Raw genomic sequence first — 57,333 nt, 5'->3', positions numbered from 1 at the left:
ACCTGACGCCAGTGAAGTCGAAGGGCCTGGGATCATTCAGGACAGCGAGGGCTTTGTCGTCAGTGGCGCAGTGAACCTGACCCAGGTGCAGGCTCGAACGGGCTTCGCTGCTCGTGCGACCGAGGACTACCAGACCCTGGCGGGCCTGGTGATGAGCTTGCTCGATCGCCTTCCGGTGGTAGGCGATCGTATTGCCTGGAACGGCTGGACGCTAATCGTCGAGGCTGTGGAAGAGCGCCGGGTACGTCAGGTGCGGCTTAAACCGAACGCCGACGGTGACGCAGCATGTGCTTGAACCCTTCGATGACCAGCACCACTACCGCAGCCCAGATGGGCAGGTAAGTGAGCCATTGGTCTGGACCGATGGTTTCGCCCAACAGCAAGGCTACGCCGACCAGCAGGACCGGCTCGACGTAGCTGAGCAGTCCAAACAGGCTAAACGGCAATAGCCTGCTGGCCAGGACATAAGCGATCAACGCGGACGCGCTGATCGCTCCCAGCACGGGGATCAGTACATAAAGGCCTGGATGGGCCTGCATGTCGGCGTTGGAGAGCGGCCCTTGCACCACGAAATAGATGGCCCAAGGCAACAGCAGGCACATGTCGCACCACAGCCCGCCTAGATGATCCGTGCCGCAGCGGCGCCTTAGCACGAAATAGATCGGGTAGCCGATAACCACCACCAGGGTTTCCCAGGCGAAACTGCCGTGCTGATACAGTTCATGGCCCACCCCAAGCGCTGCACAGCCCACTGCAATCTTCTGCAAGTGCGACAATCGTTCGCCGTAGACCAATCGGCCCGTGAGCACCATGGCCAGGGGCAACATGAAGTAACCCATCGACACTTCCAGGCTGCGTCCATGCAGCGGCGCCCACAGAAACAGCCACAGTTGCACGCCCATCAGCCAGGACGTACCCACCATACCCAGCAGCAGCTTGGGTGTACGTCTCACCCTGCGCAGCAATTCGCCCACCCTTGCCCAGTCCTTGGACACCAGCATGAACAGCGTCAGGCAAGGCAGTGTGAGCAGCGTGCGCCAACCGAAGATTTCCTCGCCGTCCAGTGGCTTGAGCAGCGATGTATAAAAGTACATCACGGCGAACAGGCAGGACGCCATGACCGATGTAACAATCCCTTTTGACACAAGTGCCTCGTATACAGGAGATGAGCGTTGAGATCAGCCGCGCATGATCTCAGGGGGCGTGCTTTGCGGCAACCGCGAAGCGGCAGGCTGCGCCGCCAGCGTCTGCAGAAACTCGGCGGCAGGCATGGGCTTGGCGTAAAGATAACCCTGCTGGAAGTGAACCCCGTGTTGCTCGAGGTAATCGCGCTGAACTAGCGTTTCGACGCCTTCGGCCACGATGCCGAGCCCCAACTTGACCGATAGTTCGATGATGGTTTCGAGAACGGCAACGGACAACGCGTCCCCGCCGATCAGCGCAACGAAGCTCTGATCTATCTTCAGGTAATCCACCTTGAATTGCCTGAGGTAATTGAGGCTCGACTGGCCCGTGCCGAAATCATCGAGGGCGATCATTACGCCGATCTCATGCAACTGCTCAAACAACTCAAGCGTCGTGGGCGAGGGTTCGAGCAACTTGCGTTCGGTCAACTCCAGCGTGAGGATGACCCGACCCGGTGGGAAGTGGGCCAGGAATGCGCGGCAATCATCCAAAAGCTCAAGGCTGCGGCAGTGGTCGGCCGTGATGTTGATGCCGATGTGGAATCCGTCATCCATCAGGGCGGCGTAGGGCGCCAGGCTGCTCGCCGTGTGCTTGATCAGCGAACGGGTCATCGCCACGATCTGGCCGCTGTGCTCGGCATAGGGAATGAACAGGTCGGGCCTTACCAGCCCTTCGCTCGGGTGATTCCAGCGCATGAGCACTTCGGCACCGGCCCAGCGGTAGTCCCCTCGACGAACCACCGGTTGGAAATAGGGCAGGAACTCGTCGGCTTCCAGCGCCCTGCGCAGTTCGGCACGCGGCGAGGTAGCCCGCCTGACCTGCCAGTGGCAGGCAACGCCGGCAAGAACGCCCAGCACTGCCAGCAAGCCTAGAAGCGCCAGATAGTGACTGCGCCAAAGCCGGCTCGACTGCGGCGCCATGTAGCCGCCTTCAACGCTAAACGGATAGTGTGCAGACGCGATGAATACAGGGGCGCTTATCGCAACCGGGGCTGGACCCTGGTGCACAATTCCGTCTCGGCCCATCCAGGCGCTTCCCACGCGCAGGTACAGCGCATGGCCTGCACCGAGCAGTCGCAGCGCCATCAGCAGATGATCGCCATCGACCGTGGTGATCGCCGCACGGTCTTTGTCACTGGCGCGATAGATCAGCAGCGGGTGCCCAGGTGTAACGGAATTACCGTCCATCAACCACAGGTGCCCATCGACATAGTCGCTGGCTGTCACTGGTTCATCGAACGCGCCGAACAATGAACTGCAGTACAGCCGATCTTGCTTGACCAGGTTGGTCGAGCGAATGAAGGCGTTACGGGTGACTTCGCCACGTAACAGCAGCTGCGCCTCGGCGCAAGGGGTACCCGCCGAGGGCAGCAACGCGATCGCAGTACGTGAGGCCCCATCGAGGATGCGCTCGACGTGCTCGATGACCTGCTGGGCAGACGCTCGGCTGCCAGCTTGCAGATCACGCTCGATCTGCCAGTTCATCACGGCGATGCCGCATGCGATAGGGAATGCGCCGACCATCCAAGGCAGCAGGGTTCGCCAGCCGAAGCCTGAGCGCGATTTTCTAGAAAGGGGCATAGTGGCAACTAATCTAGGGAGACGCTACAAAGCATAGCCCCGTGCCCAGGGGCGAGGAACAAATACGGGACAAAGCAAATTACGCTGTGTAGAATCGATTTACGAAAAAAACAATAAGGCTCCTTTGTTTCGGAGGAGTCACACCTGCTGAGTACGGGTCCTATGACATACCCTGGCTTCAGATTGATCATCGGCGACTTCCTCGCGCGCAGTGTGCGGGGCATTCCGTGCTCCCCGCCAGCGCTGTTCGACATCCCAGGCAAACATTGAATCCGCTGCAGATGAGGACACGCACATGGCTGATATTTTCGACAATCCTATGGGTTTGATGGGCTTCGAGTTCATCGAACTGGCTTCGCCTACCCCCGGTGTTCTGGAGCCTGTATTCCAGATGTTGGGCTTTACCAAGGTGGCCACCCACCGCTCCAAGGATGTGCACCTGTATCGACAGGGCGACATCAACTTGATCCTGAACAATGAACCCAGAAGCGTAGCGTCGTATTTCGCCGCCGAGCATGGCCCGTCTATCTGCGGCATGGCCTTTCGTGTGCGCAACGCTCACGACGCTTACGCCCGCGCGCTCGAGCTGGGCGCTCAGCCGGTCGAAATCGAAACAGGTCCCATGGAATTACGTCTTCCGGCGATTAAGGGCATTGGCGGTGCCCCGCTTTATCTGATCGACCGTTTCGAGGAAGGCAGCTCGATCTATGACATTGACTTCAATTTCATTGACGGCGTGGATCGCCACCCGACCGGTGCGGGCCTGAAGGTCATCGACCACCTGACCCATAACGTGTATCGCGGGCGCATGGCCTATTGGGCCGGCTTCTACGAGAAGTTGTTCAACTTCCGCGAAATACGCTACTTCGACATCAAGGGCGAATACACGGGTTTGACCTCAAAGGCCATGACTGCGCCCGACGGCATGATCCGGATTCCGCTCAACGAAGAATCGTCTAAGGGGGCGGGGCAGATCGAAGAGTTTCTGATGCAGTTCAACGGTGAAGGCATCCAGCATGTCGCGTTTTCGACCGATGACCTGGTCAAGACCTGGGATGCTCTCAAAGGGCTGGGTATGCGGTTCATGACCCCGCCACCGCAGACCTACTACGAAATGCTTCCCGAGCGCCTCCCTGACCATGGTGAGCCGGTGGATCAGCTTCAGGCACGTGGCATTTTGCTGGACGGAGCAGCACAAGCCGGAGACAAACGACTGTTATTGCAGATTTTCTCTGAAACGCTGCTGGGGCCGGTGTTCTTTGAGTTCATCCAGCGCAAGGGTGACGATGGTTTCGGCGAAGGCAACTTCAAGGCGCTGTTCGAGTCCATCGAGCGGGACCAGGTACGCCGTGGCGTGCTGAGCGTCGAGTAATGGCCGGCAGTGCCGTCATCGTCCTGGGCGATCGACGGCACTGTCTCGCTGCCTGACGCGCATCTTGCCCAACACCACGTAAATTACCGACCCCGTCATGAGCCCCACCAGCATCAATGAAGGGAGCACGTTGAACACGGCCGTGCGGATTTCCTGGGCGATGTAACCCTCGGGATAGCCACCCACCACCCGGTAAGGGTAATGAGTGGATGCCAGTTCATGGGTAAATTCGGCGACAGAAGGCCTTTCACCGTGCAGGCTATCGCCATCCTTCCATACGGCGTGCTTGTCAAACTCGAGCACGAGTGTGAGTCCGTCTTTGAAAGCGTCAAGTTCAGAGCGTAATTGTATCGGAAAGCTTGTTGCAATCACGCCTGTTCTCTCACCTTGCAAGTGCATGTTCATCAACAGATAGCCCTGCGCATCCAGCATTTGGTGATCGAATGTCAAGAACTCTCCCGTCGAGGCGATTTCAGTCAGCACTTCAAGCGAGTCCGATGCGGAGTTGCAATAGGCCTTGCCGTCCTCGATAACTGCGAGCGACCTGAGCATTGAACGGCTGGTCACTTGGTCGACCAGGGCGCGTTTGATCCTACTGCAAGGCTGACCTGCTAGTGGCAGCGTACTCATGGCGACTTCATGCACACGGTCCAGGGCTTGATCGACGCTGAAAACCGCCTCGCGCACCGACACTTCAGCGTTCTCTTCTAGCTTGGCCTCCTGCTGATAGTTAATGACCAGCAGTCCCGAAAAGACAGGTACCAGACCTACTGCCATCAGCAGTACCAACTCAAGCAGGCTACGTCCCGCATGCACGAACTTGTCCATTGATAACCGTTCCTCAAGCCTCGCGCTGCCCAGGATGGGCGGCTGGTTTGATCCTAGGTCGTTGTCAAAAGCGGCACTGTAGGGGGAGAGCCGTGAAAGTGTGGGATTTGGTTAGGCTTGGTGTAGCTGTCATCCGTTTATCTAAACGGTATCGCAGCCGATCGACGCGCTCGCATCGGCGCATCCGGGGCAGGGAGGTCATTGTGTGGCGTTGGCCTATGCTAACGTGACACGTCGCACGAGCCCTGTGCGTAGGCCCACATCCAGACCACAGCCTTTGCTTTATGACGGAGAATCACATTGGTCGGCAAAAAAGGAACTAGAGCCCCAACCGCATCGGTCGCAAGGGAGCTGTCCAAACGCGCACTCTCGGGCGATTTGAAGGAACAGGTGATGCGCTTCGATTGGTCGCAAACGGCGCTAGGGGCCTTGCCACACTGGCCTGCCTGCCTGCGCATCGCCGTCGATACAATGTGTCACTCACCTTTTCCGTGTGCAGTGGTGTGGGGCAATCAGCTGACAGTCATCCCCAACGACGCCTATGTGGCGCTCAAGGGGGCGGCAGGCACATTGGGCGCGCGTTTCGATACGCTGTGGCACGACCAATGGGAGAGTCTGGGCCCGTATGTGTTCGACGCGCTAGCGGGCCGTTCCAGTTTTATCGAAGAAGCGCCAGTACGCGTCGGTCATTGCGATCACGCTGAAGGACCTTGGTGCGCCTTGGGTTATACCCCACTGAACGATGAGCTGGGGGAGGTTGCAGGGTTTGTCCATACAGTTATCGAAACCAGTGCGAACAAAGGAGGGCGTGAGCATTGGCGAAGCCTGGCCAAGTCTTTGGAGAGGCAGATTGCCTCTCATGTCAGTGAGCTGGAAAGGCTCTGGCAGCTCTCAAGCGACGCCATGATGACGGTCACCCCCGACCTCAAGCTGCACAATGTCAATCCCACCTGGCTAAGCCTTCTAGGATGGGAGCTGGAGCAGGTGCAGCACTTGCCCATTCTGTCCCTGGTCCATCCTGCAGACCTTGCGCAGGTCCAGCTAGCGATTGAATCGCTGCTGCATCGCAACGATACCCACCCGATCGAGACACGCTTGCGGCACCGTGAGGGTCACTACCACTGGTTCAGCTGGAGTGCGCGAGTGGGTGCGAGATTGGTGACCATCGTTGGGCGAGACATCACCGGCGCACGTGAAGACGCCATGCGTCAGTCCCGCATGTTGATGCGTAACACCGAGCGCATGGAGGCGGTGGGGCAGTTGGCCGGCGGCATGGGCAACGAGATGAACAACCTGCTAGCAGGCATTGGGGGGGGGCTGGAGTTACTGCAACTGCGGCTCCAGGAAGGGCGCCTGGAACGTGTAGAGGAGTACGTGAAGCTTTCTCGTGATTCGGTGCTACGCGCCATGGAGCTGACTCAACGCCTACTCGCTTTCTCTCGTGATCGGCCGTCGGCCCCGAGACCGCTTCATCTCAATCGCCAACTACGCCTAAGCGAGCCACTGCTGCTGAGCGCTCTGGGCCCCGAGATGCACATTGACTGGCAACTGGACGTCGCATCCTGGGTCGTGTCCTTGGACGTTGCGGCGTTGGAAAACGCACTGCTGTGCCTGTGCGCCAATGCGCGCGAGGCATGCCTTGGCAAGGGCACCGTGACAGTTCGGAGCGTCAACGAACGGCTGAGCGTGCCTTTTCCGGATGAAACAGGACTGCCTGCGGGCGACTATGTGGCCGTGCATGTCGCCGATGAAGGTCATGGCATGCCGGCCAGCGACGTGGCCAGGGCTTTCGAACCCTTCTTCACCAGCAAGCCTCCAGGTCGGGGTGCTGGGCTGGGGCTGTCGATGGTCTATGGTTTCGTACGTCAATCGGGTGGCTATGCGTGGATCGAGTCTGCAGTGGGCGAGGGGACCAAGGTGAGCATGCTGTTCCCCCGCTGCTTTGAGGCCGTTCACGAAGCGCCCGTCGGCCGCAAAAGCCCGGGTCGGGTGGGGAGCGGCGAGCGTGTATTGCTGGTAGACGATGAATTGAACCTGCGTACGGTGATGCGCGAATATTTGCTTGAATCTGGCTTCGATGTCACCGATGCCGCAGATGCCAATAGCGCTCTGCAGCGCTTTCGCCAGGATGAGCCGTTCGATCTGGTGGTTACCGACATCGGGTTACCCGGCAGCTTCAGTGGCAGGCAAGTGGCCAGGGCCATGCGCATGCTCAAGCCCGAACAAAAAATTCTGTTCATCACAGGCTATGCCCTGCAAGAGATCGAGTCAGACTCCATTCAACAGCCCGGAACGGCACTTCTGCGCAAGCCGTTCCAGCTGGCGCAGCTGGTGGAGCAGGTACTGGAGATGATCGACAACTGATACGGGGCTGCCGTATGCCTAAAGGTCTTTCTGCAGATAAGGATCATCCGGGTTCTGGCGCTCGAGTTCGGCGAGCAGCACCTGCACATTCTGCAACTGCCCGGACTCTTTCCAGTACTCGATCAGCAGGACTCTGGCTTGCCGATTGGCGGGCGTCCTGCTCAGAATGGCTTCCAACTGCCTTTGGGCCGCATCCAGTTGCTCAAGATCATGCAGGGTCTTGGCAAGGCTCAGACGATACTCGGCATTGTCCGGCTCTAGTTCCACCGCCCGTGACAGCGCCAGCAGTGCGTACTCCTGCTGGTCGTGACGAATCAGCCAACGGCCGAGCTCATGCTGCAAGAACGCCGAATCGGGGTTTGCTGCCAGCGCATCGGCCAGCACCTGACGTGAAGCATCCTGCGCCCCTTGGCGCTCAAGCAAGGTCACCTTCAACGCCACGGCATCGAGGTTACTGTCATCGCCTGCCAATGCCCGCTCGATGGCAGCGCCCGCCTTGGCATACTCGTCCTCGTGCAGGTACAGGCGGGCAAGCTGGACCTGAGCATCTACGTCCTGGGGCTGGGCGAGCAGAACCTCTTCCTGCGCTTGAATGGCGTTGTGCATGGCGCGGATGTAAAGGCCCATGCTGTCCGGGGCCACGCCCAGCAGCGCCGTTACAGCGGCAAAACGAACGCTCTGATCGCTGTCTTCGAGCAGGGGGCCAAGTATCACACTCCGCTGAGGCCCAGGCAGCAGACGGCTGATCGCGGACACGGCGGCGCGGCGTACGATGGCATCGGCATGGTTCAGGTCTGCCTGGGCCAGCTTGAAGGCTTGCGCAGACGGGTAGTTGGGGAGCTCGGCATACAGGGCCGCTCGGCGGATGGCCGGTAGGTCACGGCGCTGCAGCTGTTGGTACAAGACCCGTGCAGCGCCGGGCTGACCGTCATGTGCCTGGCGCAGTGCCTTCACGTAACTGTGCGGGGGCAGGGCTGGCTGTTCAGGCTCCACGTCGCGCCACAGATAGCCGAACAGCGCTGACAGCATCATCAACGCCAGCAGTGCAATCAGGTAGCGGGTACGTCTTGGCATCGGACGGTCCGTGTGTCAGGAGTGGCAAAGCTTGGGCCAGCCTACGGGCAAATGCAACCGGGGCTGGGCACGCGTGTGGCGGGCTGGGCGTGAAACCCCAAGCCTGAGCAAAAAAAGCCCCGCAGAACTGAATCGGCGGGGCAAACGGTCGGTCATGGACCCACCAAAGGAGCCTGTGGTGCTGCTGCTCAGTGCGAACTGGCCACCGTGTCGGGTTGCCAGCCGCCACCGAGTGCCTTGTAGATCGAAACGATCCCTCGATAGAGGTCGACCTCGCCAAGCGCCTGCGCATCTTCCGCACTCAGGCGCTCGCGCTCGGCATCGAGCAGCACCAGATAATCGACTGACCCCTCGCGGTAGCGGATCGACGCCAGGTCGGCCGCCTTGCGGCTGGCTTCGCTCTGACGCATCAGCGACAGCAGGCGCTGCTGGATCTTGTCGTAGTCGCTGAACGCGTTGGCCGACTCTTCCAGCGCCAACAGTACCTGCTGCTCATAATTGGCCAGCGCGCCTTGCGCGTCGGCCTTGGCGCCGCGCAGCCGTGCCCTCACGCTACCCAGGTCAAACGCCGCCCAGGTAATGCTGGGGCCCAACCCCCAGGCGCCCGCTGCCGAGGAGCCGAGCTGAGAGCCGCGCGCTGCGGTGAAGCCCAGGAAACCGCTCAGGCTCACCCGGGGAAACAGATCTGCCGTCGCCACCCCGACGTTGGCGGTGGCTGCGGCAAGCTGGCGCTCGGCGCTGCGGATGTCCGGACGGCGGCGCAGCAGTTCACCCGGATCGCCCACAGGCAGGGCCTTGGCGATGGCGGGCAGGGCCTTGGGCGAAAGGTCCACACCGATTGCGTCAGGCCGACGGCCCAGTAAGGTGGCGATGCGATGCCGCGACCTGGCCTGTTGAGCCTGCAACTGCGGCACACTGGCTTCAACCCCTGCCAGGCGCGCGTCGGCCCGCACCACGTCCAGTTCATTACCCACCCCGGTATCGCGCAACGTTTCAGTGATGGTACGTGACTGTTGCTGCGTCTTGAGGTTAGCCAAGGCAATGTGTTCACGCAGTTGCGCGCCGCGCAGCTGGCCATAAGCGTCGACCAGCTCGGCGATGAGACTGACCTGAAGTTGCTGAAGGTCGGCCGCCGCTGCTGCTTCCTGAGCCTGGCTGGCTTCGATCTGTCGGGAAATTCGCCCGAACAAGTCGACTTCCCACGCCATGTCCAGGCCCAGGTCATAGCGCTCGGCATTGACCCGGTGGTCGGTCTGGCCAGGCACCTGGCCTTTGCCCACTTCACTGCTGGCACGGCTTGTCACGACCGGGAACTGATCGTTTTCGGCATCGTCCCGAATTGCCCTAGCGGACTTAAGCCGTGCGAAAGCGACCTGTAGATCTCGGTTGCCCTCTAACGAGGCCTGCACCAGTTGGTTCAGGGTGGGGTCGTCGAACTGTTTCCACCACAGGCTCTCGAAACGAGTGCGGTCATAGGCCTTGGCTTGGGCGTCGACCTCCAGCTGGGCTGGAGCAGTGGCCGGAGCCTGGTAATCAGGTCCCACCGCGCAAGCCGCCAGGGCCAGGCTGAGCAGGCTCGGTGTCAGGTGTTTGAACAGATTCATGCAGGGTTCTCCAGCGGATGGACGCGCTCGGCCTTGCGGGCCTGACGTCGCTCGACAAAACGGCGGATCAGGAAGAAGAACACCGGCGTCAGGAACAGGCCGAACACCGTGACGCCGATCATCCCGGAGAACACCGCCACGCCCATGGCATGACGCATCTCCGAGCCCGCACCCGAGCTGAACACCAGCGGTACGACACCCATGATGAACGCGATGGACGTCATCAGGATCGGGCGCAAGCGCAGACGGCAGGCTTCGAGCACCGCAGCCAGGGGATCGAGGCCTTTGGCTTGCTCGTCCTTGGCGAACTCGACGATCAGGATGGCGTTCTTGCAGGCAAGCCCCACCAGGACGATGAGCCCGATCTGGGTGAATATGTTGTTGTCGCCTCCCGAGACAATGACCCCGGTGATGGCCGAGAGCAGCGTCATCGGCACGATCAGGATCACGGCCAAGGGCAGGCTCCAGCTCTCGTACTGGGCGGCCAGTACCAGGAACGCCAACAGCACGCACAACGGGAACACGAACAGCGCAGTGTTGCCCGAGAGGATCTGCTGGTAGGTCAGGTCCGTCCACTCGAAGGTCATGCCGTTGGGCAGTTCCTGCTTCAGAAGTTTCTCGATGGCTGCTTCGGCCTGGCCTGAACTGTATCCGGGCGCCGCTGCGCCATTGATTTCCGCGGTGATGAAGCCGTTATAGTGCATCACGCGGTCGGGCCCGGAGGTGTCGGTAACCTTGAGGAACGTGGCCAGTGGGATCATCTCGCCCCGGTTGTTGCGCACCTTCAGTTGGCCGATCTGCTCGGCGTCGAGTCGGAACTGCTGCTCGGCCTGCACGTTGACCTGGTAGGTACGTCCGAACCGGTTGAAGTCGTTGGTGTACAGCGACCCCAGGTACACCTGCAGGGTGTCGAAGATATCGTTGATGGCCACGCCGTGGGTCTTGGCTTTCTCGCGATCAATGGCCGCGTCGACCTGCGGCACATTGACCTGGTAGCTGGTGAACAGGCCCGCGAGCTCTGGCACCTCATGGCTCTTGGCAATGATGTTCTGGGTTTCCTTGTACAGCGCTTCGTAACCCAGGTTGCCACGGTCCTCAATCTGCAGGCGGAAGCCACCGATGGTACCCAGACCTTGCACGGGCGGCGGCGGGAAGATCGCGATGTAGGCGTCCTGAATGTCCGCGAACTGGGCGTTCAACGCCGCGGCGATGGCAGCTGCCGACTGGCTGGGGTCCTTGCGTTCGTCGAAGGGCTTGAGGGGAGTGAACACGATGCCGCTGTTGGGGCTGTTGGTGAAGCCGTTGATCGAAAGGCCCGGGAACGCGACAGAGTCCGCCACGCCCGGTTGCTTGAGGGCAATCTCGCTCATGCGCTTGATTACCGCTTCGGTGCGGTCAAGGCTGGCGGCATCTGGCAGCTGGGCGAAAGCCACCAGGTATTGCTTGTCCTGGGCAGGTACGAAACCCGTTGGCGTGGAGGAGAACCCCAGGTAGGTCAGGCCCATCAAACCGGCATAGACGAACAAGGCGATACCACTGGAGCGGATCACTCGGCGAACACCGCCTACGTAGCGATGGCTGGCGCGGTCGAAGAAGCGGTTGAACGGGGCAAAAAGCCAGCGGCCCAGCAACTTGTCCAGCAGCCGCGAGAACGTGTCCCGGGGTGCATGGTGGTCTTTGAGCAACACCGCTGCCAAGGCAGGGGACAGTGTCAGCGAGTTGAACGCCGAAATCACCGTAGAGATCGCAATGGTCAGGGCAAACTGCTTGTAGAACTGCCCGGTCAGCCCCGAGATGAACGCTGCAGGGACGAACACCGCGCACAACACCAAGGCGGTGGCGATAATCGGGCCTGTCACCTCGCTCATGGCTTTTTGCGTGGCCTCGAGCGGTTTGAGGCCCAGCCCGATGTTGCGCTCGACGTTTTCCACCACCACGATGGCGTCATCGACCACGATGCCGATTGCCAACACTAATCCGAACAAGGAAAGGGCGTTGAGCGAGAAGCCGAACAGGTGCATCACGGCAAAGGTGCCGATCAGCGATACCGGCACGGCCAGCAACGGAATGATCGATGCGCGCCAGGTCTGCAGGAACAGGATGACCACCAGCACGACTAACACCAGTGCTTCGAACAGCGTGTGCACCACCGCCTCGATCGAGCCGCGCACGAACACGGTGGGGTCGTAGACGATGCTGTAGTCCATGCCTTCGGGGAAGTCTTTCTTCAATTCCGCCATCTTCGCGCGCACTTCATCGGAGATCTCGATGGCGTTCGAGCCTGGGCGCTGGAAGATCGGGATGGCCACGGCGGGCTGGTTGTTTAGCAGCGAGCGCAGGGCGTACTGGCTGGAGCCCAGTTCGACGCGAGCGATATCCTTCAGGCGCGTGATTTCACCGTCCGCGCCGGCCCGGATGATGATGTTCTCGAATTCTTCCTCATTGACCAGGCGACCCTGGGTGTTGATCGAGAGCTGGAAGCTGGTGGAGCCTGGTGCGGGCGGAGCGCCCAGCTGTCCCGCAGCCACCTGGCGGTTCTGCTCGCGAATCGCGGTAACCACATCGGTGGCCGTCAGGTTGCGCGAGGCGGTCTTGTTAGGGTCCAGCCACACGCGCAAGGAATAGTCGCCCATGCCAAACAGTTGCACATCACCCACACCGCCCAGCCGCGCCAGCTCGTCCTTGATGTTCAAGATGGCGTAGTTGGACAGGTAGAGCATGTCATAGCGGTTGTCCGGTGAGGTCAGGTGCACGACCATGGTCAGGTCGGGCGAGGCCTTGTCCACCGTGATACCGATACGGGTCACTTCCTCGGGCAGCTTGGGCTGCGTGCGGGTCACACGGTTCTGCACCTGTACCTGGGCATTGTCCAGATCGGTCCCCAGGGCGAAGGTGATGGTCAGGGTCAGCTTGCCATCGGCGGTGGACTGCGAAGACATGTAGAGCATGTTCTCGACCCCGGTGATGGCTTGCTCCAGGGGCGCGGCGACGGTTTCGCCGATGACCTTGGGGTTGGCACCCGGGAAGTTGGCGCGCACGACGACCGTGGGCGGTACGACTTCGGGGTATTCGCTAATGGGCAACTGGAACAGCGATATGGAGCCGGCGATCAGCAGCACCAGTGACAGCACCGCCGCGAAGATGGGCCGGGTGATGAAGAATTTGGAGAAGTTCATCGGTGGGGTTCCTCAACCGCGCGGCGCAGGGGCGCTGGCGCCCTGGTTGGTGGTGCCGGCCACTTTGGCCGTGCCGGTGCTCGCTTCCAGCGCCTGACGTTGCTGGGCGAGTGCGGCCAGTGTCTGCTCACTGGCCATGGGCGCTTCTTCAGGAGTGACCTGAGAGCCCGGGCGCACGCGCTGCAGGCCCCTGACGACGATGCGATCGTCCTTGGCTAGCCCGCTGCGCACGATGCGCAAGCCCTCGAGCTTTGGCCCCAGCTCGACAGCGCGGTAGGCCGCCTTGTTGTCCTTGTCCATGACCAGCACGAACTTCTTGCCCAGATCGGTGCCCACCGCTTCATCGTTGATCAGCACAGCATCGTACTGTGCGCTGCCGACCAGTTTCAGGCGTGCATACAGGCCAGGGGTGAATTCACCGCGCTTGTTGTCGAACACGGCCCGGCCACGAATGGTGCCGGTGCGTGGGTTGACCTGGTTGTCGACGAAGTTCATCTGCCCTAGATGCGGGTTGCCAGTCTCGTTGGTCAGGCCCAGGTAGACCGGTGTGCTTTGCCCGCGCTGGCCTTGGCGGGCCAGCTGCGTGTACTTGAGGTAAACGCGTTCGTCAGCATCGAAATAGGCGTACACCTTGTCGGTGGAGACCACGCTGGTCAGAGGCGTGACGTCGGCAGTGACGATGTTGCCGGCGGTGAACTGCGCGCGGCTCACGCGGCCGTTGATAGGGGAGGTGACCCGGGTGAAGCTCAGGTTCAGACGTGCCAGGTCAAGTTGCGCCTGGATGGCATCTACGCCGGCGCGTGCTTCGGCCGCAGCGCTGTTGCGTGATTCTGCCAGTTCGGCGGAGATGGCATTGCTGTCTCGTAGCCGCTCGCCCCGGCGGGCTTCGTTGGCGCTTCGGATGGCACTGGCCTTGGCTTGTTGCAGCTGGGCCTCAAGGCGGCGGACCTCGGCCTGGAACGGCCGTGGGTCGATCTGGAACAGCAGGTCACCTTTGCGCACCTGGGCGCCTTCGGTGAACGCCACCTGGTCGATCTGACCCGAGACACGGGGGCGCACCTCGACGGTTTCCGGCGCTTCCAGGCGCCCGGTGAACTCGTCCCATTCGTTGATCGGCTGCTCGATCACCTTGGCCACGGTGACCTTTGGAGCCGCCGGGGCCTGCGCGGCATCGGGGGTTTTGCTGCAAGCGCCGAGCGCTACCACTGCAAGGGCTGCAAGTGGGACGCCGAAAGGTTTGAGTGACTGCTCCATGGAGAACTCCGCCAATATATTAGGAATGGGCGGAGTGTGAGTGTGTTGCGCGCGGGGAACGAATCGAATGGGCTGAAGGTTAATATCATGGCGAATGATATGAACCCGTCGCTTATCGCCTTCTGGCGATACGGCAGCTGCGATGGGGCGCTACAGGCGCCCCCAACAGCTCAGGGCTGGCTTGCACCCTTGCCGGTTGTGCCTTCCGAGCCAGTGCCGTCCATGCCTGGTAAATCCTGGTTGTCGTTCATCTGGGCTGGCGGGCTGTCTGGATCGTTGCCCTGTAGCCTTGGATCCGTATCACGGGGCATAGGCTTTTCAATCGGGTTGAGCGTGCTGTCTGCGCCTGGCTTGGGTGCCTGGTTGTGTGGGTCATCCGGGTAAGTAGGCCCGGTCCCGGCAGCGAGGGCCAGGGGTGAGGCGAGCAGGGCAAGCAGCAGGATGCTGGGGCGATTCATGGCAATCTCCTTAGCGACGGGCAGGGCAGGTTCGTAACCTTATGGCCTTGCCCGGCAGTTCAAAGTGCCAGCACCCCGATCAACGGTCACACCACCAACGACAGCGCCATGATGAACACGATGCCGACCACTGACAGCAGGGTCTCCATCATGCTCCAGGTTTTGAAGGTCTCGGCCACGGTCATGTTGAAGTACTGCTTGACCAGCCAGAACCCGGCATCGTTGACATGGGACAGAATCAGCGACCCGGCACCGGTCGCCAGCACCAGCAGTTCACGGTTCACCCCAGGCACCAGGTCGATCACAGGTGCCACGATCCCTGCGCCGGTAATGGTCGCCACGGTGGCAGACCCCGTGGCGATTCGAATGACCGCAGCGACCAACCAGGCTAGCAGAATCGGCGAGATCTCGGCTTGCACAGCCATTTGCCCGATCACGTTGCCAACGCCAGTATCGACCAGCATTTGCTTGAAGCCGCCGCCGGCGCCAACAATCAGGACAATCGCAGCCGTGGGCGCGAGGCTGTGATCGAGCATCTTCATGATCTGTTGGCGATTGAAACCGCGCGCCGAGCCAAAGGTGTAGAACGCCAGCAGCAAGGCGGCGAGCAATGCAGTGATAGGGTGCCCGATCAGGTCCATCCATTGGCGCACGATGTGCTCGGCAGGCAGCACCACGTCGGCGAAGGTCTTGAGCAGCATCAGTACCACCGGCAGCAACACGGTAATCAAGGTGACGCTGAAGCTCGGCAGGTTGGCCTGGTCCGATTCCTTGGCGATCTGGTCCATCAGCTCCTGGGAAGGGTGCCCGGGGATATAGCGCGAGATGAAGTTGCCGAACAGGGGGCCGGCGATAATGGCTGTGGGCAGGGCCACGATCAGGCCATAGAAGATGGTCTTGCCGATGTCGGCGTGGAAGATGCCGATGGCCAGCAACGGCCCTGGGTGCGGCGGTACCAGGCCGTGCACGACCGATAGGCCTGCCAGCAAGGGGATACCGATCTTGATCAGCGAGACCCCGGAGCGCCGCGCGACGATGAAGACCAGGGGGATGAGCAGGACGAAACCGATCTCGAAGAACAGCGGAATACCCACCAGAAAGGCAGCGAACATCATCGCCCAATGCACGTTCTTCTTGCCAAAGGCCCTGATCAGGGTTTGAGCGATCTGGTCAGCCCCGCCGGAATCGGCCATCAGCTTGCCCAGCATCGTCCCCAGTGCGAGCACGATGCCGACGAACCCCAGCACGCCTCCGAAGCCGTCCTGGAACGACTTCATGACCTTGGCTACCGGCATGCCAGAGGTCAGGCCAAGGAAACCGGCAGCCAGGGTGAGGGCGACGAAGGGGTGCACCTTGAAATGGGTGATAAGCAGAATCAGCCCGACGATGGTAACCAACGCGTCGAGGAGCAGGAAGGTATCAGTAGCCAGTCCGAACATGGTGTGTAGGCCTCGGTCTTATCGTTGTTTTTGGCGGAGCTTGGTGGGTAAGTCGTTGGTAAGACAGCGCTGTCTTGGCGATGCGAAGTGCGAGCAGGCTCAGGCAGTCTGCGCAACACTGTGCTCGGCGCAGCGCTTGAGCCAGCCGTCTACCGCCTCGGCGAGCGCAACGATCGGCTGGGTGGCATCCAGTGTCAGGGTAAGCGGTTCATCGTAGGGTGGCTCAAGGGCGGCGAACTGGCTCTGGATGAGGCTAGCCGGCATGAAATGCCCTGGTCGCGCCAGAACCCGTTGCTTAGCCTGGTCAGGGGTGAGCTCAAGAAAGACGAACATCAGCCCAGGCATCGCGCAACGCAGCGTGTCGCGGTAGCTGCGCTTGAGTGCGGAACAGGTGAGAATCGGTCGAGTGCCGGCCTGACTTATCGCTTGCATTTCCTCGCCCAGACGGACCAGCCAACCAGCACGGTCATTGTCATCCAGGGGGATACCGGCGCTCATCTTGTCGATATTGGCCTGCGGGTGAAAAGCGTCACCTTCGATCAGGTGCCCGCCGCTGTAGGCGGCGATGGCCGATGCGATGCAGCTCTTGCCGCAGCCGGCCACACCCATGACCACGATGGCGGGCAGTGGGGAATTCATCTGTACCTCCTGCAGGGTGGGACAGCGCTGTCTTAAGCTCGGGCAGCGCAGTCTCCCCAGTGTTATTGATCTTGTGCTTACGCAGTATGGACGCCGTGCGGCAATCACCTGAGGGCAACGTGCAAACAGCCGTTGCCTACGTCCTGAGACAGCGCTACCTTAGAGGCCGTTCCCAGTCCTTGCAAGTAGTAAAATTACAACATTATGGCCCGCATTGGTTCGCGCACTACTGGTCGTCCCACCCTGGCTGAAGTCGCCAGAATGTCCGGGGTTTCCCCCATAACTGCATCCCGGGCCTTGCGCGGCGTCACGACCGTGGCCCCTGAACTCGCTGCCAAGGTCATGGCTGCGGCCACGACCCTTGGCTACGTGGCCAATCCAGCCGCCCGGGCTTTGGCTTCTGCCCGCAGCCACTCGGTCGTGGTGCTCATACCGTCACTGTCCAACCAGTTGTTCATCGACACCCTCGAAGCCATCCATGATGTGATGCGCCCACGAGCGCTGGAGGTGCTGATCGGCAACTACCACTACGATACCGCCGAGGAAGAAAACCTCATCCGCAACTATCTGGCCTATCAGCCCTGTGGGATGCTGCTGACGGGTTTCGATCGCACTGACGCTTCACGTCAGATGCTCACGGCCAGTGGCGTCCCCTGCGTTCACATGATGGAACTGGATGGGGATGCCGACGCGTTGGCGGTAGGCTTTTCCCAGCACCAAGCGGGCCGGGCCGCGGCTCAACACCTGATCGAACGTGGTTGCACACGGCCTGGATTCATTGCGGCCCAGCTCGATCCCCGGGTCATGCAGCGGGCCGAGGGCTTTCGTCAGGCGTTGGCCGAAGCTGGGTTGCACGCGGCCGAGCGAGAGGTCCTGACCCCAGCACCGTCGTCCATCGCACTCGGCGGTGAGCTGTTCAGCCGCCTGATCAGGCAGGCGCCGGCAGTGGATGGTATCTTCTTTTGCAATGATGACCTCGCCCAGGGCGCTGTGCTTCAAGCGCTGCGCCAGGGCATCAATGTCCCGCAGCAGGTTGCCATGGTTGGCTTCAACGATCTGCCGGCTTCGGCGCACATGGTGCCCAGGCTTACTTCCATTCGCACGCCAAGGGCTGCGGTGGGGCGGGTCGCCGCCCAGGCATTGTTGACGCTGCTCGATGGCAAAGCCGTCACGCCAGCCCGGCAGGACCTGGGGTTTGAGTTGATGGTGCGAGAAAGCTCCTGAGATTCAACACCCAAGTGATGCGACCGCTTCAGTTCCGCTCTGGTGGTTTGGGCATGGTCTCCAAGGTGGCAATCAGGTCTTGCAGCAGCACTTGCAGGGTGCCCTGGAGTACGCGACGCAAGTCGTCTACAGGACCACCTGCTGCAAGCGCCTGCTCGAGCGCTTCGCAGTCGGCAACCAGGTGACGTACCTTGAGCATTTTGGCCCCACCCTTGCTACGGTGAGCCAACGCCTTGAGTGCGCCATCCGAGGCTCGCCCGTCAAGCGTACGCAGCGTTGCAAGGTCTTCGGCCACGCTTTGCGACAACTGCTCGATCAGATGCCGGATCAAATCGTCGTCGTCGCGGGTCAAGTGACGTAATTCGGCCAGGTTCAAGCCAACGGGCCGGGCAGGTGCAGGGGCTGCTTGCGGCTTGCCAGCCAACTGGGGCAGGTGTGCTTTGAGGCCGTGCAGGCCGATAGGCTTGAACAGGCAGTCATTCATTCCGCTGGCCAGGCATCGCTCCCGCTCCTCGGCCTGGGCATTGGCGGTCACCCCTAGAATCGTTACGGGCGACAATCCTTGCCGGCGTTCTTGAGCACGGATACGGCGAGCCAGTTCGTGACCGTCCATCACAGGCATGCTGCAGTCGGTGATCACCACGTCAAAGTGCGCTTCACGCCACAGTTGCAGCGCGATTTCGCCGTTCTGCGCCTGGGTCACCTGATGCCCCAGTGCGCGCAACTGGCGGTCAAGCAACAGCAGGTTAGCCGGATAGTCGTCCACGACCAGAACGTTCATCGTGCAAACTTCAAGGTCCGTGGCTGAGTCCTGCTTGTCGGCACTGAGCTCAGGGGCGCACTGGGGCAGGGCCATCACGATCTGTACCTTGGTGCCCACGCCTTCGACACTTTGCAGCGTCAGCGTACCGCCCATGAGCTCGGCAAGAGCCCGGCTAATGACAAGACCCAGCCCGGTACCCTGGCGCGCACGGGGCCCGTCGACCTGAACGAATGCATTGAACAGACGCGCCTGGTCCGCAGGACTTATGCCAATACCCGAGTCGCGGACACAAAGCTCGACGCACTGGCGTTCTCCTTGCAACGACGTGTGCATCGAGGTGTGGACTTCACCACGGTCGGTGAACTTGATCGCATTGCTGATCAGGTTCGACAGCACCTGCTTCAGGCGCGCAGCATCTACCTGAACCCACACAGGTTCGGTGGGTAGGTCACAGGCAAGCTCAAGGCCCTTGGCCCTCGCATTGCCCTCGAAGACGCGAACGGTAGCGCGCACCAGGTCCACCAGGTCGGTGGGGGTCGGCTGCAAACTGATGTGGCCTGATTCGATCCTGGAAATATCAAGAATATCGCCTATCAGCGCTAGCAGACCCAGTGCTGACTCATGCGCGGTCTCGAGCATGTGGGTATCGCATCGACCGTCGCGACTGTCCTCGAGCGCCAATTCCAACAAGCCGATCACGGCATTCATGGGGGTGCGTATCTCGTGGCTCATGGTGGTCAGGAACGTACTCTTCATGAGGCTGGCCTGCTCGGCTTCATCCTTGGCATGGCGAAGCTGCTCCAGCAAGCCACGACTCAGCGCCAGTTGTGTCTGCAGGGCGCGCTCGGCTTCGACTCGCTTCTGGATCAGTTTGCGCAGGTAGCTGTTCCAGAAGACGACACCTGCGATCAGCAACGCCGCAAGGACCAACACCTGTAGTGCCAGTTCTCGGTAGTTGCGCCATGGGCTGTCGCTGACCACGGTGCTGGTCCTCCAGCGATTGATCAATTGCTCGAGTTCTTCGGGCGCTATGCTCAGTAAGGCTTTGTCCAGGATCGATTGCAATTGTGGCTGATCGGCCGCGACGGCAAACGCCGCAACGGCCGGATCTTCGTCAAGAATGCTTGCGATCTGAAGTCGGTTCTTGAAGACGTGACTGATGTAGTAAGCCGCATTGATATGGCTGCTCAAAGCGGCATCGGCACTGCGATTGACCACAGCCTCCATCAGGTCCAGGGGGTTGTCGACTTCGACAAGCCGGGCCTGGGGGTAGCGCTGTTGCAGCATGGCGCGCTGCGGAGAGCTGCGAATCAACGCGATTCGTTGCGGTTCAAAGCGCTGGCTACCGGCCTGCAACGGGTAATCGGCGCGGGTAACGAGCACACGCGGGCTGATCAGGTAGGGCCGTGTAAAGCGCACGTGCTTGGACCGTTCGGCGCCGTAACCCAACGCGCCGATCATCATTGCGTCGCCTTGGCCCAGGCGGTCGATCATGGACTGGGCGGACTCGGCTTGCCTGATATGAAATTGCAGCCCGGTCCTCAGGGTAATTTGTTTGAGCAGGTCCAGGGTTATGCCACTGGGCCGCTGCTGGTCATCGTAGAACGTCAAGGGCGCCAAGGCCGGATTGATCAACACGTCTACGACCGGGTGAGCCGTGATCCAGGCTTGCTCCTCGTCGGTCAGTACACTCAGGTGGCGCTGTAACAAAAGACTGGTGTTGCTGTTGCTCCAGCGCTTGAGAATGGCCAGGCGCTCGCTTTCGCCAATCCGGCGCAGTGCTTTGTCGAGCAGTTGACGCAGTGCATCGTTATCGCGTGCCACTGCAAAGGCAAACGCCTCAGGAACAATCGGTGAGAAGTGATCGATCCGCAGTGCGCCTTTGAATGTCTTGCCAATCAGATAGTCCGTGCTGATAGCATCGCCCAGGTAGGCGTCGGCTTCGCCCATTGCCACGGCGGCCAGACCCGCCTGGGTAGAGCGATACAAAATCAGTTGCGCTGCCGGATAAAGGGCGCGGGCACGATTGGCCGGCAGATAATGGTCAACCATGGCCAGACGCAGCCCTGCAAGGTCGTGGGCAGGTGCAAGGCGCTGGCCTTCCCGGGTCACGATCACCGGCAGGTCATCGGCATACGCTGTAGTCAAGCTCAACCCGGCGTCTGCAGCCTCAAAGCTGTTGGAGCTGCCCAGCACGTCCACACGTCCTTCATGCAGCGCCTCTATGGCCTGATAGCGGCTATCGAAACGTTTGACTTCAACGGCTATACCCAACAAATCTGCAATGATGCCGACGTAATCTGCCGTCAGGCCTTCGTAGTCATTGGGACTGACATTGATATCGAATGGCGGATAGTCGGGCCGGGAAGTGCCCAACACCAAGCGCTTGCGGGCGTCCAGCCACTGGCGCTCGGCCGTTTGCAGCTTCAAAGGCTGCGTGGCACTTACTGAACGGGCCAGCAAACTGCGCGTCTCGCTGGCCAGCGACTGCGCGACGGCGCACGCCAGCACCATCAGCAGGACGGTGCTCGCCAGCACGCGTTTGATCGTCATGCGCCGCTCAGTAGACGTGGTTACGCTTGGCGAGATCGACCATCTCCACCAGTGACTCGGTCTTGAGTTTTTCCATGATCCGGCCGCGGTAGGTGCTGATGGTTTTGGCGCTGAGGTTCATGCAGCTGCCGATGTTCTTGTTGCTTTCTCCACGTGTCAGGCGCCTGAGGACTTCCATTTCGCGGTTGGAAAGGCTCGCCAAGCGCACCGGCTCGCTTTCCAGCGAATTGCTGTTGACCGACATCTGCGGGAACGTCGAATAGCCTTTTACCAGGGCCTTGAGCGCGAACAGCAAGGCTTCGTGATCTTCCTCCTTGGTCACGAATGCGCCGATGCCTGCGTCCAGACAGCGGCGTACATACAAGTCTGTTGCCTGGCCGGTGAGGACCATGATTTTGGGCACCTGATCGAGCGATTGCAGGCGCTTGATGACTTCCATGCCGTCCAGCCCAGGCAAACCGATGTCCAGAATCACCACGTCCGGTTTCAGCTCGCGTGCCATTTGCGCGACTTCACTGCCATTGCCCACTTCTGCGATCACATTGAAACGTTCATGTTCGAGCAGCATGCGCAAAGATAAGCGGACGATGGGGTGGTCCTCCACGATCAGCACGTTGGTCATTAGGAAAACTCCTGTTCAGATGTGGTCCAGCTCCTGAGGTACTCAGGAATACTTCTGTAAGCGGGTTGTCAGAAGCGCAGCACGATACGACCATTACCGAACTTTAGTAATGCCGAGTATATGAGGTGTTGAATTACCCTCAAGGGGCTGTTGAAAATTCCTACAAAAAGGAGGCCGATTCAGCGGCGTTTGGCCTATTGTTGGCCGCCGAACCGTAAGATCAGCTACACGCTGTGTGTACTTTACTTACGCGTGCTGACGATGCAGGGTGCTCAACCAAAGATTTGCCAATCCGCGCGGGTCGAGCTGCAAGCATCCCCTGGCAGTTGGGGCATCGACCTTGCAAACGTTCCTGCGCACACCCTCGGCAAAAGGTGCACTCGAAGGAGCAGATGAAGGCATCGAGGCTGTCACCGGGCAGGGCGGCGTCACAGCACTCGCAGTTGGGGCGCAATTCCAGCATAAGCGTGATTCCTGTCGGGACTGTCTGCACGCAGTGTGTTCCGGACCGGAACTGGCTGGCAAGCTAGACGCGGTAAAGGTGCGCATGCCCCGCACGGTAAAGGGCCGATTCGGCGAATGGCGTGTCGCCCAGTACTCGGCCCACCAGAATCAACGCGGTGCGGCGATAACCTTTGACAGTGGCGCGCTCGACGATGTCGTCCAGTGTGCCTCGCACCCAATTCTGGTCCGGCCAAGTGGCGCGGTAGACCACGGCAACGGGGCAGTCGCCACCGTAGTGCGGCAGTAGCTGTTCGACGATGCGTGCCAGGTGCTTGACCCCCAGGTGAATGGCTAGCGTCGTGCCATGGCGCGCAAGCGCCTCCAGCTGCTCGCCGGCTGGCATGGGCGAGCTGTCTGCGAAGCGGGTCAGGATCACGCTCTGGGCGACGTCGGGCAAGGTCAGTTCGCATCCCAGTAACGCGGCGCTGGCAGCCACGGCGGTGACGCCTGGCACAATCTGATAGTCGATGCCAAGACGCTGCAGATGGCGGATCTGTTCACCGATGGCGCCATAAAGGCTCGGATCACCGCTGTGCACACGCGCGACATCCTTGCCCTGCGCATGGGCGCACTCGATGGCATCGATGATCTGCTCGAGGTGCAGCTCTGCGCTGTTGATCAGGGTATCGGCGCAGTGGCCTTCCAGAACGGCAAGGGGGACCAGAGAGCCGGCATAGATGATGACAGGGCAGGTGCGAATCAGGCGCTGCCCCTTGACCGTGATCAGCTCGGGGTCGCCGGGGCCTGCGCCGATGAAGTAAACCGTCATGGTATTCCTGAATGATTGACAAAGGTGAGCGGGATCAGTGAGCGATGGCCAGGGTCGCAGGGCCCAGCGTTCGACGCGTGACCAGCAGTTGCGGGTCGCCATTGTACTGGTCAGCCATGGCCAGCGCTGCACTCTCTGCCACGCCCCAGCACCCGCTGTGCGCATAGGCGACGGCCGAGCGATGGCTCAGATGCGTTTCGAAGCGATTCAAGTGCGGTGCAGGGTAGAACACCAAGGGCAGCGCCAGGTGGCTGGCCAGTGCATGCAGCCCTGGCTCGTGCGCCTTGAGATCGATGCTGGCGATACCGTGAAGGTGCGCAGGGTCCAGGCCTCGCTGGGCGAGGCCTTGTTCGAGCAAGGTCAACAAGCTGTCCATCGGGCAACCCCTGCGGCAGCCAAACCCTACGTAGAACGGCTTCACTCTGGTCGGCTGAAGCGGCGATACAGCGCTGCGCTGATCAGGCCAAGGGCAAGCCAGAATGCTGCATTGGTGAGCCAGGACGCCAGCTGGAACTGAGTCTCCAGCGCCGCTGGAGCCAAACTCTGGTGCACTTCAGGCTGAGGCGCACCCATCACGTGCGGCAGCAGCAGGACAATGACACCCACCCCCTTCAAGGCCCAGTGGCGGGCAAATACCAGCAGTGCCAGGCCCACGGCCGTGGCACCCGCGGCGCCAGCCCACCAGACCTGGCGTTGCGCCAAGTCCGCCGCAGCGGTGCCCGGCAGCTCCGGCGGCAGCCCGAGCGTGGGCGCTAGGCAGAACACGGCGAAACCGGCCAGGCCCCAGGCAGCACCACTGGCCATGGTGCGCGGTTGGCGCAGGCTGTACAAGCCAGCCAGTATCAAAGCGAACCCCACCGCCACGACCAGGTTGCCGCCGGTGGTCGAGAGCGTGCGCTGCCAACCCTCTTCGGGTGACCAGGCCTCGTCACTGTGCTCATGGGCAGCCTCGGTATCTTGGGCATGGGCATGGGCATGTGCCGGGGCCGATGCCTCGTATGTCTCCGCTTCCAGGATCAGCGGGCTGACCCACAAACTTTGCAGCACGGTCAGCAGCACTGCCGCCAGCAGTCCGCTGAAGCCCGCCGTACGGGCAATGTGCGTGATCATGGGTGGCACTCAGTGGCAGGGGAAGGCGGCGCTGTGCCGGGTGTCATGCGCAGCGTTGTGAACGGCTTCGATGTGCGAGAAACCGGCAAAGTAGACCAGGCACAAGCCCAGCAGGCTGGCGCTTACAGCGACGACAATGCGTTGGCTGAGGGATACGGGGGCAACGATGCTGGTAACGTGCGGGCGGGTTGTGATGGGCATTGGCGCCTTCCTCTGCGTGTTGGGGACGGGCAGGCGCGGCAGCTGCAGGCGATACCCGCAGGAATGCGACAGCGCCCGCCCACCGCGGGGTGTTGATGGACGCCAGGCCGGTCTCCGGGCTTGCGAGGAGGAGTGTATCTCCTGGGCAGCGTCACCTTCCCATGCCGAATTTCCTGGCACAGTGGTAAAGACGCCTCACTCGCTTACCGTTGCGGGGGCAGCACCGGAATAGTCAAAGCCTGCCTGACAGGCCTGTGACGCACCGATTTCCCGTTTCACCCTCTTGGGGCACCTGACGCAATGCGATAGAAAAGCACGGGCGCTGCGCTGCGTCAAATGCACAGGCGAGGCGGCCAAGCGCTCGATCATTGCTGAGCGAAGGCGATTAGCCGCTCGCCATCGAGCCGATACCGTAGCCACTCGTTCTGCGGTTGCGCCCCTAGTGCGTCATAAAACCTAATGGCCGGCTCGTTCCAATCCAGCACACTCCATTCCAGACGGCCGCAGCCTTGGGCAACCGCCTGCTTGGCAATGTGCCTGAGCAACTGACGTCCGGCGCCATCGCCACGGTCGTTTGGGGTGATGTAGAGGTCTTCCAGGTAGATGCCATTGCGCCCAAGCCAGGTCGAGTAACTGTAGAAGTAAATGGCAAAACCAATCGCACGGCCCTCACGTTCGGCCATCAGGCAATGAACGGTGCTGCCTGCGTCGAACAGGCTGCGCTCGATGTCCTGGGGAGTGGCCAGCACTTCGTCGCGGGCGCGCTCGTACTCGGCCAATTCGGTAATGAAATCCAGAATCTGTTGGGCGTCAGTGCGTAGGGCAGGGCGAATTACAAGACTCATCGAGCGCTTATCCTTTATCGGCTGCGAGTGGTACAGCTATGTGTATCTGCAAAATTCTCTGCATCTGTACTGCAAGGGTGAAGCGTGCACTGGGCTAGTGTGAACCCTTTCCTGAACCCAGTGGAATACCCGTCATGCTCGCCTCGCTCGACCTGCTGATCGCCTTCGTCCTGTTCGCATTCGTTTCTTCCATCACTCCTGGGCCCAACAACACCATGCTATTGGCTTCGGGCGTGAATTTCGGTGTGCGCCGCTCGGTGCCACATGCGCTGGGCGTCAGCGTAGGGTTCATGGTCATGGTGCTTGCCGTCGGCCTGGGCCTGGGAGAGGTGTTCAAGGCCTGGCCTGCGCTCTACACCGTACTGCGCTATGCCGGAGCGGGCTATCTGCTTTACCTGGCTTGGAAAATCGCCACCTCAGGGCCGGTTGGCACTGCTTCTGCGGCAGAGCCCAAGCCTATTGGCTTCTGGGCTGCGGCTGCTTTCCAATGGGTCAACCCGAAGGCCTGGGTCATGGCCATCGGCGCAATAACCACCTATACCCCGGCGCAAGGCTACGTCGCTAACGTGGTGGTCATCTCCGCCTTGTTCGCTTTGGTGAACCTACCCAGCGTGGGGGTATGGGTCATGTTCGGCAGTGCGCTGCGCGGTCTGCTGCAGAACCCGCGCTGGCTGATGCTGTTCAATGTCCTGATGGCTGCACTGCTGGTCATTTCTCTCTACCCGCTGCTGTTTGTAGAATCGGCGTTTCACCCTTGATGCAGAAGGTAGCGCCCATCATGCAACTGACACCGTGGTCCCACGACTGTAGCGAAGGGTTCACCCTGCGCGGCTGGCGCAGCGAGCCTACAGGGCGACCTCTGCTGCACGTTCTGCACGGCAACGGGTTCTGCTCGCTGGCCTATCAACCGTTGCTGATGCACCTGGGGCTGCACTTCGATCTTTGGCTCAGCGACGTCCAGGGGCATGGGGACAGTGACCACGGCGGCCCATTCCGTGGCTGGAACCGCACGGCAGCGCTGGCCGCCGAAGCCTTCAGCGCACACGTGGCTGAGTATGGCAACGTACCCCGGCTTGCCATCGGTCATAGCTTCGGTGGAGTGCTCACCGGGTTGCTGCTGGCCAATGAGCCGCAGCTGTTCGAGCGCGCGGTGCTACTCGACCCGGTGATCTTCAGCCGGCGCATGCTGTTTTCGATGAAGCTGGCCGCCTGCTTCGGGTTGAATCGGCACCATGCGCTGGCGCGCAAAACGGCCGGCAGGCGCAGCACCTGGCCGGACCGCCCCTCAGCCATGACTTCCTTGCAAGGGCGGGGCATTTTCAAAGGCTGGACCGACGCGGCATTGCAGGCCTACGTGGCGCACGCGATCGCCGAAGGCGAAGGGGGTGTAATACTCAAGTGCCGTCCAAGCCGCGAAGTGGACATTTTCAGTAGCTATCCGTCCCACCTGTGGTCGAGCCTGGCGCGTATCAGCGTGCCGACGCGTGTGGTGTACGGCAGCCAGACCTACTCGTATGTACAGGCCTCGGCGATACGGCTGGCAGCGCTCAACCCTCATGTCAGTGCGCAGCAGGTCGCTGGCGGACACTGTTTCATGCAGGAAAATCCTGAGGCTGCGGCGCAGGAGGTGCTGGCTTTCCTCCGATCCAGCGTCCTACCCATAGAACACGCTGGGCCGTTCCAGGTAGCTAGCCCGTGAGTCGATGCAACGTTATCGTGGCACCCGCACGTTGAGGAGCGCACGATGAAGACAATTTTGAATACCCATTCCAACCCTGCCGGGCACTGGGTCGGCGATGGCTTTCCGGTCCGCAGCCTGTTCACCTATGACGACGACGTCAGTCGCACCAGCCCGTTTCTGCTTCTCGATTACGCCGGCCCCCACACCTTTGCCTCCACCTCGGCGCGCCGCGGGGTCGGATCTCACCCACACCGGGGTTTCGAGACGGTCACGATCGTGTACCAGGGCGAACTCGAGCACCGCGACTCCACTGGCGCTGGCGGGGTCATAGGACCGGGTGACGTTCAGTGGATGACCGCTGCAGACGGCATCGTTCATGAAGAGTTTCATTCACGTGGGTTCGCCCGCAGCGGCGGCGTGCTGGAGTCGGTGCAACTATGGGTGAACCTTCCGGCCCGGTTCAAGCGCGCGCCGGCCGGCTATCAGACTCTGGCCAGCGCCGATATCCCCACGGTGGACTTGGGTGCGGGCGTGGGCAGCCTGCGTGTGATCGCAGGAGAGTATCAAGGCGCGAGCGGCCCGGCTCGCACTTTCACACCGATGGACGTGTGGGACCTGAACCTTGAGGCCGGCGCCAAACTGGTGCTACCCGTGCCTGCAGGCCGCACGGCTGCAGTGGTGAGCCTACAAGGCGGTGTGCGGCTGAACCAGGTCTGTGAGGCTGGCCCGTGCTCAGTGACGATATTGGCCCGTGAAGGCGCCGACGTGCTGCTTGAAGCCCCGCAGCACGCTCGTGTGCTGGTGCTGAGCGGCGAGCCTATCGACGAGCCGGTGGTGGCATACGGCCCCTTCGTGATGAACACGCGGGATGAAATCATCGAGTCCATCGAAGGGTTCAAGTCAGGGAAGTTTGGCCGGATGCCCTGAACGCGCACCGTCCCAGGGCGCTAACCACCACCCGTCGCACCGATTCGATACGGCTCGAACTACCCAGCACTCGGCGTGTTCTTCAACTAAGGTGCAGATGGAACCCAGCACTTCGATACCGCATCGTTGCATGCGCCCCGACAGGTTCCTCTTCCTGTGATCCTGTGCCTGACACCCAGGCCTATTCACCCACAGCTAACCCAAAGAGGGCTCTGCCATGTCTCTGATAGGCGTATCGACACTGGAACTGCGACAGATGATCGAGCAGGCCTGCTTGCCAGATCGGTGTGAAATCAGCTGCGCCGACGGCGCACACCTGACCATCCGCCTTGGAAATGGTCAGGATCTGACACAAGCCGTCACGCTTTGTGATGTCCCGCTCAGCAGCCTCAACAGCAGCAGGGACCTGGTCAATCTGGTCGGCCAATTACACGCAATGCGCGACGGCGCTCCCGTGTACTGGAAGAAGTTGGCCTGACAGCGCGGCGCAACCGACGCTTCTAACCGGCCGTCACTGCAGTTCGAGCAGAAGGTTGAGCCCACCGTCGCCGCACTTACCCTGGTCTCTGACAACGCCATGGTAACTGTGTCCGTCCCAGATGAATGCGACACTGTGCGCTCGGTGCACCTTGTTAGGCAGGGGCGGGCAGATGTGCAGGCGCAGTGCAGGCCGCCCTTGAAGGTTGAGCGGTGCGAGCTGGCACTGGCACTCGACACTTTGCGCCACGGGTCCGAACAGGGTATCGCGGACGTAGTCAAGTTGTACCGATGCATTAGGAGCGCGGCCTGGCATTCTCATGGACGCTGCTCTCTGACCGTGGTACGTGCTGGGGCATGTCGATGTGTCATGACGATCTCCTTTAGGGAAGAAACGTGAGGAGGCTGCAGGCTGCATGGGAGTTCAATCCTGCTTCATGCGTTCAATTCGATTGCGTTGGCGTTCAGGCGCCTGCCTTGCGAAACGTCAGGTTGATGCGGCGCGGGCCCATGCGCGGATGCACGCCAGGCTTGATGGGCAGTACACCATGAAAGCGTAGACGGTCTTCACCCCCCCACACCAGCACATCGCCATGATTCAAGGCAATACGCTGGGTTTTGTCTGAACGTTGCAATCCACCCATCAGGAATACGGCAGGCAAACCCAGCGAGAGGGACACGATGGGTTGGCTGAAATCCTTTTCGTCGCGGTCCTGATGCAGGCTCAGGCGAATACCTGGTTGGTAATGATTGATCAGGCACGCATCCGGTACGAAGCCCTCGAATCCTGCACGCGCAGCGCACTGCGTGGCCAAGGTCAGCAGTACGGGCGGCATCGCCGGCCAGGGTCTACCAGACAGCGGGTCCACGGGGCTGTATCGGTAACCGCGTTCGTCACTGATCCAACCCAGTGCGCCGCAGTTGGTCAGGCCCACGGCCATATTCAAACCGCCAGGGGTACGCATGTGCCGCCAGGGCGCGCAACGCAGTATCGGGCGAAGCGCATCCAGCACGTGCTCGACATCTTCCAGCGCGACGCCTGGCAACAGTACTGTGCAGGGTGCCAAGTGCTGCGGTTGGGCCCCGAACAGGTCCAGATCGGATTGGATCATCAGTCTGAGTATTCCAGTTGGCCTGTTACCCAGCAGAGGAAAGCTGGAGTTCATGGGTGTTCACTATCGGTGAGCCACCAATTAATTCAAAACGTTTCTGAACGCCATCCGTCTGTTAATGGTCTTCATCGTGCCGTGGCCGCGGTAGCCGATTGATGATGAGGATTACACATGTCTGAGCACGTACCGGACAACCCCCGCAGGGACTTCCTGCGCAAGACCCTGACCTTGATACCAGTGGTAACGGTGGCCAGTACCGGCATTGGCCTGGGCAGTGCCACCGCACTGGCCGAGCCGGTACGCCAGCCCGACCAGCCCGAATCCAAGCCCGCTGCCACTGCCTACCATCCTGCGTTCTTCACCCCAGAGGAGTTCGCTTTTGTCCAAGCAGCGGTCAGCCGTCTCATTCCAGCCGACGAGCTAGGGCCTGGGGCCCTCGAGGCCGGCGCTGCGCAGTATATCGACCGCCAGATGGGCACTGCTTACGCCAGTGGCGGGCTGTGGTACATGCAAGGTCCGTTCAAGGCCGATGCGGCGCCAGAGCTTGGCTATCAATTGCAACTGACCCCGCAACAAATTTACCGCCTAGGTATCGCGGGTGTTCACCAATGGTGCCTGGCCAACGGTAACAAAGCCTTCCACGCGCGCAGCCCCGAGCAGCAGGACAAGGTGCTGGCGCAGCTGGAATCTGGCGAGCTGACTTTGCAGGACGTGCCGGCCAAGGCATTTTTCAGCCTGCTGCTGCAAAACACGCGCGAAGGCTTTTTCTGCGATCCGGTGCATGGCGGCAACCAGGGCATGGTCGGCTGGAAGCTCATCGGCTTTCCCGGAGCGCGCGCCGACTTCATGGATTGGGCCGAGCGCAACGAGCGCTACCCGTTTCCCCCTGTATCCATTCGCGGCGAGAGGGCCTGAGCCATGGCCAATGCATTGAAGAAGGTGGACGCCGTGATCGTCGGCTTTGGCTGGACGGGGGCCATCATGGCCAAGGAGCTGACCGAGGCCGGCCTGCACGTGGTTGCGCTGGAGCGCGGGCCCATGCAGGACACGTACCCTGATGGCAGTTATCCGCAAGTCATCGACGAGCTGACCTACAGCGTGCGCAAGAAACTGTTCGTGGACCTTTCCAAGGAAACGGTGACCATACGCCATACCGTCAACGATGTAGCGCTGCCGTACCGCCAGCTGGGTGCGTTCTTGCCTGGCAAGGGGGTGGGCGGTGCCGGTTTGCACTGGTCGGGGGTGCACTTTCGTGTCGACCCGATGGAGCTGCGCATGCGCAGCCACTACGAAGAGCGCTACGGCAAATCGTTCATCCCCCAGGACATGACCATTCAGGATTTCGGCGTCAGCTACAAAGAACTGGAACCCTACTTCGACTTTGCCGAGAAGGTGTTCGGCACCTCTGGCCAGGCCTGGACGGTCAAGGGTGAGCTGGTCGGGCAGGGCAAAGGCGGCAACCCGTTTGCCCCAGACCGCTCCAATCCGTTCCCGCTGCCCTCGCAGAAGAACGTGGTGTCGGCCCAGGTTTTCCAGAAGGCCACCGCGTCGTTGGGCTATCACCCTTACAACCTGCCCTCGGCCAACACATCCGGCCCGTACACCAACCCGTATGGCGCTCAGATGGGGCCGTGCAACTTCTGCGGCTTCTGCAGCGGCTACGTGTGCTACATGTATTCCAAGGCGTCGCCCAACGTGAACATCCTGCCAGCGTTGCGCCAGGTGGAGCACTTCGAGCTAAGGCCCAATGCCCATGTGCTGAAGGTGAACCTGGACGACAGCAAGCAGCGTGCGACCGGCGTGACCTATATCGACGCCCAAGGCCGTGAAGTCGAACAGCCGGCTGACCTGGTGATCCTGTCGGCCTTTCAGTTCAACAATGTCCGCCTTATGCTGCTTTCTGGCATCGGCAAGCCCTATGACCCGGTCAAGAATGAGGGTGTGGTCGGGCGCAATTTCGCCTATCAGAACATGGGCACCGTCAAGGCCTTCTTCGACAAGGACTTGCACACCAACAACTTCATCGGCGCCGGTGGCAATGGCGTGGCGATCGACGACTTCAACGCCGACAATTTCGACCATGGCCCCCACGGCTTCGTCGGTGGCTCACCGATGTGGGTCAACCAGGCAGGGACGCGGCCCATTGCAGGTGTAGGCAACCCCCCGGGCACACCCGCCTGGGGCAGCGCCTGGAAAAAGGCCACGGCCGACTACTACACCCACCAGATCTCCATGGATGCGCACGGCGCGCACCAGTCTTACCGCGGCAATTACCTGGACCTGGACCCAACCTACCGTGATGCCTATGGCCTGCCGCTGCTGCGCATGACCTTCGATTGGCAGGAAAACGACATCCGCATGAATCAGTTCATGGTCGGCAAGCTCAGCGCCATCGCCAAGGCCATGAACCCCAAGGCCATTGCGGTGCTGGGCAAGCAAGTGAACGAGCATTTCAATACTGCCACCTACCAGACCACTCACCTCAACGGTGGGGCGATCATGGGGACTGACCCTAAAACCAGCGCCTTGAACCGCTATTTGCAGTGCTGGGATGTGCACAACGTGTTCGTGCCTGGGGCCTCGGCATTCCCGCAGGGGCTTGGCTACAACCCGACCGGCCTGGTCGCTGCGCTGACCTACTGGTCGGCGCGGGCCATTCGTGAACGGTACCTGAAGAATCCCGGCCCCCTGGTGGCGGTGTAAGGAGCGATGAGCATGAACAGAATGTTGATCGCCACCGTCCTGATCGGTGTAGGCATGACGGCGCAGGCAGCGCAGGACGAGCCGGCGCTGGTCAGCCAGGGTGAGTACCTGGCGCGGGCAGGAGACTGTGTGGCGTGCCACACGGCCAAAGACGGCAAACCGTTTGCAGGCGGGTTGCCGATGGAAACGCCGATCGGCACGATCTATTCGACCAATATCACGCCCTCATCCGAGGGCATTGGTCATTACAGTTTCGAAGATTTTGACCGTGCCCTGCGCCATGGGGTCCGCAAGGATGGCAGTACGCTGTACCCGGCCATGCCATACCCGTCCTATGCCCGGTTGACTGAACCCGACATGCAGGCGTTGTACGCCTACTTCATGAAAGGCGTGGCGCCCGTGCAGGAGCCGAACAAGGACACGGACATTCCTTGGCCCTTGAGCATGCGTTGGCCGTTGTCGATCTGGCGCGGTGTATTCGCCCCGGACCCTGAACCCTGGCAGCCATTGCCCGAGCGAGATCCGGTGGTTGATCGCGGAGCTTACCTGGTCGAAGGCCTGGGCCACTGCGGTGCCTGCCATACCCCAAGGGCACTGACCATGCAGGAAAAAGCGTTAAGTGCAGAGGAGGGCGATGCCTTCCTGGCCGGCAGCGCGCCGCTCGAAGGTTGGGTGGCGAAGAATCTGCGAGGCGATCACAAGGATGGCCTGGGCAGTTGGAGCGAGGCGCAACTGGTGCAGTTTCTCAAGACTGGCCGCAGCGACACCAGTGCCGTGTTCGGTGGCATGAGCGATGTGGTGGAGCACAGCATGCAGTACATGAGCGACGCCGACCTGACGGCCATCGCGCGCTACTTGAAGACCTTGCCGCCCAGCAATCCGAATGACACACCCCACGTCTATGACCAGCAAGTAGCGGATGCGCTGTGGAAGGGCGACGACAGCAAGCCTGGGGCTGGGGTGTATATCGACAATTGCGCCGCTTGCCACCGTACCGATGGCAAGGGATACACGCGCGTCTTTCCAGCGCTTGCCGGTAACCCGGTGGTGCAGACCCAGGATGCTACCTCGTTGATCCATTTGATCCTCAAGGGCGGGACCCTGCCTGCGACCCGCACTGCGCCCTCGACCTTCACCATGCCGGCCTATGGCTGGCGCCTGAGCGATCAGGAGGTGACTGACGTGGTCAACTTCATCCGCACCAGTTGGGGTAACCAGGGGGAGCCTATCGAGGTCAAGGCGGTGAAAAAGCTGCGCACAAGCGACATGAAGCAGACATCGGGTGATGATCTGGGGCAGGTGACTGAGCATTAAAATCCGGCAAGCCGGTCGACCCTCAAATCGCGCTTGCGAGGTGAGGGTCAAGACGGTATCTACCCGGAAACAAGCGGCACGGAGGATTCCCGATCAACGGTGGATTGACGCGCACAGGTGTTTTTGGTCTAGTGAAACCGGTTTCATCATGATCACAACAACCATAAGGTCCCATCATGAGCCCAGCACCCGCGCCAGTGCGCGACCGTGTCACCATCAGCGAGGTGGCCCGTGTCGCAGGCGTCTCGAAGGCCACCGTTTCCCGGTACATCGGGGGCGATCGCCAATTGCTGGCCGATGCCACCGCCCAGCGCCTGGGCGAGGTGATCGAGCAGCTTGGCTATCGGCCGAACCAGATGGCGCGCGGGCTCAAGCGCGGGCAGACACGGCTGATCGGCATGTTGGTCGCCGATATTCTCAACCCCTATTCGGTCGCCGTTATGCACGGCGTGGAGACGGCGTGCCGCCAGCATGGCTACAGCCTGGTCGTGTGCAACACCAACCGCGATGACGAGCAAGAGCGCCACCACCTGCGCGCCTTGCAGTCTTACAACGTGGAAGGACTGATCGTGAACACCCTGGGCCACCACCCGGGTGAGTTGCTTACCGTCATGCGCGACCTGCCCATCGTGCTGGTCGACCGGCAGTTACCTGAGCTCAACGCCGACCTGGTCGGCCTGGACAATGCGCACGCGATGCAGCAGGGTATCGAGCATCTACACGCCCGTGGTTACCGAAACATTCTCGCCATTACCGAGCCGCTGGACGGTACCAGCTCGCGAGCCGAGCGCGTCCAGGCGTTGACAGCCCTTGTCCAAACCCGTGCTGACATGCAGTGCCAGGTGGTGCCAACCGGCCCTGAACTGTCGCAAGCGCTCACCCGCTTCCTGGGGAGCGACGGCACCCGTCCCAAGGCACTTTTCACCCTCAATGGCGTTGCGACGCTGGCGGTGACCACCGCATTGCGCGAGGCCGGGCATGCGCTGTTCGGTGAGGTCGGGGTGATCGCATTGGACGACCTTGACTGGTATCCCTTGGTTGGCAACGGCATCACGGCCCTAGCGCAGCCCACCGAACGCATCGGTATGGCAGCCTTCGAACACTTGCTCAGTCGCCTGCACGGTGAACAAGGCGTCGCCCGGCGCATCGATTTCAAAGCGTCGCTGATCATACGAGGTTCCACCCACCCACGCTGAACACAACGGCGGCCTGGGCCTTGCCCGCGATGCCTGCCGCTTAAAAATGAAACCGGTTTCATAGGACAATAACAATGCATGCAAATCCTGTTTCCATCAGCCTGTCCAGCTACGGCGCAGACTTCGTCCGACACCGCGGCCAGGAGCAGTTCATCGATCTGCTGGCCAGCGCCGGGGCAAGCCGCGTGGAGTTACGTGAGGAGTTGTTCTCATGTCAGCCCGACCCGACTGCCCTGGGTGCATTCATCGCCGGTGCAGGGCTGCAGTGTCTGTACTCCACGCCGCTAGAGCTCTGGTGCGCCCAAGGGGTCCTCGCGCCCGAGTTGAAGGCCAAGCTGCGCATCGCCAAGGCACTTGGAGCTGTGGCGGTGAAGGTGTCCCTGGGGCATTACCGGGGTGACGTCGACATGCGGGCATTGCGGGCGCTGCTGTCCGAGGACGGCCCGGTATTGCTGGTCGAGAACGACCAGACTGAGCACGGTGGGCGGATAGCGCCGCTCGTGTGTTTCTTCGAACAGGCACAGGCATGCGGTGTGCGCGTCGGCATGACGTTCGACATCGGCAACTGGCAGTGGCTGGACGAGCCTGTGCTGGAGGCCGCCAACCGGCTTGGACGTTGGGTGGAGTACGTGCATTGCAAGGCAGTGATACGCCATGCCACCGGGCGCTTGGCTGCCGCGGCACCTCAGGCGCCCGACCTTGAGCACTGGCAGCAGATACTGGCCCATTTCACACCTGGGGTGGTACGCGCGGTCGAATACCCGCTGCTCGGCGAAGACTTGTTGACCGTAACGCGCAGCCATGTACGTCAACTGTCCGCACTGGGTGCGCGCCATCACGCACGGGAGCTGAGCCATGCCTGATCATGACGTGTTGTGCTTCGGCGAGACCATGGCCATGTTCGTGGCCGACGATGTGGGGGATCTTGCACAGGTCGGGCGGTTCGGCAAACGCATTGCCGGCGCCGACAGCAATGTCGCCATCGGGTTGTCGCGGCTTGGCTTTGGGGTGCGCTGGATCAGCCGGGTAGGCAACGACTCGCTGGGGCGCTTCGTGCTCGATAGCTTGCGTGCAGAAGGGCTCGACTGCGCGGATGTGCAGGTTGACCCCACTCATCCTACGGGTTTTCAACTGAAGGCGCGCTGCGATGACGGCAGTGATCCGGTCGTCGAGTATTTCCGGCGTGGCTCGGCAGCCAGCCACATGAGTGCTTCGATGCTGGATCCTGCCTGGCTGAGCGCGGGCCACCTGCATGTAACCGGCATTCCGCTGGCGCTGTCGGATGGCTGTCGGACGCTGGCCCAGGCGTTGGTCAGCCAGATGCGCACAGCCGGTCGCACCATCTCATTCGACCCCAACCTGCGCCCGACGCTATGGCCCGACAAGCAGCGCATGATCGAGGAGATCAACGCCATTGCTGCCCAGGCCAACTGGGTGTTGCCGGGGCTGGAGGAGGGGCGTCTGCTCACGGGTCGTCAGACACCTGCCGAGATCGCCGGCTTTTACCTGGACCTTGGTGTGGACCTGGTGGTGATCAAGCTGGGCGAGGCGGGCGCCTATTACCGCAGCGCCAACGACGAGGGCCAGGTCGCGGCCGTACCCGCGCCATGGGTGGTCGACACCGTGGGCGCTGGCGATGCCTTCGCCGTCGGTGTGCTCAGCGCCTTGCTCGAAGGCCAGCCCGTCGAGCACGCCGTTGCCCGTGGCAATTGGTGCGGCAGCCGCGCCGTGCAGTCGCGCGGTGACATGGAGGGCTTGCCGCGCCGGCAGGACCTGACGGCATACGAATTCCCACATAACCCTGAAATACGCACGGCCTGAATCACCTGTCGCACAAAAACAACAAGCTCAGGAGAAACTCACCATGAAACGTACAAGCCTGGCGCCACGCCGCTGGTGGTACATCATCCCCATCGTGTTCATCACCTACAGCCTTGCCTACCTGGACCGTGCCAACTACGGCTTCGCAGCAGCATCGGGCATGGCCGAAGACCTGCACATCACCCCTGTGCTGTCCTCGCTACTGGGTGCGCTGTTCTTTCTGGGCTACTTCTTCTTCCAGGTGCCGGGTGCTATCTATGCCGAAAAGCGCAGCGTCAAGAAGCTTATCTTCGTCTGCCTGATCCTGTGGGGTGGGCTGGCCACGCTGACCGGCATGGTCAGCAACGTGTACATGTTGATCGGCATCCGTTTTCTGCTGGGCGTGGTGGAGGCGGCGGTGATGCCGGCCATGCTGGTCTACCTGTGCCATTGGTTCACCCGTGCGGAACGCTCGCGCGCCAACACCTTCCTGATGCTGGGCAACCCAGTGACCATCCTGTGGATGTCGGTGGTATCGGGCTACCTGATCAAGCATTTCGACTGGCGCTGGATGTTCATCATCGAAGGCTTGCCGGCGGTGCTCTGGGCGTTTTGCTGGTGGCGCCTGGTCGATGACCGGCCTGCGCAGGTTTCCTGGCTGAGCGAGCAGGAGAAAAATGATCTGCAACAGGCACTGGCAGCAGAGCAGCAGGGCATCAAGCCGGTCAAGAACTACCGTGAGGCGTTTCGCTCGCCGCAGGTGATCATCCTGTCACTGCAGTATTTCTGCTGGAGCATTGGCGTATATGGCTTCGTGCTGTGGCTGCCCTCGATCCTCAAGCAGGCGGCCAACGTCGACATCGTCGAGGCCGGCTGGCTGGCCTCGGTGCCTTACCTGGCGGCGGTGATCGCCATGGTGGGCGTCTCCTGGGCCTCTGATCGGATGCAACGGCGCAAGCGCTTCGTGTGGCCACCGCTGCTGGTGGCGGCGCTCGCTTTCTACGGCTCCTACGCATTGGGGACCGAACACTTCTGGTTGTCGTACGCCCTGCTGGTGGTCGCCGGGGCCTGCATGTATGCCCCCTACGGTCCGTTCTTCGCAATCGTGCCCGAGATTCTGCCGGCCAACGTGGCCGGTGGCGCCATGGCCTTGATCAACAGCATGGGCGCGCTGGGCTCATTCGGTGGCTCGTGGCTGGTGGGATACCTCAACGGCGCCACGGGTAGTCCCGCAGCGTCGTACCTGTTCATGTGTGGCGCGCTGGTGTGTGCCGTTGCCCTGACCGCAGCGCTGAACAACTCAACCACCTCCGGGCGCGCCAAGACGCCTTGCCTGCGTCCGGCCACCCCCTTCAGGAACCCAACATGAAAAAACGCATCGTGTTGTACAAGGCGTTGTCCCACGACTTGCTCGCGCGCCTTCAGGCCGCGGCAGAGGTCACCACCGTCGACCTGGCCCGCCCCGATGGGATGGCCCGCTTGCGTGATGCGCTGCCCGGCGCCCACGGCCTGCTAGGCGCCAGTTTGCGCCTGGATGCCAGCCTGCTCGACCTGGCGCCCGAGCTTGAGGTCATTTCCAGTGTGTCGGTGGGTGTGGACAACTACGACATCACCGACCTTGATCGACGCGGCATCGTGCTCACGAATACGCCCGATGTGTTGACCGAAACCACGGCCGACACTGGCTTCGCACTGATCCTGGCCACGGCCAGGCGGGTGGTGGAACTGGCCAACTGGGTGCGCGATGGTCATTGGCAATCAAGCCTTGGCCCTGCGCAGTTCGGCAGCGACGTACACGGCAAGACGCTGGGCATCGTCGGCATGGGGCGTATCGGCGAAGCACTGGCGCGGCGGGCGGCCGCGGGTTTCGGCATGCAGGTGATCTACCACAGCCAGCGACCCAAGCCTGACGTCGAGGCCCGCTACGGGGCCAGACGCGTTGCGCTGGACGCGCTATTGGCGCAGGCAGATTTCGTCTGCCTCACCGTCCCGTTGAGCGCAGCTACCGAGGGGCTGATCGGGCGCAAGGAACTGGCGCTTATGAAACCTGCGGCCATCCTGATCAATATCTCCCGAGGGCGTGTCGTGGACGAACAGGCGCTGATCGATGCCCTCGAAACACGGCGCATCCGCGGCGCGGGCCTGGATGTGTTCGTTCAGGAGCCATTGGCGGTCGACTCGCCTTTGCTGCGGCTGGCTAACGTGGTGGCTACCCCGCACATAGGTTCGGCCACCGAAGACACCCGGCAAGCGATGGCGCGTTGCGCCGTGGACAACATGCTCGCCGCGCTAGCGGGTAGACGCCCAGCCAACGCGGTCAACGGCTGATGCGCCGCCGCTGAGGATGGTTGATCAGCGGCAGTTGCCGGCTTTGCGGTAGCCCGCTGCCTGGGCTTCTACCTCGGTCGCGAAGGCGACCTGGTTCTTGGGCGCGACCTGGTGATAGCCCGGGCACCCGACAGACAAGTGATACACGTGGCTGTTGCGGTTGCCCAGTACGGCGCCCACGGGGGCTTGGCTTGCTACGGTGGTACGGGCAGGCGCCGCCAGCGCTGGCTGCACGCCATCGCCCGTTGGGGTGTAGTTCAGGGTCCACTTGCGTTCGCCCGTGACGAACGGGTTGGCGTGGCCCATGATGGCGGAAATGCGTCTGTCGCGCTCTTTTTCCCAGGCTGAAACGGGGTGCTGGCGGTCCCATGCCATCAGCAGCTGTTGCTGTTGGCGAGACATGTTCAGGCGGTAGCGATCGAACATGTAGAACGTGGTACGGGCGACCAGGCCCTTGACTTCATCTCTGGGCTCGGCCGCGCGCTGGGCAAAATCCACCTTGGTCGTGCACTGGCCATATTCGCCCTGGTTGCCACTGACCATGCCGTAGTTGAAATTGCTGCGGTCACCGTTGACCTCACCCACGGCAGGGTAGAGGTTGAAGAGGTCGGCCTCCATGGCGCGGAATACCGGGTCGCTGTCCACACAGTGCTCCCGGCCGCCGTTTTTCCAGCACTGGCGTTGGTTGCCGAAGGTATGGGCCGGCACGATGTGCTCCCACTCGGTGCGCTCGGCGCGGTTTTGCTGTTTGCGGGTCTGGTAGCCACACGAAGCCGCGTCGATCCGTCCGCCTGACTTGCCTACCCATGTCCACTGGCAGCCGCAATACAGCTCGCCCATGGCGCTCTTGTCCTGGTCCATGTAGACCTGCTGCTTGGCCACGACCTTGGCTTCAGCAAAAGTGGAGGGCGGGTTTGCCCAGGCAGGGCTACTTAGAATCAGAAGTAGATGAAGGGCGTAACGCAATGATTTCATGGGTAAACAACACGCAGATTACTGGGGCGTGCATTGTAGTACTTCTACCCAGAGCAGACAGCACGCATTGACCACCACGCGTAGGAAAACGGGTGGCCAATGGTCGCAGGGAAGGCGTGATGCTATTTGAAACCCGTGACTGCATGGGGCACGTAGGGTGCCTCGAGTCGAGCGGTCTCCTCAGCCGTCAGGCGCAGGTCGATGGCGGCCAAGGCGTCGTCCAGGTGCGCGGGCTTGGACGCACCGACGATGGGCGAGCTGACCCCTTGCTTGCCCAGTACCCAGGCAAGCGCCACTTGGGCCATCGGCACGCCACGCTCCTGGGCAATCTGTTCGACCACGTCGATGACGCGTCCGTCTTGCGCCTCGGTTTTCTCGAAGAATGACTGCCCGGACAGATCGGTGCGGGTCCGTTCGGTCTGCTGCCCGTTGGGGCGGGTCAGGCGACCACGTGCCATGGGGCTCCAGGGCATGAGCCCGACGCCCTGATCCAGGCACAGGGGAATCATTTCGCGCTCTTCTTCACGGTACAGCAGGTTCAAAAAGTTCTGCATCGACACGAAACGGCTCCAGCCGTTGCTGGTGGCCACCTGCTGCGCCTTGGCAAATTGCCAGGCATACATCGACGAAGCGCCGATATAGCGGGCCTTGCCCGCCCTGACCACGTCATTGAGCGCTTCCATGGTTTCTTCGATGGGAGTGGTGTAGTCCCAGCGGTGGATCTGGTACAGGTCGACGTAGTCGGTGCCCAAACGCGACAGGCTGGCGTCGATACTGGTCATGATCGCCTTGCGCGACAACCCTTGCTCATTGGGACGGCTGGCGCCCTGCCACATGTTGGCCGGGTAGAAAACCTTGGTGGCGATCACCGTCTCGTCACGCCGGGTGAATTCCTTGAGCAGTTTGCCGAGGATCACCTCTGAGGTGCCCGCGGAATAGCTATTGGCCGTGTCGAAAAAGTTGATGCCCTGCTCGACGGCATGGCGAATGATGGGCCTGCTCGCGTCTTCGCCCAGTGTCCAGGGGTGCGTGCCGGCATCCGGCTCGCCGAAGGTCATGCAGCCCAGGCACAACCTGGAAATGTCCAACCCGGTGGTACCCAATTTCACGTATTGCATCAGTGTGTCCTCGTCAGCCTTTGAATAGGTGCAGCGTACCCGCGTTGGCCATGCGGGCAAATTCCGTGTTGCTGCAAGTGGGACCTGCAGGAATTCACAAGCGCAACAGGGGCTTGATCTGCTGGTGCAGGAAATCGGTCACTGCCTTTATCCGCGGCGTGGCGCGCACGTCTTCATGCACCGCCAGCCAGATCTCGATGCTGATGGTCTGCTCAGGCTGGCCAGCCACGGTCAACCCGTGCTCATGGGCCATGAAGGCGGGCAGGCAAGCGATGCCTATACTTCCGGCACACGCCTGGGCCTGGATGCGCAAGTCGTTGCTCAGCAAGGCGAAGGGTTGCTCGCCCGCCTGGCGGTTGAGCCACTGTTGCTGCGGTGAATGGGCCTGGGAGGCGTCATAACCAATGTACCGGCGTGCCGAACCGCTGGCTTGGTAATCGGCACTGGCATACAAACGATAGTCCAGGTGCCCGAGCAGGCTGACCACCAGGGTCGGCTCGGTGGGCCGTGACAGGACGATGCTGATGTCGGCCTCGCGCCTGGCCAGGGATGCCCGAGATTTGCTGCCCACCAGCCGCAGGCGCAGTTGGGGGTAGTGCTTGTAAAGATCCCCCAGGCGCCTTGCGATGATGCTGCCCAGCAAGGCGGGCGGTGCCGAGAGGATCACTTCACCTTCTACCGTTTGTTGACCGGCGCTGGCAAAGTGTTCGAGGGCGAAGGACGATGCGGCCATCTGACCGGCCAACTCGCCCACGCGCTCGCCATCCTCGGTGAGCACATAGGCCCGTGCGCGGCGGTCGACCAGCTTCAGGTTGAGCGAAGCCTCGAGAGATGCGATCCGCCGAGCGACGGTAGCGTGGTCGACTGACAGTACCCTGGCGGCGGCAGACAGCGACCCGGTCGCGCAGAAGGTCGAGAAATGGCGTAAGTCTTCCCAATCGAACATGAGCGGGCTCGGCAGTTATAGGTCTGAGAGGGCCAGACACCGTCTTGGATACCAGCCCGTGCGGGAATGTAGCCTTGGCTCAAGCGCCGCCTTTCATGCGCCGTGCGACAACATAGAGCCCCAGCCCCAGCAGCGCCATGGCAGCGCCGATGTAACCTGTACTGGTCCAGCCCAACCCCGCCGTGATCGCCATGCCTCCCAACCATGGGCCCAGGGCGTTGGCCAAGTTGAAGGCGGCATGGTTCGAGGCCGCTGCAAGGCTTGGGGCTTCGTGAGCGATGTCCATCAGGCGGATTTGCAAGGGCGCTGCCAGGGCGATCATGGTACCCACCAGGCCGATGCCCAGCAGCAGGCTCCACAGGTTCGCGGCGGCAAAGGTGAAGAACAGCAGGACCAACACCGACCACGCCAGCACCAGCCCCACGGCGCGGAACTGCAAGCGGTCGAACAATTTGCCGCCGACGATATTGCCGACAATGCCGCCCACGCCGAAGGCTGCCAGGCCGAACGGAATCCACTGCGGCGCCACGCGGGTCACTTCGAGCATGGTCGGGGCCAGGTAGCTGAACACGCAGAACATCCCGGCAAAGCCGATGGACGCAATGCCCAGCGCCATCCAGACCTGGGGCAAGGTGAAGGCCTTGAGCTCCTTGCGCGGGTCACTGCGCACCTCATCATGACGCTGGGGCACGAAGCGCCACACCATGGCGATGGTGCACACGGCAATCAGCCCGACCAGCACGAACGCCGAACGCCAGCCAAAGTACTGGCCCAGAAAGGTGGCGATCGGGTTGCCCAGCAACATGGCCAAGGTAAGCCCCATCATGACCCGAGCCACGGCGCCTGCGCGCTGGTTGTTGGCCACCATGCTCGAGGCCACGACTGCGGCAATGCCAAAGTACGCGCCGTGGGGCAGGCCGCTGATGAAGCGAAACGCGATCAGCCCGCCAAATGAAGGTGCGAAGGCGGTGGCCAAGTTACCCAGCGCATACAGGCCCATCAGCAACAGCAGCATGTGCTTGCGCAAAATCTTGGCGCCAAGGATGGCCAAGGTGGGTGCGCCCACCATGACCCCCAGCGCGTAGGCGCTGATGGCATGTCCGACCTGAGGTTCGCTCAGGTTCAGGTTACTGGCGATATCCGGCATCAGGCCCATGATGGCGAACTCACCGGTGCCAATGGCGAAGCTGCCCAGCGCCATGGCGGCTTCCATTTTTACGACCGTGCTTTTGCTGGGCAACGGGGAGGGTTCTAAAACTGACATCTGGCTCCTTGAAACATGCTGAAACGTTCAAGGGATGATAATGGCAACGCGAACGGTGCGTCGAGCCGCGCCGACTCGCTCGCCGACGCAACCAGCGGTCTTCTAACGGGCGCAAAAGTAGGGCGAATGCGAGGTGGAGTACAGATGTACTCCATAGCATTAGCGATCTAGATATTGACTCTGTCCGGCAAAGTCGATGAAGCGCTGGCTGGCCAGCGACAGGTACTCACCCGACCGCCAGCACAGCCGGAAACTCATCTGCTGGGCAGGCTCGAACGGCACACCGACGATACCTGGCGTTCGTAATTGCACGGAGCGCAGCAATGTGGCCACGCCCATGTTGTCCAGTGCAGCCTGGACCACCAACGAAACGAAATTGCTCTGCAATGCCACTTGGTAGGTAATGCCGTGTTCGGCAAAGAAGGCGTCGAGCAACTGGCGCTGCACGAATGTACGGTCGAACACCACCATGTCGGTGCTGCGCAGGTCTTCGGCAGTCAGGCTTGCCTTGCCGGCGTAGGGGTGATCCGGGTGCATGCAGGCCAGCATCTCGTCGCTGCCCAACAGGATCGATTCCTTATCCGCGGGCACGCGGCGGGACTCGAGCAGCGCCAGGTCGATTTCTCGTTGCTCTAGGCGCTGGCCAATGTCTTCGGCGCTGCCCTCGAACACGGTCATGGCGATGCCGGGATAAAGCCTGCGAAAGGCGTTCATCAACCCGGGCACATAGTGCAGGCCGAACATGGGCGGGATCCCCAGCCGCACTTCGCCGCGCTTGAGGTCGGCCATGTCACGCAGTGCCTGGCGGGCCACGTCCATCTCCCGCAAGGCTGATGCGATGCGGGGCAGAAATTGCTCGCCTTCCACGGTCAGTACCACCTTGCGCGTGGTGCGGTTGAACAAACTGACGCCCAGTTCTTCTTCAAGGCGGGTCACGGCCATGCTCAGCGCAGGCTGGGCGATATGCAGGTGCTGAGCGGCCTTGGTGAAGCTGCCTTGGCGGACGATTTCGACGCAACAACGCAGCGCCTTGAGATTCATTTAGGGCATTCCAGAATTGATAACGTTTTGTGATGCTCAGCATCATAACAATATATTTACTATTATTAACGCCAACGCCTACGATGCGCGGCACTGAGACATCCTGCAACATCTCAGTCACGCAGCCAGCTGGCTGCATCCTCCCTGGATCTTGAGGTAGTACATTAAATGGCCAAGGCCGCCGATGTCGTTGTGCAATGCCTGGAAAACGAAGGTGTCGAGTATGTGTTCGGCATTCCCGGTGAAGAAAACCTCGACCTGCTCGAATCCCTGCGCAAGTCGAAGATCAAGCTGGTACTGACCCGCCATGAACAGTCTGCAGGCTTCATGGCTGCCACCTACGGTCGCCTGACCGGCAAGACCGGCGTCAGCCTCTCCACCCTGGGCCCTGGCGCCACCAACCTGGTCACCGCCAGCGCCTATGCCTACCTGGGCGGCATGCCGATGATGATGATCACCGGGCAGAAGCCGATCAAGAAGTCCAAGCAGGGCCGTTTCCAGATCATCGACGTGTGCGGCATGATGGACCCCATCACCAAGTACACCCACCAGTTCGCCTCGGCCGACAACATCCCGGCCCGCATGCGCGAAGCCTTCCGCCTGGCCGAGGAAGAAAAGCCGGGTGCCGTGCACCTGGAACTGCCTGAAGACATCGCCGCCGAGCAGACCGACGCCCTGCCTATTCCGCGCAGCCTGCACCGTCGTCCGCTGGCCGAGCACGTGGCCATCGAAGCGGCTGTGGAAAAACTGCAAAAGGCTCGCAGCCCGATTCTGGTGATCGGTGCCGGTGCCAACCGCAAGATGACGGCCAAGGTGCTCAAGCAGCTGATCGACAAGACCGGCATCCCGTTCATCACCACCCAGATGGGCAAGGGCGTGGTCGACGAGCGTCACCCGCGCTTCCTGGGCAACGCGGCGTTGTCGTCCGGTGATTTCGTGCACCGTGCGATCGAAGCGGCCGACCTGATCATCAACATCGGCCACGACGTGATCGAGAAGCCGCCGTTCTTCATGGTCCGTGGCGGCACCGAAGTCATCCACATCAGCTTCCGCTCCGCCGAAGTCGATGCCGTGTACTTCCCTCAGGTGGAAGTGATCGGCGACATCGCCAACGCCGTGTGGCAGATCAGCGAACAACTGACCGACACCGCGCACTGGGACTTCACCCGCCTGATGGCCATTCGTGAAGCCAACGAGGCGCAGATTGCCGAAGGCGGCGACGACGACCGCTTCCCGGTCTATCCACAGCGCCTGGTGGCCGATATCCGCCGTGTACTGCCTTCCGAGGGCATCGTGGCCCTGGACAACGGCATCTACAAGATCTGGTTTGCCCGCAACTACAAGGCGCACAAGCCCAACACCGTGCTGCTGGACAACGCCCTGGCGACCATGGGTGCCGGCTTGCCGTCGGCCATGGCCTCGCACCTGGTCTATCCGGACCGCCCGGTGATTTCGGTGTGCGGCGACGGCGGCTTCATGATGAACAGCCAGGAACTGGAAACCGCAGTGCGCCTGGGCATGCACATCACCGTGGTGATTCTGCGTGACGATGGCTACGGCATGATCCGCTGGAAGCAGGCCAACATGGGCTTCACCGACTTCGGTCTGGACTATGGCAACCCAGACTTCGTCAAGTACGCCGAAGCCTACGGCGCCACCGGCCACCGTGTCGAAAGCGCTGAGGGCCTGTTGCCACTGCTGGAGCACTGCATCACTACCCCAGGCGTTCATGTGATCGACTGCCCGGTCGACTACAGCGAAAACGACCGCATTCTCAACAGCGAGCTGCGTGAGCGAGCGCTGGCGATCTGAAGCGTACCCACACGCTGTGGCTGATCGCTGAGTCGTTCATCCTGTTGCATCGACCAGATGCAACAGGCGGTGAAGATGTAATCTCCCGCTGTATGCGGCGGCCGCAATGGCCGCCGTGCTTTGAGCGTCTTCAGTCCTGGGGTTCAAGCAGGCCACGAAGGCTCATCACGATGGTACTCATGTCATAGGGTTTGCGCGTGACCGGAATGTGCTTCAAGTGCGCGGGAATACTGATGCCATCGCCATAACCGGTTGCGAACAGGAAAGGGATGCGCCGACGTACCAATGCCTCGGCCACGGCAATGGACGTACCTCTTCCCAGGTTCACATCGAGAATGGCGGCGTCGGGTGAGTGCCGCTCCAATATCTGCAAGGCTTCCTGTTCGGAACTGGCCGTGATGACGTGCTCGATTTGGGCATCGTTGAGTATTTGCTCGAGGCCGATGGCAATGACCAACTGATCCTCCAGAATCATCACGCTCAGGCCAGGTCGTGCGGCGAATGCCTCTGTCGAATCGATCAGGGGCGAGGCAGCAGCAGGCGCAGGCTCGGATTCCGCGACCGCCAGGTGCCGGGCTGGCAGCGTGAACAAGCCCTGAACCCCTTCAGGGTAGTATTCCACGCTACTGGTACCGCCCAGATCGAACGGGATGCTGCGCTCGATGAGGACCGACCCGAAACCTCGACGCCTGGGCACCTGCACCGGCGGGCCACCGCTTTCCTGCCAGATAATGGCGCAGGCGCCCGCAGCGTCGATTGCCCAGCTGACGCACAGCCGCCCCCCTGGGCATGACAGCGCACCGTACTTGGCGGCATTGGTCGCCAGTTCGTGCAGCACCAGGGCCATTACCGAGTAGGCCCTGGCATCGAGAATTACGTTGGGGCCTTGCATAACGATGTCGGCAATCGCCGTGCGATAAGGCGACAACTCGGCATCGAGCAACATCGCCAGGCGCCCACCACCGTCACCCCGCACGACCTGGTCGTGGGCCAGCGACAGGGCCTGGATGCGGCCTTGCAGGGTGTTCACGTAACCCTTGAGCGTCTGGCCCTCGGCCGTGGGATGGGCGACCAGTGCACCAATCAGTGACAGGATATTCTTGACCCTGTGGTTGAGCTCCTCATTGAGTACTCGCTGGCGAACCTCGGCCTTGGAGCGCTCGCTGGCCAGCAGTTCGCTGTTGTGCAGCAACACCTCGACGATGGCAGTCCGAATGGCGTCTCCGAACTGCCGATCCTGCTCCGACCAGGGCGCAGATTGCTGGTGCACGGTCTGTTTCCATATGGAAAAACTCGTGCGCGGCGTCAGCCGGTCGCCCATCGCGCCACTGGTATAGGTCTTGTTGGGGTCGCCCGCCCAGTCGAGGGTCTGCACCACTTCCTTGCGAAAGAACATGATGTAGTCCTGCGGGCGCTGCGAAATGGGGATGAGCAGCACGCCCGATACGTCGCTGAAGTAGGCCTGGGCCGCCGGATGGGCCTGGGACAGGCTATTCGATGCCCATGTTCTGGCCTCGGCCACGCTCTCGGCAAAGCGCAACAATTCAGGCACGCAGGTTCGGGGCGGAACGCTACCGGCACTCGACCAACGCCCTTGCAGCGAGATGCCGATGCCATCGCACGGGATCAGCGACATCAGCCTTGGCAGCCGTTCTTCGAAGAAGCTGTGCATGTCGGCGGCATGGTTGGCATCGCGCAGCATGAGGTCGAGCGTGTCGTGCACCTGCACGGCCGCTTCGAGTTGTTGCCGGCTGCGCAATGTTTCGATGTGCAGGGCAAAGAACTCGCCGAACATCTCGGCCGCCACTCGCCGGCCCATGGTCAGGTTGCGCGGTGAATAGTGGTGGCAGGCAATCAACCCCCACAGCGCGCCATTGACAATGATCGAGATGGACATGGTGGCACCCACGCCCATGTTCTGCAGGTATTCGCAGTGGATTGGGGAGACGCTGCGCAGGTGCGCATAGGACAGGTCCAATGGCTCGCCCGAAGGGTCCAGCACAGGCTCCAGGGCAACTGCCTCGAACTGCACGTCCGGGATGACCCGGATCGGGTTGCGCAGGTACAAGGCGCGTGCCTGCTGCGGGATGTCCGAAGCGGGAAAATACTGCCCCAGGAAGCTCTCCAGCGTACTGCGCTTGGCCTCGGCAATCACTTTGCCGGCGCCATCGGTGCCCAGTTGGTAGATCATCACCCGGTCGTAGCCCAGTACTGCACGGACAAACCGTGCGGCATCGCGGAACAGGCGGTCGGTCTGGTCGATTTCACGCAACTGCGCGATCAATGTGCGGGCGAGCTCGATGGGTTCCGCAACGTTTTGGCCGGCAGGCTCGAATTCCAGGATGGTGCTGCCCTTGAAGCGGTGCGCCGATACATCCACACGCCTGCCATCGGGCAGGGCGACTGCAAAGCTCAACGCCGGGCGCGAGCCTTCGCGTACCCGGGCCAGGGCATTACGCAAGGTATGGGCGAGCTCCCCGCCAATCACGTCATCGAGTTTAAGGCCATTGAGTGGCAGCGCCGCCCCCAGTAACTGCGGCGCATTGACCGAGTGGCGCAAGATCACGGTTGCGGTGGCGTCGCAGGCCAGCAAGCAGCCATGGGGCTGGATGCTGCCAGGAATCTGAATGGGTTCGCGGTCGCAATTACTCAGGTTTACCTGTGGGTCGAGGGTCATTAGCCATGCCTGTAGATGATGTAGAGGCTGCCTGCGCGGCCGCCGCCGTCAGCCTAGCAGTACACCCGCGTACGGCAAAGCCGGTGAGTGCCCCGGATAGCAGTTTTGTGGGTGCCGGTCGTCTGCACCAGGTGCCCGCCCTTGTGCATGACAGGCTTCGGTGGTTTCATGCGCCCCATGATTGTGAAGGTAAACGCGCATGAGTCGTCCGCTTTTCATCGCTATGGATGGCCCCAAGGGCACTGGCAAGACCACGCTGCTCGAAGCACTGACCCAGGCGTTGCGAGCCCAGGGCAACAAGGTGGTCAGGCTGTGTGAGCGCAACAATGATCCACAGCGCGCGCAGACCATGGCGTTGGTCAATCAGCTGGCTAGGCAGCCTTCGCCAGCACTTGAGTGGCAGGTCTGCGAACAACTGGCCGAAAGTCGCGCCTGGATCACCCGGCACGTACTGCCGCGTCAACCTGGCGACAGCATTGTTCTGATCGACCGTTGGTACCCCTCGGACGCAGCGTTTCGCCGAACCGTGCCGTTCGATCAGGTTTTGCGGTTGAACATCGAACACGGCGTGCAGGTGCCTGACCTGAACATTGCGGTGCTCACCACAGCGCAAACGTCCTGGGCGAGGGCGGCGGCACGCCGCCGGGGCCTGGGCAGCACGGTGATGCATACCTTGCAGGAGCAGATCGCAAGCACCCAGGCGTTCAGCCGTGCTGCAAACAAGCACGGCTGGCTGCTCTGTCAGAATGACGGCACCGTGACGGCTGCAGTCGACCAGTTGATGGAGTCCATCACGCCGCTGTTGCACGCCTGAACGCGACCCTCGAGCCGCCGTGCTCAGAAGCCTTCCAACACGATCTTGCCCCTGGCCTTGCCGCTCTCGATGACCGCGTGCGCCCGTTTCAGGTTGCTCGCATTGATCGTCCCGAAGTGTTCACCCAACGTTGTCTTGAGCACACCGCTGTCGACCATCTGGCTGATGCGGGTAAGCAGTTGGTGCTGCTTGATCATGTCGGGCGTCTGATAGAGCGAGCGGGTGAACATCAGCTCCCAGTGCAGCGACAAGGATTTGCGCTTGAGTGGGACCACATCCAGCTGCGCCGGGTCATCGATCAAGGCAAGCTGCCCTTGCGGTCGCAGGACCTCGATCAGTTGCTCAAGGTAGGTGTCGGTATGGGTCAGGCTGATCACGTGATCGACCGCTTCAACGCCGTGTGCGCTGAGCTGGGCGGCCAGTGGGGCCGTGTGGTCGATGACCAGGTGCACGCCCAGGTCCTTCACCCAGGCTTGGGTGTGGGCCCTGGATGCGGTAGCGATCACGGTCAACCCGGTCAATTGGCGAGCCAATTGCACCAGGATTGAACCCACCCCACCGGCAGCGCCGATGATCAGCAGGTGCTGACCCTGACCGCCGTTTTCTTCGAGGCGCAAGCGGTCGAACAGCAGCTCCCACGCCGTGATGGACGTCAGTGGCAGCGCGGCGGCGCTGGCAGCATCCAGGCTGGACGGCTTGCGCCCGACGATGCGCTCGTCTACCAGATGGAATTCGCTGTAGCAGCCGGGGCGGTCGATGGCGCCGGCGTAGAACACCTCATCCCCTGGCTGGAACAGCGTCACCTGCTCGCCCACCTCGCGGACAATACCGACCGCATCCCAGCCCAGCACTTGTGGCTGGTCACCGCCACGGCTGGCGCGAATCTTGGTATCGACCGGGTTGACTGCGACGGCCTTGACTTCGACCAGCAGGTCTCGCGCACCGGGGGACGGTTTGGGCAGGTCTGCATCATAGAGCGATTGAGGGTCTTGCAGCGGCAAGCCGGGCTGCGAGTAAACGACAGATTTCATGGGGCAGGGCCTTGAGTGAAAAGGTACCTGCCTAGGCTATTCCTATCGTTTGTGAAGAAAAACAGGCTTAGAGGATTAATACTTTCTTTTCAGGAGTGAAAACGGGAGGGTAGTCGATGCGCGAAGATTCAAACCTGAGGCCTGCATTGGCTCTAAGTTGTGAGGGGCCCGGCCTGACGGCGACGGGCTGCGAAGCAGCCCTGAAGCGGTGCATGGCACAACGCTTGCCGTAGGGGGGGGCAGGTCGTGCGACCTGCGCGGTCAGAAATCGACCGACGCACTTAGAGACAGCGTACGTGGCGCACCGAGTACCAGATAGTTCGAGCCTGGATACCCACCAGCGGAAGCCCAATAGTCACGACCGGCCACGTTGTCCAGACGCGCACGCAGGGTGACATCCTTCTCGTCGACCTTGAAGCCGTAGCGGGCCCCCAGGTCCAGCCGCGTCCATGAAGGGATCTCGAGGTTATTGGCATTGTTGATGTACTGACGGCCGCTGTAGACCACTCGGCTGGTCAGGGTCAGGCCGTTCACACCTGGCACGTCCCATTCGCCACCGATGTTGGCCTGGGTCTTGGGCACGCCGATGGCCTGGTTGCCGTCGTCCTGACCGTTCTGGGTCTTGGTGAGCTCAGCATCGAGGAGGGTGACGCCGCCGAGCAGACGCACGCCGGGCGTCGGCTCGCCAAACACCGACAACTCGATCCCGCGGTTGCGTTGTTCGCCGCCTTCTTTGAAGACCTGGTCCTCGACGATGCCGACCGGCTTGCGCGTCTCGAACACCGCCAGGCTGCCACCGAGGCCTCCACCGTCATACTTCACGCCCACTTCGGTCTGTTTGGCCACGTAGGGCGCCAGGGAGGCGCCGGCATTGAGCACCGGCGCTCTGGAGCCGTCAGGCAGGGTAGTGGTGGCGCCGGCGGTATCGCCCTTGGTCAAGCCCTCGATGTAGTTGGCGTATACCGAGAACTGCTCGTTGATTTGATACACCGCGCCGGCAACCGGCGTGGTTTCATAGCGTTTGTACTTGGATGTCTTGTCGCCGGAATTGTAGTCGTAACCTGTCACGTCCAGCCCTTGCCGACGAGCCCCCAGAGTGATCAGCAACTGATCATTGAAGAACCCTAGAGTGTCAGCGATGGCCAGGCTTTGGGTACGGGTTCTCGCGGTCACATGTGGGTCGGACATGTCGCCACTGAAACTGGTGTTGTCGGGCTTGGCGACATACACCGGGTCATAGAGATCGTTGGCAAAACCACCGAAATTACCCGCCCAGGCATTGCGGTCCTTGTTGTCGAACATCGAGCCGGACAGCACCCACTGATGCGATACCGGACCTGTTTGCAGGGTGTAGCGCATGCCCACCTCACCGGTGGCCACGGTCTCTTCCCGGTAATTGTCGAAGCGCGTCGAACGGGTCACGCCGTTGGCGTCGGAGGAGGGGTTGGCCAGCACGTTCTTCTCTTCCCCCTTGCGCATGCCGATGGCAGCCCAGGTGGTGAGTGCATCGGAGAGGTCATACTCGGCACGGAAGGTGCCGAATGTTTGCTTCTCCTTGGAGTACGTCCAGGGCTGGCCGTAGTTTTTGTCGGCATCCGGCGGGCTGGGTACGCGGCCTGTAGGGGTGACGCTGGGCAGCGGATTATCGATGAAATGGTACTGGTGGCCGATGTCGGCCGAAAGCCGCAGGCGCTCGCCTTGGTAGTCCAGGCCCAGGGCGAACATGTCCAGGGAGCGGTCCTGGTCCTGTACCGCCGTCTCCCCGTCGCGCTTGGCCACGTTCACGCGAACGCCAAAACGGTCTTGCTCCCCAAAGCGCCGCGCCACGTCGGCCGAAACGGTACCGAAGCCCCGGTTTTCAACGCCAGCGGTCAGCCGGGTGAGGGGCTCGTTCGGGGCGCGCTTGGGCAGGATGTTGATGGCGCCGCCGATGCCGGTGCCGCCGGGGGCAGCGCCGTTGAGGAAGGCGTTGGCCCCGCGGAATACCTCGACCCGCTCGATGAACTCCGCCGCCACATATTGACGCGGCAGCAGGCCATAGAGGCCGTTGTAGGCGATGTCATCGGAATACAGCGGGAAGCCGCGCATGACATAGAGTTCCTGGAAGTTGCCGAAGCCACGGGCGACTCTGACGGAAGGATCGTTCTGCAGAATGTCGGCGACGCTGTGCGCCTGCTGGTCCTGGATCAGTTGATTGGTATAGGAGGTGGATGTGAAGGGCGTCTCCATGTAGTCCTTGTTGCCCAGGATGCCAACGCGCCCACCGCGGGCTACCTGACCCCCTTCATATTCGGGTACCAAGCCATCCCTGGAGGCGTCGGCGCTGGCCGAGACTGCGGTTTCTTCAAGCTCCAGAACCGTACCGGTGGCGCCGGCCGCATTCACGGGCTGTGCGACCGGCACCGGGATTTCCAGTGTGTTCTGGGCAAGTGCGAGCGGTGACGCCACGCTTGCGACCAACCCCAGGGGCAACCAGACGACAGTGTGCAACGCAGGCTTGCGGGCAAAATTTGGGACGGGCATGTGAGAACCTGATGAAGGAATTGGGACGACAGGAAATGGCCTTGCAGCAAGGTGCAGAATTATAGCGAGTGGGAATCGTTATCGCTAAGCTTTTGTTTGCATCGCCGGGCCCAAGTTGTAACTCGATGGTTGCTTACGGATCTCGTGGGTGCCGGCCACTAGCGGGTGCGGGTGGTCATCAGGGCGAGTGACCAACTGCGATGGCCACAGCGCGGGCAGGCAATGACGTCATGAAGTTGATGCTGTACCGGCAGACCACAACTGACGCAGCAATACAAACCTGCTGCAGGTGGGGCGTCGTATTCCAGGCGGTGTTCAGGTGGCAGCACTGACAGTCCCGGCTGAGTGTCTTCGGCTTCGTAGAAGTAGAGGCTCAGTTCGCCGTCGGTCTCAAGCAAACCCAACCGCACCTGGCCCAGGTGCTCAACCCCTTGCTGGCGCAACTCCATGAACAACTCGTTGGAGGATATGTTCAGGTTGCGCAATGAGTGAATTTCGTACTGCCCGTCCTTGACGACAGTGATCGGGAGGCCGTCGATCCAGGCTTCGCACGTCTTACTCCGGCGCATCAGGTAGATCGTACCGCGATACAGGAGCAGTAGCGTGACGAACACCACGGCCACCGGCAGCAATGGCACATCTTCGTAGAAGGTCACATCGCCGGCGGCCGAACCCAAGGTGAGGATAACGACCAGTTCGAAGCGCGAAAGCTGCTTGATGCCACGCCTGCCGCTGAACTTCAGAAACAGAAACACGGCGAGAAAGGCCGCAACCACGCGCATCATCACTTCCATCAGAAACGTGACGGGCAAGTCACCCAGCAGCATCCTTTGCAGATCGAATGACTCCATCAAGCGCCCTCCATCTCCACCTTGTGATCAATTGACCTGAGGGTAATAGCCACGGTTCAGCGTGGGCGTCGCCATGGACTGAGCAAAGGAGGGTGGCATTTAAAGGAGGGGGATTTTCGAGCGGGCAAAAGAAAGCCCGCTGCTAGTCGGGCTTAAGTCTTTCTCATGGGGATGAGTTGATAATCCACTTGGCAACGTGAAAATTCGGTGAAATAAAAGTCCCCATTGTGTAGAGCGCTAATTTGAGCGGTAAAGCCGATGAACGGTCAGATTGTGAGATGACCCTTAAGGCAGTTGCGCCCGTGGCCATTCCAGATTCTGGACCAACGCCCGCAATCGCTGCCTGTCCTCATCCAACGGCAATGCCTGCTCGGCCCGCTTGAGCAACAAATCCACGTGCGCGATGCACGCTTGGCCAAAACGATCAGGCGCGATGTGCGCCAGGCTCGCCAGGGCCTTTACCAAGCGGATGTCCACTTCCAGCAAGCCGGCACCGTCCCGTGCAATCAGGGTGAAGAAGTCATCGAACATGTCGTCGACCGTTAAACCGCGCACATGCACGTTCTGAAACTGGCCATCGGTCGTTGTATCCGGCGCTTGCCGTGCCCATGTGGAAAAGCAGCGTACCCCACGGCCTATGACGTCGATGACCGTGCCAGAGTCATTGGTGGCGGGAGACAGTGCGCGGGATGCAATCTCTGCCAGCACCGAGAGCCCGAAGCGCGGGTCCTGGCCATAGGTGCGCCGTGCCCCGAGCGTCACTGCAGCCAGAATCTCAGCTTCAAGTTCTGCGGTATTGCCTGCCTGTACGCTGCACACGGCGCGTGCCAGTACCGTACCGTGATGCACGAAACTGCCCGGCAGCACTTCCAGGTAGATTACGGCACTGTACTTGTCGGCTGCGTGGGCGAGGGCGCTGACATCGACGTGTTGTACATAGCCGATGTCATCGCAGGGAATCGGTACTGCGTCCGGGTCAACCTGCGTAGCATCCGTGTAGGGCTGTGCCCCCAGGTAAGGCCACTGCGCGCGGCGCTTGAGCGCTGCAATGGCCGCGTCCTCCACGCGGTCGATGGTTTCCCCCACGCGGCCAAGCTTGGACAAGTGATCAATCCAGCGCAGCAGGGTGTACACGATCAGTACAATCATCACCAAGGTCACTGCAAATAACACTACACGGCCCTGAGCGCCATAAATGCCCGTACTCAGGGCGATGATGCCCACCAGGCTGAACAGAAAAGAGCCAATAAACGTCGCCAGGGCGTTCTGAGTCGTGGCGTCCTCCATTACCAGGCTGGTCGCGCGAGGTGTCACGCCACTGCTGGCGGCGCTGTAGGCCGATACCATGGTGCTGAGCGAAAACGTGGTCACCGCCAGCATGCTGGAGGCAATGATGCCCAGGATCTTGTCGACCGAGTCCGCCCCGACTTTCGCCGGCAACGACGCCGGCACCATGTCGCGCAAGGCAATGGCCAGCAGCGCGGTGAGTACACCGATCAGGGAAAACAGGCTGGCGCGAAACCATAGCCTTTTCGTCGTTTGCGCAAGTGCCCAACGCCAGCGAGCGATCATGGTGGTCAATCTTCCTCAGTAGGTAGGCCGCGTGCAGGATGAAGCACTGCGGCATCGCCACGATTGAGTTCAAGTGGGTGCAGATAGTTTCGCGACCCGTGTTCGGGTTTTGCAAACGAGACGGAACGACGGCAGCGCTGCGGTATCCTTATACAAGGCGCTAGATTTGTATAAGTGCGAGCGCTCGACGTTATCCATCAAGCCCGATGCAGGCCGCGCCTGCCGGATGGAGTATTAGCCATGAACCTAGAGCAACTGAAGCAACTGGCCACTGCCGGCACCGTCAACGAACTCGAACTGCTGTCGCTCGAAGGCGGCTTTTACGTACTGCGCGCGTTGACGGCCGACGGTCCGCAGACGTTCAGCGATGCCCAGGGGCAGGCGGTGCGCCTGCGGTCGATGACGGAGCTGCGCGAGCTACTGGCCGATGTGCCGCCTGTGCCATGCATGCTGGTGCAGCATGTGGTGCATGACGAGATGTGCGGCCAGCGCGATGGTCCCCTGGCGCCGCTGCGCGTCCCCGTGACGCTGGCAGAGCAGTGGTAGCTCAGTCGGTGCAAACGATAGACGAGAGCCGCCTGCAAGCCTGGCAAGCCCTGTCGCAGTTCTTTCTGGACACCGAACTGACAGAGTCGAGCCTGGCGTGGGTGGCTAGGACCGTGGCTCAGAGCCCCTACACGCTTGATCAATTGCACAGCATCCTGTGGCATGAACTATACCCGGCATTGCATTGGAACCTCAGGTCCGTGGCCGGTGAGTGGGCAGGCTGGACGGATGAGTTCTTGACCGAGCACGTTAAGGTGCGGCCGTTCGAGCCGGCAGTTGCGCGCTGCGGGGCGGTGGGTGATGAGATCGCACAGTGCTGGGAACGGACGGTAGCAAAGCTTTCCGTACAGGGGCTAGGCCGCGCCGAGTAACCGCAGCAACTGGGCGTGCTCCCAAGTGCTCATCAACGCAACCGGGTCGGTGCCGTAGTGGTGATGGGTGTTTAACGCGTAAACACGGCCGTCGGGGCTGAAACAGCTGATGAGGTGATCTAACGCGCCGGCTTCATTGCGCAAGGTGAGTATCCAGCCGTCTGCTTGCACGGTCATGGATCCACAGGCTATTTCTGTCCAGCTTGGTTCGCTTACGCGCTGTAAGTTCCGGATCCCGAGGGCGATATCGCGCAATATCTGGTAGACCTCACGAGTTGCCATGGAAGGTGTTGTCACGCTGATGGTCCGTACTCGATTGGGTTGCAAGTCAGTTAGCCCATGGCACTTGAGCCAGCCATTAGGCTCAGAGACTACAACACCCATTATGTGCGCGTGGCCGTTTTTTGATAGCCTCCTATCGTTCTGGAGGAATTGTATGACAGCCGATAGCCGATCAAAACTTGCCGCCCGCTATGGTACCGAAGAGGTATCACCGCTCACCCAATGCAATGCAGTGATCGAGCAGTTGCTCGACCATCGCAGCATAGGCAGACGGTACTTGGATGGCGGCTGCCGCTTGGTCTGCCCACGCTGCAGTTTGTCAACCGAAGGTACTAGGCTCTGTCTGAAATCCCAAGAAACTGAAATGTGGCCGCGGAACAGCCTGGGTTCGGTACAGTCGCCGACCAT

51 protein-coding genes and 1 riboswitch (1 of these 52 only partly in view) are annotated in these 57,333 nt (G+C 61.4%); of the genes, 20 read left to right on the top strand and 31 right to left on the bottom strand.

Annotation, left to right across the window (positions count from 1 at the left end):
• Positions 1 to 295, top strand: partial view of a TerC family protein gene (locus FS777_RS20520; protein WP_058637763.1) — the final stretch only. Its footprint begins 1,277 nt before the window's first position; 295 of the gene's 1,572 nt are visible here — the last part of the coding sequence; its start codon lies off the left edge, out of view; the stop codon is at positions 293 to 295.
• Here FS777_RS20520 and rarD read toward each other — a convergent pair.
• Together rarD and FS777_RS20510 are read right to left on the bottom strand one after the other, a co-directional pair.
• Positions 258 to 1,145 carry an EamA family transporter RarD gene (gene rarD, locus FS777_RS20515; protein ID WP_058637762.1) on the bottom strand — a complete coding sequence of 296 codons (888 nt, stop codon included), beginning with the start codon at positions 1,143 to 1,145 and terminating at the stop codon, positions 258 to 260. The two genes, FS777_RS20520 and rarD, sit on opposite strands and share 38 nt — an antisense overlap.
• A gap of 33 nt (positions 1,146 to 1,178) precedes the next feature.
• On the bottom strand, positions 1,179 to 2,765 hold the full coding sequence (locus FS777_RS20510) for an EAL domain-containing protein (RefSeq protein WP_058637761.1): 1,587 nt from the start codon (positions 2,763 to 2,765) through the stop codon (positions 1,179 to 1,181).
• A gap of 295 nt (positions 2,766 to 3,060) precedes the next feature.
• On the opposite strand from FS777_RS20510, the gene hppD reads away from it, so the two are divergent.
• Complete coding sequence (gene hppD / locus FS777_RS20505; RefSeq protein WP_027914930.1) at positions 3,061 to 4,137, top strand: 4-hydroxyphenylpyruvate dioxygenase; 1,077 nt, start codon at positions 3,061 to 3,063, stop codon at positions 4,135 to 4,137.
• A 15-nt stretch (positions 4,138 to 4,152) separates the two neighbouring features.
• On the opposite strand, the gene FS777_RS20500 is transcribed toward hppD, so the two are convergent.
• A complete protein-coding gene (locus FS777_RS20500) occupies positions 4,153 to 4,965 on the bottom strand; it encodes a CSS-motif domain-containing protein (protein ID WP_058637760.1) in 813 nt (270 codons plus the stop codon).
• Positions 4,966 to 5,358: 393 nt separating this feature from the next.
• Here FS777_RS20500 and FS777_RS20495 point away from each other — a divergent pair, with 393 nt between their 5' ends.
• Positions 5,359 to 7,329 (top strand): response regulator, encoded by a 1,971-nt coding sequence (locus FS777_RS20495; protein WP_081321284.1) that lies wholly within the window; start codon positions 5,359 to 5,361, stop codon positions 7,327 to 7,329.
• 18 nt (positions 7,330 to 7,347) lie between these two features.
• On the opposite strand, the gene FS777_RS20490 is transcribed toward FS777_RS20495, so the two are convergent.
• The 7 genes from FS777_RS20490 to FS777_RS20460 all read right to left on the bottom strand — a co-directional run bounded on the left by FS777_RS20490 (position 7,348) and on the right by FS777_RS20460 (position 16,973).
• A complete protein-coding gene (locus FS777_RS20490) occupies positions 7,348 to 8,403 on the bottom strand; it encodes a HEAT repeat domain-containing protein (protein WP_145257420.1) in 1,056 nt (351 codons plus the stop codon).
• A gap of 188 nt (positions 8,404 to 8,591) precedes the next feature.
• Positions 8,592 to 10,007 (bottom strand): efflux transporter outer membrane subunit, encoded by a 1,416-nt coding sequence (locus FS777_RS20485; RefSeq protein ID WP_145257417.1) that lies wholly within the window; start codon positions 10,005 to 10,007, stop codon positions 8,592 to 8,594.
• Positions 10,004 to 13,183 (bottom strand): efflux RND transporter permease subunit, encoded by a 3,180-nt coding sequence (locus tag FS777_RS20480; protein WP_145257414.1) that lies wholly within the window; start codon positions 13,181 to 13,183, stop codon positions 10,004 to 10,006. The genes FS777_RS20485 and FS777_RS20480 overlap by 4 nt, the downstream gene beginning before the upstream one ends.
• 12 nt (positions 13,184 to 13,195) lie before the next feature.
• Positions 13,196 to 14,437, bottom strand: a complete 1,242-nt coding sequence (mexE, locus tag FS777_RS20475) for a multidrug efflux RND transporter periplasmic adaptor subunit MexE (RefSeq protein ID WP_058637755.1) — start codon at positions 14,435 to 14,437, stop codon at positions 13,196 to 13,198.
• A 170-nt stretch (positions 14,438 to 14,607) separates the two neighbouring features.
• Positions 14,608 to 14,895 carry a hypothetical protein gene (locus FS777_RS20470; protein ID WP_145257410.1) on the bottom strand — a complete coding sequence of 96 codons (288 nt, stop codon included), beginning with the start codon at positions 14,893 to 14,895 and terminating at the stop codon, positions 14,608 to 14,610.
• An 86-nt stretch (positions 14,896 to 14,981) separates the two neighbouring features.
• The gene (locus FS777_RS20465) at positions 14,982 to 16,334 is read right to left on the bottom strand and encodes a GntP family permease (RefSeq protein WP_027914937.1); all 1,353 of its coding nucleotides are present in this window, start codon (positions 16,332 to 16,334) and stop codon (positions 14,982 to 14,984) included.
• Positions 16,335 to 16,433: 99 nt separating this feature from the next.
• Positions 16,434 to 16,973 (bottom strand): gluconokinase, encoded by a 540-nt coding sequence (locus FS777_RS20460; protein WP_058637754.1) that lies wholly within the window; start codon positions 16,971 to 16,973, stop codon positions 16,434 to 16,436.
• Positions 16,974 to 17,177: 204 nt separating this feature from the next.
• On the opposite strand from FS777_RS20460, the gene FS777_RS20455 reads away from it, so the two are divergent.
• Positions 17,178 to 18,197, top strand: a complete 1,020-nt coding sequence (locus FS777_RS20455; RefSeq protein WP_145257405.1) for a LacI family DNA-binding transcriptional regulator — start codon at positions 17,178 to 17,180, stop codon at positions 18,195 to 18,197.
• 28 nt (positions 18,198 to 18,225) lie between these two features.
• On the opposite strand, the gene FS777_RS20450 is transcribed toward FS777_RS20455, so the two are convergent.
• From FS777_RS20450 to FS777_RS20415, 8 genes are all read right to left on the bottom strand, one after another.
• On the bottom strand, positions 18,226 to 21,507 hold the full coding sequence (locus FS777_RS20450) for a transporter substrate-binding domain-containing protein (RefSeq protein WP_145257450.1): 3,282 nt from the start codon (positions 21,505 to 21,507) through the stop codon (positions 18,226 to 18,228).
• 13 nt (positions 21,508 to 21,520) lie between these two features.
• Entirely contained in the window at positions 21,521 to 22,135 is a 615-nt protein-coding gene (locus tag FS777_RS20445; protein WP_058637752.1) for a response regulator transcription factor, read from the bottom strand.
• Between the two features lie 220 nt (positions 22,136 to 22,355).
• A complete protein-coding gene (locus FS777_RS20440; RefSeq protein ID WP_078478598.1) occupies positions 22,356 to 22,598 on the bottom strand; it encodes a DUF1272 domain-containing protein in 243 nt (80 codons plus the stop codon).
• Between the two features lie 63 nt (positions 22,599 to 22,661).
• Positions 22,662 to 23,408: a precorrin-4 C(11)-methyltransferase gene (gene cobM, locus FS777_RS20435; protein ID WP_058637751.1), complete on the bottom strand. Its 747-nt coding sequence runs from the start codon at positions 23,406 to 23,408 to the stop codon at positions 22,662 to 22,664.
• 34 nt (positions 23,409 to 23,442) lie between these two features.
• Complete coding sequence (locus FS777_RS20430; protein ID WP_145257402.1) at positions 23,443 to 23,829, bottom strand: cobalamin biosynthesis protein; 387 nt, start codon at positions 23,827 to 23,829, stop codon at positions 23,443 to 23,445.
• Positions 23,826 to 24,518, bottom strand: a complete 693-nt coding sequence (locus FS777_RS20425; protein ID WP_145257398.1) for a CbtA family protein — start codon at positions 24,516 to 24,518, stop codon at positions 23,826 to 23,828. Before FS777_RS20425 ends, FS777_RS20430 begins: the two co-directional genes overlap by 4 nt.
• Before the next feature lie 9 nt (positions 24,519 to 24,527).
• Positions 24,528 to 24,719: a CbtB-domain containing protein gene (locus tag FS777_RS20420; protein WP_058637748.1), complete on the bottom strand. Its 192-nt coding sequence runs from the start codon at positions 24,717 to 24,719 to the stop codon at positions 24,528 to 24,530.
• Positions 24,720 to 24,806: 87 nt separating this feature from the next.
• A riboswitch (cobalamin riboswitch) is annotated at positions 24,807 to 25,030 on the bottom strand.
• A gap of 54 nt (positions 25,031 to 25,084) precedes the next feature.
• On the bottom strand, positions 25,085 to 25,564 hold the full coding sequence (locus FS777_RS20415) for a GNAT family N-acetyltransferase (RefSeq protein ID WP_145257395.1): 480 nt from the start codon (positions 25,562 to 25,564) through the stop codon (positions 25,085 to 25,087).
• A gap of 134 nt (positions 25,565 to 25,698) precedes the next feature.
• Between FS777_RS20415 and FS777_RS20410 the strand changes: the two genes are divergently transcribed.
• The 4 genes from FS777_RS20410 to FS777_RS20395 all read left to right on the top strand — a co-directional run bounded on the left by FS777_RS20410 (position 25,699) and on the right by FS777_RS20395 (position 28,650).
• Complete coding sequence (locus FS777_RS20410) at positions 25,699 to 26,322, top strand: LysE family translocator (protein WP_058637746.1); 624 nt, start codon at positions 25,699 to 25,701, stop codon at positions 26,320 to 26,322.
• Positions 26,323 to 26,342: 20 nt separating this feature from the next.
• On the top strand, positions 26,343 to 27,263 hold the full coding sequence (locus tag FS777_RS20405; RefSeq protein ID WP_145257392.1) for an alpha/beta fold hydrolase: 921 nt from the start codon (positions 26,343 to 26,345) through the stop codon (positions 27,261 to 27,263).
• Between the two features lie 45 nt (positions 27,264 to 27,308).
• The gene (locus FS777_RS20400; RefSeq protein ID WP_145257389.1) at positions 27,309 to 28,172 is read left to right on the top strand and encodes a pirin family protein; all 864 of its coding nucleotides are present in this window, start codon (positions 27,309 to 27,311) and stop codon (positions 28,170 to 28,172) included.
• A 217-nt stretch (positions 28,173 to 28,389) separates the two neighbouring features.
• Positions 28,390 to 28,650 (top strand): DUF1652 domain-containing protein, encoded by a 261-nt coding sequence (locus FS777_RS20395; RefSeq protein ID WP_145257386.1) that lies wholly within the window; start codon positions 28,390 to 28,392, stop codon positions 28,648 to 28,650.
• Positions 28,651 to 28,683: 33 nt separating this feature from the next.
• Here FS777_RS20395 and FS777_RS20390 read toward each other — a convergent pair whose 3' ends face one another.
• Positions 28,684 to 28,971 carry a hypothetical protein gene (locus tag FS777_RS20390; protein WP_145257383.1) on the bottom strand — a complete coding sequence of 96 codons (288 nt, stop codon included), beginning with the start codon at positions 28,969 to 28,971 and terminating at the stop codon, positions 28,684 to 28,686.
• Between the two features lie 142 nt (positions 28,972 to 29,113).
• Positions 29,114 to 29,761, bottom strand: a complete 648-nt coding sequence (gene alkB / locus FS777_RS20385; protein ID WP_145257380.1) for a DNA oxidative demethylase AlkB — start codon at positions 29,759 to 29,761, stop codon at positions 29,114 to 29,116.
• 171 nt (positions 29,762 to 29,932) lie between these two features.
• Between alkB and FS777_RS20380 the strand changes: the two genes are divergently transcribed.
• The 8 genes from FS777_RS20380 to FS777_RS20345 all read left to right on the top strand — a co-directional run bounded on the left by FS777_RS20380 (position 29,933) and on the right by FS777_RS20345 (position 39,102).
• Positions 29,933 to 30,676 (top strand): gluconate 2-dehydrogenase subunit 3 family protein, encoded by a 744-nt coding sequence (locus FS777_RS20380; RefSeq protein ID WP_078478601.1) that lies wholly within the window; start codon positions 29,933 to 29,935, stop codon positions 30,674 to 30,676.
• Between the two features lie 3 nt (positions 30,677 to 30,679).
• On the top strand, positions 30,680 to 32,464 hold the full coding sequence (locus FS777_RS20375) for a GMC family oxidoreductase (protein ID WP_145257377.1): 1,785 nt from the start codon (positions 30,680 to 30,682) through the stop codon (positions 32,462 to 32,464).
• Positions 32,465 to 32,476: 12 nt separating this feature from the next.
• Positions 32,477 to 33,778, top strand: a complete 1,302-nt coding sequence (locus tag FS777_RS20370) for a cytochrome c (protein ID WP_145257374.1) — start codon at positions 32,477 to 32,479, stop codon at positions 33,776 to 33,778.
• 176 nt (positions 33,779 to 33,954) lie between these two features.
• A complete protein-coding gene (locus tag FS777_RS20365; protein ID WP_058637741.1) occupies positions 33,955 to 34,974 on the top strand; it encodes a LacI family DNA-binding transcriptional regulator in 1,020 nt (339 codons plus the stop codon).
• 74 nt (positions 34,975 to 35,048) lie between these two features.
• Positions 35,049 to 35,837 (top strand): sugar phosphate isomerase/epimerase, encoded by a 789-nt coding sequence (locus FS777_RS20360; protein WP_058637740.1) that lies wholly within the window; start codon positions 35,049 to 35,051, stop codon positions 35,835 to 35,837.
• The gene (locus FS777_RS20355; RefSeq protein ID WP_058637739.1) at positions 35,830 to 36,795 is read left to right on the top strand and encodes a sugar kinase; all 966 of its coding nucleotides are present in this window, start codon (positions 35,830 to 35,832) and stop codon (positions 36,793 to 36,795) included. The genes FS777_RS20360 and FS777_RS20355 overlap by 8 nt, the downstream gene beginning before the upstream one ends.
• Positions 36,796 to 36,838: 43 nt before the next feature.
• On the top strand, positions 36,839 to 38,143 hold the full coding sequence (locus FS777_RS20350) for an MFS transporter (protein ID WP_145257369.1): 1,305 nt from the start codon (positions 36,839 to 36,841) through the stop codon (positions 38,141 to 38,143).
• Positions 38,140 to 39,102 carry a D-glycerate dehydrogenase gene (locus FS777_RS20345; protein ID WP_058637737.1) on the top strand — a complete coding sequence of 321 codons (963 nt, stop codon included), beginning with the start codon at positions 38,140 to 38,142 and terminating at the stop codon, positions 39,100 to 39,102. Before FS777_RS20350 ends, FS777_RS20345 begins: the two co-directional genes overlap by 4 nt.
• A 24-nt stretch (positions 39,103 to 39,126) precedes the next feature.
• Here FS777_RS20345 and FS777_RS20340 read toward each other — a convergent pair whose 3' ends face one another.
• The 5 genes from FS777_RS20340 to FS777_RS20320 form a co-directional block, all read right to left on the bottom strand.
• The gene (locus FS777_RS20340; protein WP_058637736.1) at positions 39,127 to 40,077 is read right to left on the bottom strand and encodes an endonuclease; all 951 of its coding nucleotides are present in this window, start codon (positions 40,075 to 40,077) and stop codon (positions 39,127 to 39,129) included.
• Positions 40,078 to 40,199: 122 nt separating this feature from the next.
• Entirely contained in the window at positions 40,200 to 41,195 is a 996-nt protein-coding gene (locus FS777_RS20335) for an aldo/keto reductase (RefSeq protein ID WP_058637735.1), read from the bottom strand.
• 94 nt (positions 41,196 to 41,289) lie between these two features.
• Positions 41,290 to 42,141, bottom strand: coding sequence for a LysR family transcriptional regulator (locus FS777_RS20330; RefSeq protein ID WP_058637734.1), 852 nt, complete (start codon positions 42,139 to 42,141; stop codon positions 41,290 to 41,292).
• Between the two features lie 79 nt (positions 42,142 to 42,220).
• On the bottom strand, positions 42,221 to 43,405 hold the full coding sequence (locus FS777_RS20325; RefSeq protein ID WP_178091303.1) for an MFS transporter: 1,185 nt from the start codon (positions 43,403 to 43,405) through the stop codon (positions 42,221 to 42,223).
• 159 nt (positions 43,406 to 43,564) lie between these two features.
• Positions 43,565 to 44,446 (bottom strand): LysR family transcriptional regulator, encoded by an 882-nt coding sequence (locus FS777_RS20320; RefSeq protein WP_058604991.1) that lies wholly within the window; start codon positions 44,444 to 44,446, stop codon positions 43,565 to 43,567.
• 168 nt (positions 44,447 to 44,614) lie between these two features.
• Between FS777_RS20320 and FS777_RS20315 the strand changes: the two genes are divergently transcribed.
• Entirely contained in the window at positions 44,615 to 46,258 is a 1,644-nt protein-coding gene (locus FS777_RS20315; RefSeq protein ID WP_058604990.1) for an acetolactate synthase large subunit, read from the top strand.
• A 130-nt stretch (positions 46,259 to 46,388) separates the two neighbouring features.
• Here FS777_RS20315 and FS777_RS20310 read toward each other — a convergent pair whose 3' ends face one another.
• Entirely contained in the window at positions 46,389 to 48,935 is a 2,547-nt protein-coding gene (locus FS777_RS20310) for an HWE histidine kinase domain-containing protein (protein ID WP_058637733.1), read from the bottom strand.
• 199 nt (positions 48,936 to 49,134) lie between these two features.
• On the opposite strand from FS777_RS20310, the gene FS777_RS20305 reads away from it, so the two are divergent.
• Positions 49,135 to 49,749 (top strand): thymidylate kinase, encoded by a 615-nt coding sequence (locus FS777_RS20305; RefSeq protein WP_058637732.1) that lies wholly within the window; start codon positions 49,135 to 49,137, stop codon positions 49,747 to 49,749.
• 23 nt (positions 49,750 to 49,772) lie between these two features.
• Here the strand turns inward: FS777_RS20305 and FS777_RS20300 are convergent, their stop codons facing one another.
• The 4 genes from FS777_RS20300 to FS777_RS20285 all read right to left on the bottom strand — a co-directional run bounded on the left by FS777_RS20300 (position 49,773) and on the right by FS777_RS20285 (position 55,726).
• A complete protein-coding gene (locus FS777_RS20300) occupies positions 49,773 to 50,780 on the bottom strand; it encodes a zinc-binding alcohol dehydrogenase family protein (protein WP_145257364.1) in 1,008 nt (335 codons plus the stop codon).
• A 261-nt stretch (positions 50,781 to 51,041) separates the two neighbouring features.
• Positions 51,042 to 53,303 carry a TonB-dependent siderophore receptor gene (locus tag FS777_RS20295; protein ID WP_145257360.1) on the bottom strand — a complete coding sequence of 754 codons (2,262 nt, stop codon included), beginning with the start codon at positions 53,301 to 53,303 and terminating at the stop codon, positions 51,042 to 51,044.
• Positions 53,304 to 53,461: 158 nt separating this feature from the next.
• Positions 53,462 to 54,154 (bottom strand): DUF421 domain-containing protein, encoded by a 693-nt coding sequence (locus FS777_RS20290; RefSeq protein ID WP_078478610.1) that lies wholly within the window; start codon positions 54,152 to 54,154, stop codon positions 53,462 to 53,464.
• Positions 54,155 to 54,439: 285 nt separating this feature from the next.
• A complete protein-coding gene (locus FS777_RS20285) occupies positions 54,440 to 55,726 on the bottom strand; it encodes a DUF2254 domain-containing protein (RefSeq protein ID WP_058637728.1) in 1,287 nt (428 codons plus the stop codon).
• 240 nt (positions 55,727 to 55,966) lie between these two features.
• Here FS777_RS20285 and FS777_RS20280 point away from each other — a divergent pair, with 240 nt between their 5' ends.
• The gene (locus FS777_RS20280; protein ID WP_058604983.1) at positions 55,967 to 56,272 is read left to right on the top strand and encodes a DUF6482 family protein; all 306 of its coding nucleotides are present in this window, start codon (positions 55,967 to 55,969) and stop codon (positions 56,270 to 56,272) included.
• A gap of 8 nt (positions 56,273 to 56,280) precedes the next feature.
• Positions 56,281 to 56,643: a hypothetical protein gene (locus FS777_RS20275; protein ID WP_145257356.1), complete on the top strand. Its 363-nt coding sequence runs from the start codon at positions 56,281 to 56,283 to the stop codon at positions 56,641 to 56,643.
• On the opposite strand, the gene FS777_RS20270 is transcribed toward FS777_RS20275, so the two are convergent.
• Entirely contained in the window at positions 56,626 to 56,940 is a 315-nt protein-coding gene (locus FS777_RS20270; protein WP_256675208.1) for a hypothetical protein, read from the bottom strand. The genes FS777_RS20275 and FS777_RS20270 overlap by 18 nt on opposite strands.
• Positions 56,941 to 57,333: the final 393 nt, after the last annotated feature.

Source organism: Pseudomonas sp. DE0157 (assembly GCF_007678615.1).
Classification (GTDB): Bacteria; Pseudomonadota; Gammaproteobacteria; order Pseudomonadales; family Pseudomonadaceae; genus Aquipseudomonas; species Aquipseudomonas parafulva_B.
Note: the sequence above shows the minus strand (reverse complement) of the source record. Positions and strands in the feature narration are given on the sequence as shown.

Bases quoted from the DNA above. Each gene is read 5' to 3' on its own strand.
- FS777_RS20510 (WP_058637761.1), bottom strand. From the start codon at position 2,765: ATGCCCCTTTCTAGAAAATCGCGCTCAGGCTTCGGCTGGCGAACCCTG.
- FS777_RS20420 (WP_058637748.1), bottom strand. From the start codon at position 24,719: ATGCCCATCACAACCCGCCCGCACGTTACCAGCATCGTTGCCCCCGTA.
- FS777_RS20315 (WP_058604990.1), top strand. From the start codon at position 44,615: ATGGCCAAGGCCGCCGATGTCGTTGTGCAATGCCTGGAAAACGAAGGT.
- FS777_RS20380 (WP_078478601.1), top strand. From the start codon at position 29,933: ATGTCTGAGCACGTACCGGACAACCCCCGCAGGGACTTCCTGCGCAAG.
- FS777_RS20350 (WP_145257369.1), top strand. From the start codon at position 36,839: ATGAAACGTACAAGCCTGGCGCCACGCCGCTGGTGGTACATCATCCCC.
- FS777_RS20285 (WP_058637728.1), bottom strand. From the start codon at position 55,726: ATGATCGCTCGCTGGCGTTGGGCACTTGCGCAAACGACGAAAAGGCTA.
- FS777_RS20425 (WP_145257398.1), bottom strand. From the start codon at position 24,518: ATGATCACGCACATTGCCCGTACGGCGGGCTTCAGCGGACTGCTGGCG.
- FS777_RS20305 (WP_058637732.1), top strand. From the start codon at position 49,135: ATGAGTCGTCCGCTTTTCATCGCTATGGATGGCCCCAAGGGCACTGGC.
- FS777_RS20325 (WP_178091303.1), bottom strand. From the start codon at position 43,405: ATGTCAGTTTTAGAACCCTCCCCGTTGCCCAGCAAAAGCACGGTCGTA.
- FS777_RS20300 (WP_145257364.1), bottom strand. From the start codon at position 50,780: ATGAAATCTGTCGTTTACTCGCAGCCCGGCTTGCCGCTGCAAGACCCT.
- FS777_RS20410 (WP_058637746.1), top strand. From the start codon at position 25,699: ATGCTCGCCTCGCTCGACCTGCTGATCGCCTTCGTCCTGTTCGCATTC.
- FS777_RS20335 (WP_058637735.1), bottom strand. From the start codon at position 41,195: ATGCAATACGTGAAATTGGGTACCACCGGGTTGGACATTTCCAGGTTG.
- FS777_RS20490 (WP_145257420.1), bottom strand. From the start codon at position 8,403: ATGCCAAGACGTACCCGCTACCTGATTGCACTGCTGGCGTTGATGATG.
- FS777_RS20330 (WP_058637734.1), bottom strand. From the start codon at position 42,141: ATGTTCGATTGGGAAGACTTACGCCATTTCTCGACCTTCTGCGCGACC.
- FS777_RS20320 (WP_058604991.1), bottom strand. From the start codon at position 44,446: ATGAATCTCAAGGCGCTGCGTTGTTGCGTCGAAATCGTCCGCCAAGGC.
- FS777_RS20500 (WP_058637760.1), bottom strand. From the start codon at position 4,965: ATGGACAAGTTCGTGCATGCGGGACGTAGCCTGCTTGAGTTGGTACTG.
- hppD (WP_027914930.1), top strand. From the start codon at position 3,061: ATGGCTGATATTTTCGACAATCCTATGGGTTTGATGGGCTTCGAGTTC.
- FS777_RS20390 (WP_145257383.1), bottom strand. From the start codon at position 28,971: ATGAGAATGCCAGGCCGCGCTCCTAATGCATCGGTACAACTTGACTAC.
- FS777_RS20355 (WP_058637739.1), top strand. From the start codon at position 35,830: ATGCCTGATCATGACGTGTTGTGCTTCGGCGAGACCATGGCCATGTTC.
- FS777_RS20460 (WP_058637754.1), bottom strand. From the start codon at position 16,973: ATGAATTCCCCACTGCCCGCCATCGTGGTCATGGGTGTGGCCGGCTGC.
- FS777_RS20445 (WP_058637752.1), bottom strand. From the start codon at position 22,135: ATGACCAACGTGCTGATCGTGGAGGACCACCCCATCGTCCGCTTATCT.
- FS777_RS20480 (WP_145257414.1), bottom strand. From the start codon at position 13,183: ATGAACTTCTCCAAATTCTTCATCACCCGGCCCATCTTCGCGGCGGTG.
- FS777_RS20405 (WP_145257392.1), top strand. From the start codon at position 26,343: ATGCAACTGACACCGTGGTCCCACGACTGTAGCGAAGGGTTCACCCTG.
- alkB (WP_145257380.1), bottom strand. From the start codon at position 29,761: ATGATCCAATCCGATCTGGACCTGTTCGGGGCCCAACCGCAGCACTTG.
- FS777_RS20310 (WP_058637733.1), bottom strand. From the start codon at position 48,935: ATGACCCTCGACCCACAGGTAAACCTGAGTAATTGCGACCGCGAACCC.
- FS777_RS20375 (WP_145257377.1), top strand. From the start codon at position 30,680: ATGGCCAATGCATTGAAGAAGGTGGACGCCGTGATCGTCGGCTTTGGC.
- FS777_RS20345 (WP_058637737.1), top strand. From the start codon at position 38,140: ATGAAAAAACGCATCGTGTTGTACAAGGCGTTGTCCCACGACTTGCTC.
- FS777_RS20370 (WP_145257374.1), top strand. From the start codon at position 32,477: ATGAACAGAATGTTGATCGCCACCGTCCTGATCGGTGTAGGCATGACG.
- FS777_RS20360 (WP_058637740.1), top strand. From the start codon at position 35,049: ATGCATGCAAATCCTGTTTCCATCAGCCTGTCCAGCTACGGCGCAGAC.
- FS777_RS20440 (WP_078478598.1), bottom strand. From the start codon at position 22,598: ATGCTGGAATTGCGCCCCAACTGCGAGTGCTGTGACGCCGCCCTGCCC.
- FS777_RS20340 (WP_058637736.1), bottom strand. From the start codon at position 40,077: ATGAAATCATTGCGTTACGCCCTTCATCTACTTCTGATTCTAAGTAGC.
- FS777_RS20395 (WP_145257386.1), top strand. From the start codon at position 28,390: ATGTCTCTGATAGGCGTATCGACACTGGAACTGCGACAGATGATCGAG.
- FS777_RS20290 (WP_078478610.1), bottom strand. From the start codon at position 54,154: ATGGAGTCATTCGATCTGCAAAGGATGCTGCTGGGTGACTTGCCCGTC.
- FS777_RS20400 (WP_145257389.1), top strand. From the start codon at position 27,309: ATGAAGACAATTTTGAATACCCATTCCAACCCTGCCGGGCACTGGGTC.
- FS777_RS20465 (WP_027914937.1), bottom strand. From the start codon at position 16,334: ATGTTCGGACTGGCTACTGATACCTTCCTGCTCCTCGACGCGTTGGTT.
- mexE (WP_058637755.1), bottom strand. From the start codon at position 14,437: ATGGAGCAGTCACTCAAACCTTTCGGCGTCCCACTTGCAGCCCTTGCA.
- FS777_RS20485 (WP_145257417.1), bottom strand. From the start codon at position 10,007: ATGAATCTGTTCAAACACCTGACACCGAGCCTGCTCAGCCTGGCCCTG.
- cobM (WP_058637751.1), bottom strand. From the start codon at position 23,408: ATGACGGTTTACTTCATCGGCGCAGGCCCCGGCGACCCCGAGCTGATC.
- FS777_RS20470 (WP_145257410.1), bottom strand. From the start codon at position 14,895: ATGAATCGCCCCAGCATCCTGCTGCTTGCCCTGCTCGCCTCACCCCTG.
- FS777_RS20495 (WP_081321284.1), top strand. From the start codon at position 5,359: ATGCGCTTCGATTGGTCGCAAACGGCGCTAGGGGCCTTGCCACACTGG.
- FS777_RS20280 (WP_058604983.1), top strand. From the start codon at position 55,967: ATGAACCTAGAGCAACTGAAGCAACTGGCCACTGCCGGCACCGTCAAC.
- FS777_RS20415 (WP_145257395.1), bottom strand. From the start codon at position 25,564: ATGAGTCTTGTAATTCGCCCTGCCCTACGCACTGACGCCCAACAGATT.
- FS777_RS20295 (WP_145257360.1), bottom strand. From the start codon at position 53,303: ATGCCCGTCCCAAATTTTGCCCGCAAGCCTGCGTTGCACACTGTCGTC.
- FS777_RS20365 (WP_058637741.1), top strand. From the start codon at position 33,955: ATGAGCCCAGCACCCGCGCCAGTGCGCGACCGTGTCACCATCAGCGAG.
- FS777_RS20455 (WP_145257405.1), top strand. From the start codon at position 17,178: ATGGCCCGCATTGGTTCGCGCACTACTGGTCGTCCCACCCTGGCTGAA.